Annotated in this window: 54 protein-coding genes and 1 pseudogene (2 of these 55 only partly in view); 30 read left to right on the top strand and 25 right to left on the bottom strand. The window is 63.1% G+C overall.

Translation table 11 applies throughout. The features are described 5' to 3' along the window. From CK221_RS11015 to lpxB, 13 genes and pseudogenes are all read left to right on the top strand, one after another. A protein-coding gene (locus CK221_RS11015; protein WP_095777813.1) for a nuclear transport factor 2 family protein crosses the window boundary here: on the top strand, positions 1-470 show its 3' portion. It extends 58 nt beyond the left edge of the window; the window shows 470 of its 528 coding nt (coding positions 59-528); its start codon lies beyond the left edge, outside the window; its stop codon occupies positions 468-470. A 29-nt stretch (positions 471-499) separates the two neighbouring features. Then, on the top strand, positions 500-1,609 hold the full coding sequence (locus tag CK221_RS11010) for an aldo/keto reductase (RefSeq protein WP_095777727.1): 1,110 nt from the start codon (positions 500-502) through the stop codon (positions 1,607-1,609). A gap of 151 nt (positions 1,610-1,760) precedes the next feature. Then, positions 1,761-2,483, top strand: a complete 723-nt coding sequence (gene pyrH / locus CK221_RS11005) for a UMP kinase (protein WP_067319888.1) — start codon at positions 1,761-1,763, stop codon at positions 2,481-2,483. Between the two features lie 89 nt (positions 2,484-2,572). Next, the gene (frr, locus tag CK221_RS11000) at positions 2,573-3,127 is read left to right on the top strand and encodes a ribosome recycling factor (RefSeq protein ID WP_082980388.1); all 555 of its coding nucleotides are present in this window, start codon (positions 2,573-2,575) and stop codon (positions 3,125-3,127) included. A 20-nt stretch (positions 3,128-3,147) separates the two neighbouring features. Then, positions 3,148-3,879 (top strand): annotated as a pseudogene (locus tag CK221_RS10995) (isoprenyl transferase); the annotation flags it as partial. Positions 3,880-3,889: 10 nt separating this feature from the next. Then, positions 3,890-4,705 (top strand): phosphatidate cytidylyltransferase, encoded by an 816-nt coding sequence (locus CK221_RS10990; RefSeq protein WP_095777725.1) that lies wholly within the window; start codon positions 3,890-3,892, stop codon positions 4,703-4,705. Positions 4,706-4,808: 103 nt separating this feature from the next. Continuing rightward, positions 4,809-5,951: an RIP metalloprotease RseP gene (rseP, locus tag CK221_RS10985; protein WP_095777724.1), complete on the top strand. Its 1,143-nt coding sequence runs from the start codon at positions 4,809-4,811 to the stop codon at positions 5,949-5,951. Between the two features lie 218 nt (positions 5,952-6,169). Beyond that, the gene (gene bamA, locus CK221_RS10980; RefSeq protein ID WP_095777723.1) at positions 6,170-8,542 is read left to right on the top strand and encodes an outer membrane protein assembly factor BamA; all 2,373 of its coding nucleotides are present in this window, start codon (positions 6,170-6,172) and stop codon (positions 8,540-8,542) included. A 78-nt stretch (positions 8,543-8,620) separates the two neighbouring features. Next, positions 8,621-9,676: a UDP-3-O-(3-hydroxymyristoyl)glucosamine N-acyltransferase gene (gene lpxD, locus CK221_RS10975; RefSeq protein ID WP_095777722.1), complete on the top strand. Its 1,056-nt coding sequence runs from the start codon at positions 8,621-8,623 to the stop codon at positions 9,674-9,676. Next, complete coding sequence (gene fabZ, locus CK221_RS10970) at positions 9,669-10,130, top strand: 3-hydroxyacyl-ACP dehydratase FabZ (protein ID WP_066992658.1); 462 nt, start codon at positions 9,669-9,671, stop codon at positions 10,128-10,130. Before lpxD ends, fabZ begins: the two co-directional genes overlap by 8 nt. A 15-nt stretch (positions 10,131-10,145) precedes the next feature. Continuing rightward, the gene (gene lpxA / locus CK221_RS10965) at positions 10,146-10,982 is read left to right on the top strand and encodes an acyl-ACP--UDP-N-acetylglucosamine O-acyltransferase (protein WP_095777811.1); all 837 of its coding nucleotides are present in this window, start codon (positions 10,146-10,148) and stop codon (positions 10,980-10,982) included. Continuing rightward, positions 10,969-11,871: a UDP-2,3-diacylglucosamine diphosphatase LpxI gene (gene lpxI / locus CK221_RS10960; protein WP_095777812.1), complete on the top strand. Its 903-nt coding sequence runs from the start codon at positions 10,969-10,971 to the stop codon at positions 11,869-11,871. Before lpxA ends, lpxI begins: the two co-directional genes overlap by 14 nt. Then, a complete protein-coding gene (gene lpxB / locus CK221_RS10955) occupies positions 11,861-13,042 on the top strand; it encodes a lipid-A-disaccharide synthase (protein ID WP_095777721.1) in 1,182 nt (393 codons plus the stop codon). Before lpxI ends, lpxB begins: the two co-directional genes overlap by 11 nt. 82 nt (positions 13,043-13,124) lie before the next feature. On the opposite strand, the gene gltA is transcribed toward lpxB, so the two are convergent. Then, positions 13,125-14,453: a citrate synthase gene (gene gltA, locus CK221_RS10950; RefSeq protein ID WP_095777720.1), complete on the bottom strand. Its 1,329-nt coding sequence runs from the start codon at positions 14,451-14,453 to the stop codon at positions 13,125-13,127. 182 nt (positions 14,454-14,635) lie between these two features. Next, positions 14,636-16,060, bottom strand: coding sequence for a glutamate--tRNA ligase (gltX, locus tag CK221_RS10945; RefSeq protein ID WP_095777719.1), 1,425 nt, complete (start codon positions 16,058-16,060; stop codon positions 14,636-14,638). A gap of 102 nt (positions 16,061-16,162) precedes the next feature. On the opposite strand from gltX, the gene CK221_RS10940 reads away from it, so the two are divergent. After that, entirely contained in the window at positions 16,163-18,625 is a 2,463-nt protein-coding gene (locus tag CK221_RS10940) for a ComEC/Rec2 family competence protein (RefSeq protein WP_095777718.1), read from the top strand. On the opposite strand, the gene lexA is transcribed toward CK221_RS10940, so the two are convergent. From lexA to CK221_RS10910, 6 genes are all read right to left on the bottom strand, one after another. After that, positions 18,609-19,343 (bottom strand): transcriptional repressor LexA, encoded by a 735-nt coding sequence (gene lexA, locus CK221_RS10935; RefSeq protein WP_066992799.1) that lies wholly within the window; start codon positions 19,341-19,343, stop codon positions 18,609-18,611. The genes CK221_RS10940 and lexA overlap by 17 nt on opposite strands. A gap of 116 nt (positions 19,344-19,459) precedes the next feature. Then, the gene (gene glp / locus CK221_RS10930; RefSeq protein WP_095777717.1) at positions 19,460-20,665 is read right to left on the bottom strand and encodes a gephyrin-like molybdotransferase Glp; all 1,206 of its coding nucleotides are present in this window, start codon (positions 20,663-20,665) and stop codon (positions 19,460-19,462) included. A 1-nt stretch (position 20,666) separates the two neighbouring features. Beyond that, complete coding sequence (gene moaC / locus CK221_RS10925; protein WP_095777716.1) at positions 20,667-21,146, bottom strand: cyclic pyranopterin monophosphate synthase MoaC; 480 nt, start codon at positions 21,144-21,146, stop codon at positions 20,667-20,669. Between the two features lie 2 nt (positions 21,147-21,148). Next, positions 21,149-21,964, bottom strand: coding sequence for an indole-3-glycerol phosphate synthase TrpC (gene trpC, locus CK221_RS10920; RefSeq protein ID WP_179295109.1), 816 nt, complete (start codon positions 21,962-21,964; stop codon positions 21,149-21,151). A gap of 1 nt (position 21,965) precedes the next feature. Continuing rightward, positions 21,966-22,976 (bottom strand): anthranilate phosphoribosyltransferase, encoded by a 1,011-nt coding sequence (trpD, locus tag CK221_RS10915; protein ID WP_095777714.1) that lies wholly within the window; start codon positions 22,974-22,976, stop codon positions 21,966-21,968. Continuing rightward, positions 22,973-24,865 (bottom strand): SurA N-terminal domain-containing protein, encoded by a 1,893-nt coding sequence (locus tag CK221_RS10910; protein WP_095777713.1) that lies wholly within the window; start codon positions 24,863-24,865, stop codon positions 22,973-22,975. Before CK221_RS10910 ends, trpD begins: the two co-directional genes overlap by 4 nt. A gap of 144 nt (positions 24,866-25,009) precedes the next feature. On the opposite strand from CK221_RS10910, the gene tpiA reads away from it, so the two are divergent. The 6 genes from tpiA (at position 25,010) to CK221_RS10880 (ending at position 32,251) form a co-directional block, all read left to right on the top strand. Then, positions 25,010-25,777, top strand: coding sequence for a triose-phosphate isomerase (tpiA, locus tag CK221_RS10905; RefSeq protein WP_066992805.1), 768 nt, complete (start codon positions 25,010-25,012; stop codon positions 25,775-25,777). Between the two features lie 171 nt (positions 25,778-25,948). Next, positions 25,949-26,473 (top strand): preprotein translocase subunit SecG, encoded by a 525-nt coding sequence (gene secG, locus CK221_RS10900; RefSeq protein WP_066992690.1) that lies wholly within the window; start codon positions 25,949-25,951, stop codon positions 26,471-26,473. A gap of 212 nt (positions 26,474-26,685) precedes the next feature. Beyond that, positions 26,686-27,810 (top strand): L,D-transpeptidase, encoded by a 1,125-nt coding sequence (locus CK221_RS10895; RefSeq protein WP_095777712.1) that lies wholly within the window; start codon positions 26,686-26,688, stop codon positions 27,808-27,810. 251 nt (positions 27,811-28,061) lie between these two features. After that, entirely contained in the window at positions 28,062-29,699 is a 1,638-nt protein-coding gene (locus CK221_RS10890; protein ID WP_082953678.1) for a CTP synthase, read from the top strand. Positions 29,700-29,716: 17 nt separating this feature from the next. After that, a complete protein-coding gene (locus CK221_RS10885) occupies positions 29,717-30,256 on the top strand; it encodes a DUF1697 domain-containing protein (RefSeq protein ID WP_095777711.1) in 540 nt (179 codons plus the stop codon). A 288-nt stretch (positions 30,257-30,544) separates the two neighbouring features. Next, positions 30,545-32,251 (top strand): ShlB/FhaC/HecB family hemolysin secretion/activation protein, encoded by a 1,707-nt coding sequence (locus tag CK221_RS10880; protein WP_095777710.1) that lies wholly within the window; start codon positions 30,545-30,547, stop codon positions 32,249-32,251. 118 nt (positions 32,252-32,369) lie between these two features. Here the strand turns inward: CK221_RS10880 and CK221_RS10875 are convergent, their stop codons facing one another. Continuing rightward, positions 32,370-33,623 carry a serine hydrolase domain-containing protein gene (locus tag CK221_RS10875; protein WP_095777709.1) on the bottom strand — a complete coding sequence of 418 codons (1,254 nt, stop codon included), beginning with the start codon at positions 33,621-33,623 and terminating at the stop codon, positions 32,370-32,372. Between the two features lie 343 nt (positions 33,624-33,966). Between CK221_RS10875 and CK221_RS10870 the strand changes: the two genes are divergently transcribed. Then, positions 33,967-35,028, top strand: coding sequence for a peptidoglycan-binding protein (locus CK221_RS10870; RefSeq protein WP_245430614.1), 1,062 nt, complete (start codon positions 33,967-33,969; stop codon positions 35,026-35,028). A gap of 98 nt (positions 35,029-35,126) precedes the next feature. Here CK221_RS10870 and CK221_RS10865 read toward each other — a convergent pair whose 3' ends face one another. Beyond that, positions 35,127-36,584, bottom strand: a complete 1,458-nt coding sequence (locus tag CK221_RS10865) for an NCS1 family nucleobase:cation symporter-1 (protein ID WP_095777707.1) — start codon at positions 36,582-36,584, stop codon at positions 35,127-35,129. Positions 36,585-36,877: 293 nt separating this feature from the next. On the opposite strand from CK221_RS10865, the gene CK221_RS10860 reads away from it, so the two are divergent. The 3 genes from CK221_RS10860 to CK221_RS10850 all read left to right on the top strand — a co-directional run bounded on the left by CK221_RS10860 (position 36,878) and on the right by CK221_RS10850 (position 39,299). Next, complete coding sequence (locus tag CK221_RS10860; protein WP_067319945.1) at positions 36,878-37,180, top strand: DUF982 domain-containing protein; 303 nt, start codon at positions 36,878-36,880, stop codon at positions 37,178-37,180. Between the two features lie 345 nt (positions 37,181-37,525). Further along, positions 37,526-38,689, top strand: a complete 1,164-nt coding sequence (locus CK221_RS10855) for a hypothetical protein (RefSeq protein WP_095777810.1) — start codon at positions 37,526-37,528, stop codon at positions 38,687-38,689. Further along, positions 38,676-39,299 carry a hypothetical protein gene (locus CK221_RS10850; RefSeq protein ID WP_245430613.1) on the top strand — a complete coding sequence of 208 codons (624 nt, stop codon included), beginning with the start codon at positions 38,676-38,678 and terminating at the stop codon, positions 39,297-39,299. Before CK221_RS10855 ends, CK221_RS10850 begins: the two co-directional genes overlap by 14 nt. Before the next feature lie 3 nt (positions 39,300-39,302). Here the strand turns inward: CK221_RS10850 and CK221_RS10845 are convergent, their stop codons facing one another. Genes CK221_RS10845 through CK221_RS10835 form a run of 3 tightly spaced genes read right to left on the bottom strand, consistent with a single transcriptional unit; the run spans position 39,303 to position 41,674 of the window. Further along, a complete protein-coding gene (locus CK221_RS10845; RefSeq protein WP_066992710.1) occupies positions 39,303-39,746 on the bottom strand; it encodes a GtrA family protein in 444 nt (147 codons plus the stop codon). Continuing rightward, positions 39,724-40,416: a class I SAM-dependent methyltransferase gene (locus CK221_RS10840; RefSeq protein WP_095777706.1), complete on the bottom strand. Its 693-nt coding sequence runs from the start codon at positions 40,414-40,416 to the stop codon at positions 39,724-39,726. The genes CK221_RS10845 and CK221_RS10840 overlap by 23 nt, the downstream gene beginning before the upstream one ends. After that, the gene (locus tag CK221_RS10835; protein ID WP_245430612.1) at positions 40,391-41,674 is read right to left on the bottom strand and encodes a glycosyltransferase family 2 protein; all 1,284 of its coding nucleotides are present in this window, start codon (positions 41,672-41,674) and stop codon (positions 40,391-40,393) included. Before CK221_RS10835 ends, CK221_RS10840 begins: the two co-directional genes overlap by 26 nt. 243 nt (positions 41,675-41,917) lie before the next feature. Here CK221_RS10835 and dusA point away from each other — a divergent pair, with 243 nt between their 5' ends. Beyond that, entirely contained in the window at positions 41,918-42,916 is a 999-nt protein-coding gene (dusA, locus tag CK221_RS10830) for a tRNA dihydrouridine(20/20a) synthase DusA (protein WP_095777704.1), read from the top strand. Positions 42,917-43,005: 89 nt separating this feature from the next. Here the strand turns inward: dusA and CK221_RS10825 are convergent, their stop codons facing one another. Together CK221_RS10825 and CK221_RS10820 are read right to left on the bottom strand one after the other, a co-directional pair. Continuing rightward, positions 43,006-43,710, bottom strand: a complete 705-nt coding sequence (locus CK221_RS10825; RefSeq protein ID WP_066992721.1) for a TIGR02281 family clan AA aspartic protease — start codon at positions 43,708-43,710, stop codon at positions 43,006-43,008. Positions 43,711-43,738: 28 nt separating this feature from the next. Further along, the gene (locus tag CK221_RS10820; RefSeq protein ID WP_066992723.1) at positions 43,739-43,969 is read right to left on the bottom strand and encodes a DUF1289 domain-containing protein; all 231 of its coding nucleotides are present in this window, start codon (positions 43,967-43,969) and stop codon (positions 43,739-43,741) included. Positions 43,970-44,132: 163 nt separating this feature from the next. Between CK221_RS10820 and CK221_RS10815 the strand changes: the two genes are divergently transcribed. Then, positions 44,133-45,128: a nicotinate-nucleotide--dimethylbenzimidazole phosphoribosyltransferase gene (locus CK221_RS10815; RefSeq protein ID WP_095777808.1), complete on the top strand. Its 996-nt coding sequence runs from the start codon at positions 44,133-44,135 to the stop codon at positions 45,126-45,128. 43 nt (positions 45,129-45,171) lie between these two features. Here the strand turns inward: CK221_RS10815 and CK221_RS10810 are convergent, their stop codons facing one another. Then, the gene (locus tag CK221_RS10810; protein WP_095777703.1) at positions 45,172-45,702 is read right to left on the bottom strand and encodes a GNAT family N-acetyltransferase; all 531 of its coding nucleotides are present in this window, start codon (positions 45,700-45,702) and stop codon (positions 45,172-45,174) included. Between the two features lie 36 nt (positions 45,703-45,738). Beyond that, complete coding sequence (locus tag CK221_RS10805) at positions 45,739-47,259, bottom strand: HAMP domain-containing sensor histidine kinase (RefSeq protein ID WP_095777702.1); 1,521 nt, start codon at positions 47,257-47,259, stop codon at positions 45,739-45,741. Between the two features lie 75 nt (positions 47,260-47,334). Here CK221_RS10805 and CK221_RS10800 point away from each other — a divergent pair, with 75 nt between their 5' ends. The 4 genes from CK221_RS10800 to CK221_RS10785 all read left to right on the top strand — a co-directional run bounded on the left by CK221_RS10800 (position 47,335) and on the right by CK221_RS10785 (position 49,931). Beyond that, positions 47,335-47,958, top strand: a complete 624-nt coding sequence (locus CK221_RS10800; RefSeq protein ID WP_095777701.1) for a thermonuclease family protein — start codon at positions 47,335-47,337, stop codon at positions 47,956-47,958. Between the two features lie 116 nt (positions 47,959-48,074). Then, the gene (locus tag CK221_RS10795) at positions 48,075-48,686 is read left to right on the top strand and encodes a glutathione S-transferase (protein ID WP_066992731.1); all 612 of its coding nucleotides are present in this window, start codon (positions 48,075-48,077) and stop codon (positions 48,684-48,686) included. Between the two features lie 27 nt (positions 48,687-48,713). Next, positions 48,714-49,331 carry a uracil-DNA glycosylase family protein gene (locus CK221_RS10790; protein ID WP_095777700.1) on the top strand — a complete coding sequence of 206 codons (618 nt, stop codon included), beginning with the start codon at positions 48,714-48,716 and terminating at the stop codon, positions 49,329-49,331. Positions 49,332-49,439: 108 nt separating this feature from the next. Continuing rightward, positions 49,440-49,931 carry an Lrp/AsnC family transcriptional regulator gene (locus CK221_RS10785; RefSeq protein WP_066992738.1) on the top strand — a complete coding sequence of 164 codons (492 nt, stop codon included), beginning with the start codon at positions 49,440-49,442 and terminating at the stop codon, positions 49,929-49,931. A gap of 42 nt (positions 49,932-49,973) precedes the next feature. Here CK221_RS10785 and CK221_RS10780 read toward each other — a convergent pair whose 3' ends face one another. The 8 genes from CK221_RS10780 to mobA all read right to left on the bottom strand — a co-directional run. Beyond that, positions 49,974-50,546, bottom strand: coding sequence for a DUF3299 domain-containing protein (locus CK221_RS10780; protein WP_095777699.1), 573 nt, complete (start codon positions 50,544-50,546; stop codon positions 49,974-49,976). Between the two features lie 67 nt (positions 50,547-50,613). Continuing rightward, entirely contained in the window at positions 50,614-51,318 is a 705-nt protein-coding gene (locus CK221_RS10775) for a DNA alkylation repair protein (RefSeq protein ID WP_066992744.1), read from the bottom strand. A gap of 6 nt (positions 51,319-51,324) precedes the next feature. Beyond that, positions 51,325-52,194 carry an NAD(P)-dependent oxidoreductase gene (locus CK221_RS10770; RefSeq protein ID WP_066992747.1) on the bottom strand — a complete coding sequence of 290 codons (870 nt, stop codon included), beginning with the start codon at positions 52,192-52,194 and terminating at the stop codon, positions 51,325-51,327. 113 nt (positions 52,195-52,307) lie between these two features. Beyond that, positions 52,308-53,132 (bottom strand): ABC transporter permease, encoded by an 825-nt coding sequence (locus tag CK221_RS10765; protein WP_095777698.1) that lies wholly within the window; start codon positions 53,130-53,132, stop codon positions 52,308-52,310. After that, the gene (locus CK221_RS10760) at positions 53,129-53,845 is read right to left on the bottom strand and encodes an ABC transporter permease (RefSeq protein WP_066992752.1); all 717 of its coding nucleotides are present in this window, start codon (positions 53,843-53,845) and stop codon (positions 53,129-53,131) included. Before CK221_RS10760 ends, CK221_RS10765 begins: the two co-directional genes overlap by 4 nt. A 79-nt stretch (positions 53,846-53,924) precedes the next feature. Beyond that, entirely contained in the window at positions 53,925-54,710 is a 786-nt protein-coding gene (locus CK221_RS10755) for an ABC transporter substrate-binding protein (RefSeq protein ID WP_066992755.1), read from the bottom strand. Between the two features lie 153 nt (positions 54,711-54,863). Further along, positions 54,864-55,379 (bottom strand): molybdopterin-guanine dinucleotide biosynthesis protein B, encoded by a 516-nt coding sequence (gene mobB / locus CK221_RS10750; protein ID WP_095777697.1) that lies wholly within the window; start codon positions 55,377-55,379, stop codon positions 54,864-54,866. Next, positions 55,376-55,825: the 3' portion of a molybdenum cofactor guanylyltransferase MobA gene (gene mobA, locus CK221_RS10745; RefSeq protein WP_095777696.1), read on the bottom strand. The gene runs 183 nt beyond the window's last position; the window shows 450 of its 633 coding nt (coding positions 184-633); its start codon lies off the right edge, out of view — the gene reads right to left on this strand; its stop codon occupies positions 55,376-55,378. The genes mobB and mobA overlap by 4 nt, the downstream gene beginning before the upstream one ends.

Genomic DNA, 55,825 nt, shown 5'->3' with positions numbered 1-55,825 from the left:
CCGGCGGAGCCGAACCAATGGGCTGGCAAATGCTCGCCGACGAGCGCGCCGTCATCCGCATCGCGGATGCCATTGACCGCGCCGTCGATGCGCAGGATTGGAAACTCGCCCGCAGCTTCTTCGCCGACCGGGTTACCGCGGACTTCAGCAGCCTTTCCGGACAGCCCGCGGCCACGGTCGCCTCCGACGATCTGATCGGCGCCTGGGCTGCCAATCTCAAAGGCAGCCAGACGAGCCTGCACCTGCGGACCAACCATCAGGTCGAAATAGAGGCCGATACGGCGACCGTCCGTTCCAACGGCTATGCCTGGAACAGGATGGAAGGCAATGGCGATCCGCTCTGGGAGGTCTGGGGCACCTATGAGCATCGCCTGACCCGATCGGGTCAAGGCTGGAAGGTCGACGGCTTCACGTTCCGCATGACGCATGAGCGGGGCAATCCCTGGGTGAAAGCGACGCCTGGCCAATAAGCCCATACTAAACACGATCGGAACACGTCATGAGCATGAACTACTACACGCTTGGCAACAGCGGCCTGCGCGTCAGCCGGCTGGCGCTGGGCACCATGACCTTCGGCACCGAATGGGGCTGGGGTGCTGACAGGGAAACCGCCCGCGCCATGTTCGACGCCTATGTCGAGGCCGGCGGCAATTTCTTCGACACGGCCGACCTCTACACGGACGGGACCGCAGAGACCTGGCTCGGCGAATTCGTCGGCGAGCGCGGCTTGCGCGACAAGGCGGTGATCGCCACCAAATTCACGATGAACAAGGAACCCGGCAATCCGAATGCCGGCGGCAATGGCCGAAAGAACATCATGCGCGCGGTGGACGCTTCGCTGAAGCGGCTCGGAACCGACTATATCGATCTTTACCTCATGCATGTCTGGGACAGGCTGACGCCGGCCGAGGAGGTGTTGCGCACGCTGGACGACTTGGTGCGTGCCGGCAAAGTACGCCATATCGGTCTTTCCGACGTGCCGGCCTGGTATGCCGGGCGGGCGCAGGCGATCGCCGAACTGCGCGGCTATGAGCCGGTCTCGGCCCTGCAGCTCGAATATTCGCTCGCCGAGCGCTCGATCGAACATGAATTCGCGCCTTTCGCCTCGCGTCACGGCGCCGGCATGATGGTGTGGAGCCCGCTGGCCAGCGGCCTGCTCAGCGGCAAATACCGCCCGGCGCGGGCCGGCAATGCCGGCCGGCTCGACGGGTTCCGCAACACCACGCATCCGGGTTTCCAGAAATTCAGCGAACGCAATTGGGCGATCGTTACGGAACTCGAGAAGGTGGCTTCCGAACTCGATCGAAGCATGGCGCAGGTGGCGCTGAACTGGGTTGCGGCGCAGCCGGGTGTGGCCACCGTCATCCTCGGCGCGACGAAACTTGCCCAGTTGCAGGACAATCTGCGGGCGCTCGACTTTTCAATCCCTGCCGAGTTCCGCAAGCGGCTCGATTCGGTGAGCCTTGCGCCCTCGCCGTTCCCGCATTCCTTTTTTGGACCCGAGATCCAGGTCAGGGTGGCCGGCGGCGTCGTGACCGGCGACAAGCCGTCCGGCTATTCGCTGCCGGTCCTGATCGAAGGCGAGGCGGTCAGCATCAGCAGCAACTGATCGGAAAAGCCTGGAATTTTGCGCGAGGGCGCGGCGTGACATGGCCGCGCCCTTCGTGTATCGGGTCGAACCATCGTGCCAGCGCCGCCAGGCGAAGCGAGGCGCCTTTCGCCTCCAGATTTGCCCGCGCCGAGATTTTTCGAGGAACCAGATGACGGTGAAGCCCCTCTATCGACGTGTCTTGCTGAAAGCTTCGGGCGAAGCCTTGATGGGGGAACAGCATTTCGGCATCGACGTCTCGGTCGTCGACCGTATCGCAGCCGACATTGCCGAGGCGCGGGCGCTTGGCGTCGAAGTCGGAGTCGTGATCGGCGGCGGCAACATCTTCCGCGGCGTGGCCGTCGCCTCCAAGGGCGGCGACCGCGTCACCGGCGATCACATGGGAATGCTCGCCACCGTCATCAACTCGCTGGCGCTGCGCACCTCGCTGAACAAAATTGGCGTCGACGCCGTAGTGCTTTCGGCCATTGCCATGCCGGAACTCTGCGAAAGTTTTTCACAGCGCCAGGCGACCGCCTATATGAACCAGGGCAAGGTGGTGATCTTTGCCGGCGGCACCGGCAATCCGTTCTTCACCACCGATTCGGCCGCAGCGCTGCGCGCCGCCGAGATCGGCGCCGACGCGCTGTTCAAGGGCACCCAGGTCGACGGCGTCTATTCGGCCGACCCGAAGAAGGATCCGGATGCGGTGCGCTTCGACCGCATAAGTCATGCCGAAGTCATCAAACGCGGGCTTACGATCATGGATACGGCCGCGATTGCACTTGCGCGTGAAAACAACATTCCGATAATCGTCTACTCGATCCACGAAAAAGGTGGTTTCGGCGAAATTCTAAGAGGCGGCGGCCGCTGCACCATCGTCGCGGACAATTGACTGGGGCCGAAGACGGCTGAATGATCGCCGGTCCCGGACGAGACTAGAAGACAAGCAGTGAACCCGGCGAACGGGTCGAGGAGATGATCATGAGTGGCGAGTACGACGATCTCAAGCGGCGCATGGACGGGGCGATCGCGGCCTTCAAGCACGATCTCGCTTCGCTGCGCACCGGCCGCGCTTCCAGCAACCTGCTCGACGCCGTCCAGGTCCATGCCTACGGTACGACGATGCCCATCAACCAGGTGGCCAATGTATCGGTGCCCGAGCCGCGAATGATTTCGGTCTCGGTCTGGGACAAATCGATGGTGAGCGCCGTCGACCGCGCTATCCGCGAGGCCAATCTTGGCTTCAATCCGATCGTCGACGGCACCAATCTGAGGATTCCTTTGCCCGAACTCAACGAGCAGCGCCGCAAGGAACTGGTCAAGATCTCGCACGGCTATGCGGAGAACGCCCGCGTCGCGGTTCGCCATGTCCGTCGCGACGGCATGGATTTCCTCAAAAAGGCGGAAAAGGACGGCACGATCAGCGAAGACGATCATCGCAAGCGCTCCGACCAGGTTCAGAAGCTGACCGATGAGATGATCAGCACCATCGATCACCTGCTTTCCGATAAGGAAGCTGAAATCATGCAGGTTTAGGGTCGGTTTCTCACCGGCTCGAAAGCGAGACCATGACAACCCCCGCGCATGTCGCGATCATCATGGACGGAAACGGACGCTGGGCCAAGGCGCGCGGCATGCCGAGGCTCGCCGGCCACCGCGCCGGCGTCGAAGCCTTGCGCAAGACGGTGCGCGCCGCGCCAGAGCTCGGCATCTCCTATCTGACGGTCTACGCCTTCTCCTCTGAAAACTGGTCGCGGCCGAAGTCCGAGGTCAGCGACCTGATGGGCCTCCTGAAGCTCTTCATCCGCCGGGATCTCGCCGAGCTGCATCAAAACGGCGTGCGGGTGAGGGTGATCGGCGACAGGGAGGGGCTGCAGCCGGACATCAGAGGCCTGCTGCAGGAGGCCGAATCGCTGACCGCGGGCAATGAGGCGCTGACGCTGGTCATCGCCTTCAACTATGGCGGGCGCGACGAGATCGTGCGCACCGCGCGCAAGCTCGCCGATGCCGTGGCTCGCGGCGACATGACAAGCGACGCCATCACGATGGAGAGCTTTGCCGGCTCGCTCGACACCGAGGGCATTCCCGATCCAGACCTCGTGATCCGCACCAGCGGCGAGCTCAGGCTGTCGAACTTCCTTTTGTGGCAGGCCGCCTACAGCGAGCTCGTCTTCCTGCCTTGCTACTGGCCGGACTTCAGTCGGGAGCACCTGGCCGACGCCCTGCGCGACTTTGCCGGCCGCGAACGCCGTTTCGGCGGGCTCGCCGCCCGCGACGTCGCCTTGTAGCGCGGCATCGATGAGCAACCTCCAGCAGCGTGTCATCTCGGCCATCGTGATGGCAGCCGCCACACTTGCGCTCACCTGGCTCGGCGGGCTGCCGTTCCGCCTGTTCTGTGCGGCGATCGCGGCGTTGATCTTCTACGAATGGACGCGCATGTCGCGCGCTGAGAACGGTGCGACGCTCGGCTTTCTGCCGGAAGTGCTGATTCTGGTCTTCATCGGCGTGCTGATCGCCGGCCTGCCGGCACTTTGGCTGCTGCTTCTGGTCGCAGCCATCACTGCTATCGTTGCTGTTGCCGCGCGGCTGCGGGGAGCAGCGCAGTGGGAGGCCTCGGGGCTGGCATACGCGTCGTTGTCCGGCTTGTCGCTCGCCTATCTGCGCGGGGACAGCCACTCAGGATTGATCGCCATCCTCTTCCTGTTCGCGGTCGTCTGGGCGACCGACATAGCGGCCTATTTCGTCGGCCGCAGGGTCGGCGGCCCGAAGCTTGCGCCATCGATCTCGCCCGGCAAGACGCAGAGCGGCGCGCTTGGCGGCGCTGTCGGCGGCATCGCTGCCGGATTGGTGCTGGCAATCGCCGCCGGGGCCGGCAATCTCACTATGCTCGGCCTCGTCGCCTTGGCGCTCTCGATCGTCTCGCAGATCGGCGATCTTTTCGAATCCTGGGTCAAGCGCCGGCACGGCTGCAAGGATTCGAGCAATCTCATTCCCGGCCATGGCGGGGTCATGGACAGGGTGGACGGGCTTGTCGCGGCTGCGTTCGCCCTGTACGTCATCGGTTGGATTGCGGCGGGCGCCGACCATCCGGCAATGGGGCTGTTTCCGAACTGACTGGCGTCGCCAATGGGCGAAAATGACGCGTGCCACGGATTCGCCCGGATTGATGCCACAGTCGCGGCGGACTGTCGCGCTGGGCGAATTTTGAGGGCATGACTTGAACGAGATTCTTCACGCGCTCTTCAGCACGCAGGGCTTTGTCCTCGGCACCCTTGTGCCGTTCTTGTTCGTGCTCACCGTCGTGGTGTTCGTGCATGAGATGGGCCACTACCTGATCGGCCGCTGGTGCGGCATCGGCGTCAAGGCTTTTGCAATCGGCTTCGGCCCGGAGCTCTTCGGTTTCAACGACCGCCACGGCACGCGCTGGAAGCTTTGCGCCATTCCGCTTGGCGGCTACGTCAAATTCGTCGGCGACATGAACGCGACATCGAGCCAGCCGAGCACCGAAGACCTCGAATCGCTGAGTGAGGCCGAGCGCGAGGTCGCCTTCCACACCCAGCCGATCTGGAAACGCGCGGCGACCGTGGTCGCCGGGCCGATGTTCAATTTCCTGCTGACGATCGCCGTGTTCGCGGTGCTGTTTTCGCTCTATGGCCGCCCGGTGATGGAGCCGATGGTGGCCGAAGTCAGCGCCGGCAGCCCGGCGGCGCGGGCGGGCATTCAGCCCGGCGACAGATTCGTCAGAGTCGACGGCAACAAGGTGGAGACCTTCGCCGACGTTCAACGCCTGGTTTCGGGCCGCGCCGGCGACGCCATCACCTTCACCATGTTGCGCGACGGCAAGGAAATCACCGTCACCGCGACACCGGAACCGATGGAGCAGCAGGATGCGCTGGGCAACAAGGTCAAGGTCGCGATCATCGGCGTGGCCAACAATGCGGAGCTCGGGCAGCCGCGACTGGTCTCCTACACGCCCGCGGGCGCGCTGGCGGCGGCTGTCGAGGAAACCGGGCATGTGATCGAGCGCACCGGGCAATTTCTGCAACGTTTCGTCGTCGGGCGCGAGGACAAATGCCAACTCGGCGGCCCGATCAAGATCGCGAAAATGTCGGGTCAGGCGGCCAAACTCGGCTTCGAGTGGCTGGTGCAGCTTGTTGCATTCCTGTCAGTCGGGATAGGGATTCTCAATCTGCTACCGATTCCCCCTCTCGACGGCGGCCACCTCTTGTTCTACGGCGTGGAGGCCGTCATAAGGCGGCCCGTGTCGGAGCGGATGATGGAGATGGCCTACCGGACCGGTCTCCTTCTGGTGCTCGGATTTATGGGTTTCGTTTTTTGGAATGATCTGTTTGGGTGCTGAAATCATGAAGGAATTTGGCTTCGGCCCCACCCATATTGAGACGCCGTTTACCATGCGTGGGGATATGCGTGACACGAAAGCCACGCAACAGGGTTAAGTAAATACAAATTAACCGGGAGCCTTGCGTGTAGGGGAAATCCGGTTAATACGGTAAGGGAAAATACCGCACGTCCGGTTTTCTCGCCGTGGGGACTACGAGAAAAAGGTACAAAAGCCCGATGAAGGCAGCATCCAAGTTTCTGAGCGCCGCGTCCGCGGCGGCTTTGTCCGCCGCCCTGGTTTTGCCAGGCGCGCTCGCAGTGCAGTTCGTTGCCACATCGGTAGCCGAAGCAGCAGTGGTCAGCAGGGTCGAGGTCAGCGGCAACCAGCGTGTCGATGCCGAAACCATCCGCAATTACATTTCGATCAAGCCCGGCAAGGCGTTTTCAAGCGCCGATGTCGATAGCGCCGTGAAAGCCCTGTTCGGCACCGGGCTGTTCTCGGACGTCCAGATCAATCAGGTCGGCTCGACCCTGGTCGTCAAGGTTTCCGAATACAAGGTGGTCAACCAAGTCCTGTTCCAGGGCAACAAGAAGCTCAAGGACAACGCGCTCCAGGCCGCTGTGCAGCTGAAGCCGCGCGCGACCTTCTCGCAGCAGGCGCTCGACGCCGACGTCGAGGCGGTCAAGGCTGCCTATCGGCGTATCGGCCGCGACGACGCCGCCGTGACCTCCCAGATCATGGACCTCGGCGACAACCGCGTGAACGTGGTCTTCAACATTAACGAAGGCGCGCGCACGCAGATCGCGGCGATCAATTTCGTCGGCAACAGCGCTTTTTCCAGCCGTCGCCTGTCGGACGTCATCAACACCAAGCGCTCGTCCTGGCTTTCGTTCGTGCTGCGCGACGACGTCTATGACGAGGACAAACTGCGCGCCGATCAGGAGTTGCTGCGCCGCTTCTACTACAATCACGGTTACGCCGATTTCCAGGTCGTTTCGGCCGTCGGTGAGTTGGACGAAGCCACCAACAAATACACGGTCACCATCACCGTGCAGGAAGGCGAGCGCTACAACTTCGGCGACATCAGTGTCGAGAGCACGATTCCCGAGGTCGACTCAAAGTCGCTGGAATCGGTGGTCCAGACGCACAAGGGCGATGTGTATAACGCCAAGGACGTCGAGGACACGATCGTTGCGCTCACCGAAAAGGTCGCCGGCTCAGGCTATGCGTTTGCCCAGGTGACGCCGCGCGGCGACCGCAATTTCGAGAATCACACGATCTCGGTCGTCTACACAATCGACCAGGGCACCAAGGCCTATATCGAGCGCATCGAAATCCGCGGCAACGACCGCACGCGTGACTATGTCATCCGGCGCGAATTCGACGTCAGTGAAGGCGACGCCTTCAACCAGGTTCTTATCCAGCGCGCGAAGAAGCGGCTGGAAGCCCTGGATTATTTTGAAAAAGTCGACATCTCGACGGTCCCTGGGTCCGCTCCGGACCAGGTCGTCCTGGTGGTTGACGTGGTCGAGAAGTCGACCGGTGAGTTCTCGGTCGGCGCCGGCTATTCGACCGGCGGCGACACGCCGGGCCCGTCCGTCGAAGGCTCGATCACCGAGCGCAACTTCCTCGGCCGCGGCCAGTACATCAAGCTGTCGGCCGGCGGCGGCAAGAACTCGCGCGACTATGCGATCTCCTTCACCGAGCCGTATTTTCTCGGCCGGCGCATCGCGGCGGGCTTCGACATCTACAAGTCGACCAGGGAATACAACAACCACTACGACAGCGATACCACGGGCGCGACTATCCGCTTCGGTCTGCCGATCACGGACAGTATTTCGACGCAGCTGGCGTATAATATCTCGCAAGAGAAATATAAGGTCGACGACAGTTGCGGCCCCACCAGCCCTGCTGATCCGGACGGCACGTGCACCATTTCGCCGGCCATCTTGGAAGGCGTAGCTCAAAGTCCGTGGATTAAGTCGTCGGTCAGCCTCGGGCTAGTCTACAACACCATCGACGATATGAAGAACCCGCATGAAGGGCTCTACGTCACTGGTACGACCGAGGTTGCCGGTCTCGGTGGTGACGCCAAGTGGGTGAAGTTGACCGGGCGCGCAAGCGTCTACCAAACGCTGTCCGAGCAGCTCGATCTGGTCGGTCTGATCTCCGGTGGCGCTGGCCATATCGCCGGGTATGGCAACGATGGTCTGCGCATCTTCGACCAGTTCCAAAGCACTGATCGTATGATCCGTGGCTTCGAATATGGCGGCATCGGCCCTGTAGATACCAATACGGGTGACCATCTCGGTGGCACGACCTATTTCAATGCCTCGGCCGAAGCCCAGTTCCCGTTGCCGGCTATTCCGGAAAGCTTTGGCTTGCGGGGCGCGGTGTTTGCCGATGCTGCAACGCTCTATGGCAGCGCAATTCATACTGCAGGCGTCACCCAGTCCTCGACCGATATGAAGCTGCGCGCTTCGGTCGGTGTCGGGCTGATGTGGGCGTCACCGTTCGGTCCGATCCGAATCGACTATGCGATCCCGGTGAAGAAGGAACCGACCGACGACGTGCAGGAATTCAACTTCGGCATAGCGACCCGTTTCTAATCCGCGGGTTACGATGTTTCCGGGTCGTGTGATGGCCCGGAATCGACTGATCCGACCTAGCTGGATAATGTTTGTGGAATGACCGATCCGGTGTTCTTCGCGCCTTCACGCCGGTATACGGCTGGCGAGGTCGCGAATCTGACCGGCGCCAATCTTATTGATTCTTCGCAGGCCGACATCGCCATCGACGCGCTGGCGCCCGCCAATGAGGGTGGCGACGGTGCGCTCGTCTTTGTCGACGGCAAGCGCAATTTCGCCTTGATGCATTCGCTCAAGGCGGCTGCCGTTCTCTGTCCTGCCGACTTCGCCAACAGGGCGCCGCAGGGGATTGCGGTGCTGGCGCATCCGCGCCCGCAGCAGGCCTTCGCCATGGTGGGGCGGCTGCTCTTTCCGCAGGCCGCCACGCCCGGGCCGATGACCGGCGAAACCGGCATTTCGCCGCAAGCGCACATCGATGCGTCCGCGCATGTCGAAGCGGGTGCGATCGTGGAGGCGGGCGCCGTGATCGGTCCCGACGTTTCTATCGGGAGCGGCACGGTCATTGCGCCCCATGCGGTCATTGGCCGCTCCTGCAAGATAGGTCGTGATGGCTATGTCGGTCCGGGCGCCAGCATCCAATATGCGCTGATCGGCAACCGCGTCATCATTCATGGCGGTGCGAGGATCGGTCAGGATGGCTTCGGCTTCGTGGCCGGCGCGAAGGGACCTGAGCGCGTGCCGCAGATCGGCCGCGTCATCATCCAGGATGACGTCGAGATCGGCTCCAACTCGACCGTCGATCGCGGTGCGATGTCCGACACGATCATCGGACAAGGCACCAAGATCGACAATCTGGTGCAGATCGCCCACAATGTTCGCATCGGCCGCAATTGCATTATAGCCGGGCTTTCGGGTATTTCCGGTTCCGTCGTCGTCGGCGACAACGTCACCATGGGTGGCGGCGTCGGCCTCGCCGATCATTTGACCATCGGTCCCGGGGCCAAGCTTGCTGCGAGAAGTGGATTCATGAGCAACGTGCCGGCGGGCGAGGTCTGGGGAGGCTATCCGGCACAGCCAATGGCGGAAGCCATGCGTGAGATCGCGATGCTGCGCAGGCTGGCCAGGACGCGCAAGCAGGGCGACGGAAATGGCTGACACGGTTGCGACGACACTTGAGGCGGTCGACATAATGGGGCTGATGAAGCTCCTGCCGCACCGTTATCCGTTTCTGCTGATCGACCGTATCGTCGAAATCGACGGCGACGACTCCGCGGTCGGCATCAAGAACGTGACCATCAACGAACCGCATTTCCAGGGCCATTTCCCGCAGCAGCCGGTGATGCCGGGCGTGCTCATCATCGAGGCGATGGCCCAGACCGCCGGCGCGATCTGCATTCGCAGCCTCAATGCGGAAAAGCCGTCGCTGGTTTATTTCATGACCATCGACAACGCGAAGTTCCGCAAGCCGGTCGTCCCCGGCGATCAGCTCAGGATCCACGTCAAGAAGATCAAGAAGCGCGGCAACCTGCTGAAATTTGCCTGCGAGGCGATGGTGGATGGCGCAAAGGCCGCCGAAGCCGAAGTTTCGGCTATGATGGTCACCGGCTGACGGTTTCTAATGCTCATGAAAGTTCAGACATCAATCCACCCTTCCTCGGTCGTCGAAGAAGGTGCCCAGCTCGGCGAAGGTGTGCGTATCGGACCCTTCTGCCATGTCGGCGCCGACGCCGTCATCGGCGATCGCGTCGAGCTGGTCAGCCATGTCTCGGTGATGGGCGCGACCACCGTCGGCGGCTCGACCAAGGTCTATCCAATGTCGACGCTCGGGGCGCCGCCGCAGAACACCAAGCACAAGGGCGGGCGCACGACGCTGGTCATCGGTGAAAACTGCACCATCCGCGAAGGCGTCACCATGCATGTCGGCACCGATTCCAGCCGCGGCGAGACGACGGTCGGCGACAATGGCAATTTCCTGGCCTATGCCCACATTGCCCATGACTGCGTCGTTGGCAAGAATGCCACCTTCGCCAATGGGGCGACGCTCGGCGGGCATTGCGAGATCGGCGACAATGTCTATATCGGCGGCCTGACCGCCGTGCATCAGTTTGTCCGCGTCGGCGACAACGCCTTTATCGGCGGCTGCTCGGCGGTCGTCGGCGACGTCATTCCCTATGCGATCGCGGTCGGCAATCGCGCCAAGCTGCGCGGGCTCAACGTCATCGGCCTGAAGCGCTCCGGCCTGCCGCGCGCCGAAATCTACATGCTGCGAAGGGCTTACAGGGCGATTTTCGACCACTCCCGCACGGTCGGGGAGAACGTCGAGATCGCCAAGGCGGAGTTCGCCTCGTCACCGACGGCCATGAAGATGATCGACTTCATCACCAGTCGCGGCAAGCGGCATTATGCCGTCCCGCCGCTCAAGGGCGGTGGCGGCGATGACGATGGCGATGACGAGGGCTGAGCCCGCCGGGTCAGGGCTTGCACTCGCGCCGGGCTCCAGGGTCGGCATCATCGCCGGTGGCGGCAGCCTGCCGGTCGAAGTGGCGGAAGGTCTGGTCAGACAGGGACATTCGCCTTTCATCATCCTGGCCGAGGGCGAGGTGGATCGCGAAGTGGACTTTGCCGCCTACGAGCAGGCGACGCTTGCGCTCGAAGACATCGGCTTCCTGCTTCCCTTGCTGAAGCGCGAAGGCATTAACCACCTGGTTCTTGCCGGCGAGATCAAGCGCAGGCCGCGGCTTGCGAAGATACGTCCAACGCTCAGTCTGCTGACGATAATCCCCTCCGTGGCAATGGCGCTGGCCCGCGGCGACGACGGGCTTTTGAAGGTTCTGACGCGCGGGCTGGAAATGCGCGGTATCACCGTGGTCGGAGCGCATGAGATCGTTCCAGATCTCGCTGCCGGCGAGGGCACGCTGACCAAGGCAGGACCAAAGCAATCGGACTGGCGCGATATCGAGGCGGGCCGCGCGGCGGCCAAGGCGATCGGCGAGCTCGACATCGGCCAGGCGGCGATTGCTATTGGAGGGCGGGTTATCGCGTTGGAAGGCATCGAAGGCACTAAGGGCCTGCTCGAGAGGACGCGCGAATTGCGCGGACACGGCAGGCTCGCCGGCAAGACGCGCGGCGTTCTCGTCAAATGCGCCAAGCCAGGGCAGGAGCTGCGCGCCGACCTGCCCTCGATAGGCCCGCAGACGGTCGAGGCCGCACATGCGGCCGGCCTTGCCGGCATCGCCGTCGAAGCCGGCCGCTCGCTCATTCTCGAAAGCCCGGTGACTCTCGCGCGGGCCGATGCGCTTGGCTTGTTCATCGTCGGATTTACCGCGACGGAGCCGACCGATGGCCAGTGAGAGGCCGCTCAAGATCGCCATCGTCGCGGGCGAGGAATCGGGCGATCTGCTCGGCGCCGACATCGTGCGTGCGCTCGAGAAGACCACCGGTCGTAAGATCCGGCTCGTCGGCATCGGCGGCCGGCATCTGCAGGAACTGGGGCTGACACCGCTCTTCGACGGCAGCGAGATCGCGCTGATGGGCTTCAGCGCCGTCTTGCGCGACCTGCCGCGGCTGATGCGCCGGATCAGCCAAACAGCCGGCACCATCGCGGCGGAGCGGCCGGATTGCCTGATCACCATCGACAGCCCTGATTTTTCGCTGCGCGTCGCCAAAAGGGTCCGCGCCGCCGCGCCCGCCATCCCGATCGTCCACTATGTCTGCCCGAGCGTGTGGGCATGGCGGCCGGGCAGGGCGGCGGCGATGAAGCCCTATGTCGATCACATCCTCTGCATCCTGCCCTTCGAAGTGAAGGCGCTCACCCGACTTGGTGGGCCGCCCGGCACCTATGTCGGCCACCGGCTGACCCAGGATCCCGGCGTGCTTGGCGCCGCCAAGGCGCAGAGCTTGCCGCGGGACCTGTCGGAGGATCGCGTGAAGACGCTGCTCGTGCTGCCCGGCTCGCGCCGCGGCGAGGTGCGCCGGCTGATCGAGCCGTTCGGCAAGGCGATATCGGTCTTGCATCAGCGCGGTCACCGCTTGCGGCTGATGCTGCCGACGGTGCCGCATGTCGCCGACCTGGTGAAAACATCCGTCACGCGTTGGGACGAGAAGCCCGAGATCATCACCGATCCGGAGCGCAAATGGTTGGCTTTCGGCAAGGCCGATGCGGCTCTGATCGCCTCCGGAACAGTTTCGCTCGAGCTTGCGCTTTGCGGTGTTCCAATGGTCTCCAGCTACAAGCTCGATCCGATCGCGAGGCAGCTGCTGCAGCATCTGGTGACGACCTGGTCGGCGCTGCTGCCCAACCTGATCGCCGATCGCGCGCTAGTGCCGGAGTTCTATGATCAGTATGTCAGGCCGGAGAACCTGGCGCGTCAGTTGGAAGCCCTGTTTGCCGATACCGGCATGCGCGCCTGGCAGCGGGCAGGTTTTGCCGAAATCGCCAGGCGCATGGCGACCGACAGGCCGTCGGGCGAGATTGCTGCAGAGGTGGTGCTGGGGTGCATCAGAAAAGCGAATAGGGAGTAGCGAATAACGAGTAGGCTGGGCGCCGCTCAGCGCCGCCGAGTTCTGTCCCTATTCGCTACTCGCTATTTCGCTATTCGCTCACTCACCGCTTCGCAATCGGCACGTAATCGCGCTCCGTGGCGCCGGTGTAGAGCTGGCGCGGGCGGCCGATCTTCTGGTGCGGATCTTCGATCATTTCCTTCCACTGCGCGATCCAGCCGACGGTGCGGGCGACCGCGAACAGCACGGTGAACATGGTGGTGGGGAAGCCCAGCGCCTTCAGCGTGATGCCCGAATAGAAGTCGACGTTCGGATAGAGCTTCTTCTCGATGAAATACTCGTCGGTCAGCGCGATCTTCTCCAGCTCCATCGCGATGTCGAGCAGCGGATCATCCTTGATGCCGAGCTCGCCCAGCACCTCATGCGCTGTCTTCTGCATGATCTTGGCGCGCGGATCGTAGTTCTTGTAGACGCGATGGCCGAAGCCCATCAGGCGGAACGGATCGTTCTTGTCCTTGGCGCGGGCGATGAATTCCGGGATGTGATCGACATGGCCGATCTCGCCCAGCATGTTGAGGGCCGCCTCGTTGGCGCCGCCATGCGCGGGGCCCCAGAGGCAGGCAATGCCGGCCGCGATGCAGGCGAACGGATTGGCGCCCGAAGAGCCGGCGAGACGAACCGTCGAGGTCGACGCGTTCTGCTCGTGATCGGCGTGCAGGATGAAGATGCGCTCCATGGCGCGCGCCAGCACCGGATTGATCTTGTACTCCTCGCACGGCACGGCAAAGCACATGTGCAGGAAGTTGGCGGCGAAATTCAGCTCATTCTTCGGGTAAATGAAGGGTTGGCCGATGTGGTATTTGTAGGCCATCGCCGCGATCGTCGGCATCTTGGCGATCAGTCGCATGGAGGCGACCATGCGCTGATATGGGTCCGAGATGTCGGTCGAGTCGTGGTAGAAGGCCGACAGCGCGCCGACCACGCCGCACATGACGGCCATCGGATGGGCGTCGCGGCGGAAGCCGGTGAAGAAGCGCGACATCTGCTCATGCACCATGGTGTGGCGCGTCACGCGATAGTCGAAGTCGTCCTTCTGCGCCTTGGTCGGCAATTCGCCGTAGAGTAGGAGATAACAGACCTCGAGGAAGTCGCCGTGCTCGGCGAGCTGGTCGATCGGGTAGCCGCGATGCAGCAGGATGCCGGCGTCGCCGTCGATGAAGGTGATCGCCGACTCGCAGCTTGCCGTCGAGGTGAAACCGGGATCGTAGGTGAAGGCCCCGGTGGTGCTGTACAGCGCGCCGATGTCGATGACGTCGGGCCCGGTCGAGCCGCTTCGCACCTTGAATTCATGCGTCTTGCCGGCGAGCTCGAGCCTTGCGGTCGACTCGCGCGCCTTGCCGCCCGATTCCAGTTTTGTCGCAGCTTCGCTCATTGCAAACTCCTTTATGTTTTCTCATGCCGGGCAAGGCAATTCCTGCAAACGACACGTCGAAATCACCGGAATGCGCGAACTTGCCACCGCATTTTAGGAGGTGCGTGCCAGATTGGGCCAAGGCCTAATGTTGCACTGCGAAACACACCTTTCAATGCCAATCTTCTTGGGCCAGTTCGCTCCTAATCGATTTGATCCGCAACCCGCGCCAGGCTCTCCTCACGGCCGAGCACAGCGAGCACATCGAACACGCCGGGCGAGGTGCTGCGGCCGGTGAGCGCAGCTCTCAGCGGTTGAGCCACGGCGCCGAGCTTATGGCCGCCTGCCTGCGCAAAATCGCGAATAGCGGCTTCCGCGGTCGCGGCGCTCCATTGGCTGGAGATCGCGGCGAGCGCGGCATGGGCGCCGCGCAAAATGGCGCGGGCGTCGCTGCCAAGCAACCCCGCAGCCTTTTCGTCGAGCCGCAAGGGCCGCTCGGCGAACAGGAAGCCGGCTCCATCGACAAGCTCGACCAACGTCTTTGCCCGCTCCTTGAGGCCCGGCATGGCGGCAAGCAGCTGTGCCTTGCGCCTGTCGTCGAGTTTGGCCGCGAGCGCCGGGCCACCCTCGAGATAGGGCAGGGTGGCTACGAGAATATCAAACAGCGCCTTGTCGTCCATCTTGCGCATATGGACGCCGTTCAGCGCCTCGAACTTGGCGAAGTCGAACCGGGCGGCGCCCTTGTTGACGTCGCCGATGTCGAACCAGGAGATCATATCCTTGATCGACATCACCTCGTCGTCGCCGTGGCTCCAGCCGAGCCTGGCCAGATAGTTGAGCAGGGCCTCCGGCAGATAGCCCATGGCGCGATAAGCCTCGACGCCGAGCGCGCCGTGGCGCTTCGACAGCTTGGCGCCGTCGGCACCATGGATCAGCGGGATGTGCGACATCGACGGCACGGTCCAGCCCATGGCGTTGTAGATTACGGTCTGGCGCGCGGCGTTGGTCAGGTGATCGTCGCCGCGGATGATGTGGGTGACGCCCATATCGTGATCGTCGACGACGACGGCATGCATGTAGGTCGGGTTGCCGTCCGAGCGCAGGATGATGAAGTCGTCGAGGTCCTTGTTCGGGAATCGCACCTCGCCCTGCACGCGGTCGTGCACGACGGTCTCTCCTTCGGTCGGCGCCTTGATGCGGATGGCGCCCTTGACGCCGGGAGGCGCCTCGGAGGGCTCGCGGTCGCGCCACTGGCCATTGTAGCGCGGCGGCAGACCCTTGGCCCGCGCCGCCTCGCGCATCGCCTCCAGCTCGGCAGGCGTCTCATAGCTGAAATAGGCCTTGCCCAGCCGTACGAGCTCCTCTGCCACCTCACGGTGGCGCGGCGCGCGCTCGAACTGCGACACGGCCTCGCCGTCCCATGACAGGCCGAGCCAGGTCAGTCCGTCAAGAATAGCGGCCGTCGCCGCTTCGGTGGAGCGCTCGCGGTCGGTGTCCTCGATGCGCAGCAGCATCGTGCCGCCCGTGTGCCTGGCGTAGAGCCAGTTGAACAGCGCCGTGCGCGCGCCGCCGATGTGCAAATAGCCGGTGGGCGAGGGGGCAAAGCGGGTGACGACCTTGTCGGACATGGAACTCTCGGAAGAAGCACTGAAGCGGGCATGTTTGCGCGGACTTTCGCGCGGTGGGCGTTCATGTAGCATAGGAGGTCTGGGGCGCAAGGGGCAGACCCGATGGCTGGACGTGGCCGGGGTGCGGAGGAGGGCGAGGAGACGACGGCTGGCGTGAGCGAGCGCCTGCTGTTTGCCGCCACCGTGCCTGCCGAGGCTGTACCGGTTTTGGTTCCAGTGCCGCGTCCGGCCGCCGAAATTTTGCCGCCGGACGGCGATGCTTCGCTACAAGCTCGTCCGCCGGCAGCCATCGACTTAATCCGCAGGCGGTTCCGCCGTGCCTCGTTTTCCGCGTTTCGCCGGGGTGTGGCCGAGGCAGCCTCCACCGAGCTCGACCGCGGCATCGGCTTCCTGCTGGTGCCGGTGTTCCTGGCCGCCGGCGTGATACTCTATTATTCCTTGAGCGCCGAGCCGGATCTTTACCGACCGCTGGCGGCGGTGGCGCTGATGGCTCTATGCGCGGCCGTTTCGCGTCCCTGGCTGAAGACACACCTGGTCTTTATGGCGGCTCTGTTTTGCGCGCTGGGCTTCGTCGCCGCGAAGGTCGAGACCTGGTGCGCCGCAACACCGATGCTCGGCTCCGAAATCCAGACGCGGCTGACAGGCCGCGTCGCCGTCGCCGAGGAAATGGCCAATGGCCGCGTCAGGCTGACCATCGATCTCATCTCGACCGCGCATCCAAAGCTGCGCTACGCACCGGATCGCGTCAGGCTCTCGGCACGCAGGATCCCGGCCGGCATGAAGGCTGGATCGCTGGTGACGGGTTACGCACGGCTCCTGCCGCCGACCGGGCCGGTCCGTCCCGAAAGCTATGATTTTTCCTTCGACAGCTATTTTTCCGGCATCGGCGGCAGTGGATTTTTCCTCGGCGACCCGAAACTCATTCCGCCAACCGACCCGATCGCTCAGACGAGCATCGCCTCAGCCATCGAGAACGCGCGCGAAAACATTGCCGATCACATCAGAAGCACCATTGGCGGACCCGAAGGCGAGATTGCCGCTGCACTGATCGTCGGCGTGCGCGCCGGCATTCCCGAGGACATCAACGAGGCGATGCGGCGGACCGGCATCTATCACATCATCTCGATTTCGGGCCTGCACATGGCGCTGGTCGCCGGCACGGTCATGCTTCTGCTGCGCGGCGCCTTTGCGCTGTTCCCGGATTTTTCGTCACGCCGGCCGGTGAAGAAGTATGCCGCGGCAATCGCGCTTATGTCGATCGCCGCCTATCTCGTCATCTCCGGGTTGGTGGTCGCCGCCGAGCGAAGCTTCATCATGCTGGCCGTCATGCTGATCGCCGTGCTTTTCGACCGCGCCGCGCTGACGATGCGCAATTTGGCGATCTCGGCCATCGCCGTCATCCTTGTGTCGCCGCATGAAGTGGTTGGCCCGAGCTTTCAGATGTCGTTCGCGGCAACCGCCGCCCTTGTCGGCGCCTATGCCGGCTGGTCCGACTACCGCGCCGGCAAGGTGAGAGCGCCGCCGGAAAAGCGTTCGTTCCTGCGGTTCATGTCGCACAAACTGGCAGTCGGAGCAGGTGGCGCCGCAATGACGTCGATCATTGCCGGAAGTGCCACGGCGCTGTTTGCCATCTGGCATTTCCAGCGCGTCTCGCCGCTCAGCCTGCTGGCCAATCTCGCGATCATGCCGATCGTCACGATCGTGATGTTTCTGGCCGTCGCCAGCGCGGTCATGATGCCGTTCGGCTTCGACGGGCCCTTCCTCTATTTGATGGGCAAGGGCCTGGCGGCCATGATCGCGATCTCGGCGTGGATTTCGGAGTGGTCGCCGGTCGATGCCGTGGGCCTGATCTCGATCCATTCGGTGCTGCTGGCGACGATCGCGCTCGTCATCGCCACGATGGCGACTACGTGGCTCAGGCTGACCGCAATTCCTTTCGCTGCCGCGGCCGTCATGATCATCCCGCAGGTGCGCACGCCGGACCTGCTGATCTCGGAGGACGCGCATCTGGTGGCGATGCCGATCGGCGGCGGCGAACTCGCCATCAATCGTGCCCGCTCCAACGAGTTCACTACCGATAACTGGAAACGCGCGCTCAAGGCCGAAACGATCGTGCCGCCGGAGACATTCGCCAAGGGCACGCTGGACATAGCCGATCCCGTCGACCTGCCGCCTGGATCGCCCTTTTACTGCACGGGCGATCTCTGCATTGGCCGGCATCCATCGGGCGCGATCGTCGCGCTCGCCGAGAACCGCGAAGCTGCCAGGCCTGCCTGCGACTTCGCAGACCTCATCGTCATCAACGACGCCACGGCCTACAATCCCTGCCGCGATCCACGTATCCTCGTCGTCACCAAGCGGCAGCTTGCGCGCGACGGCAGTGCCGCCGTCTTCTTCGATCCGCAATCGGCGACGGCGCGAGCAACCATTCAATACGCCGTCGAAAAACCGTACCGCCCTTGGCACGAACAGCGGCGCTACTCGCGTGAGGCGAGGGGGTTGGCGCCTTACAAGAAGCCCGAGAAGCCGGAAGCCAAGCCGCAGCCCTTCAGTAGCGGCGGATGAGCCCGACGAGCTTGCCCTGAACCTTGACGCGATCGGGACCGAAGATGCGCGTCTCATAGGCCGGATTGGCAGCCTCGAGCGCGATAGAGGCGCCCTTGCGGCGGAAGCGCTTCAGCGTCGCCTCCTCGTCGTCGACCAGCGCCACGACGATCTCCCCGGGGCTCGCAGTGCTGGCGTTGCGGATGATGACCGTGTCGCCGTCGAAGATGCCGGCCTCGATCATCGAGTCGCCTTTGACCTCGAGCGCGTAGTGCTCGCCGCCGGCGATCATGTCCGGCGGCACTGTGATCGAATGTGTCTGGTGCTGGATGGCGTCGATCGGCACACCGGCGGCAATGCGACCCATCACCGGGATGGAGACGGCCGAAACGGCGTCGTCGTCATTGCTGGGCGTCGGCGTGCGTGCGGGCGCCGCGGGTTTGATCTGGCGACCGAGATTGCCTTGGCCGCCCTGGATGACGCTCGGAGAGAATTTCTTCGCCGCATTGAGGCCGGGCGCGATCGAGTCAGGTAGGCGCAGCACTTCAAGTGCACGCGCTCGGTTCGGCAGCCGGCGAATGAAACCGCGCTCCTCCAGCGCCGTGATCAGGCGGTGGATGCCCGATTTCGAGGCAAGGTCGAGCGCTTCTTTCATCTCGTCGAAAGACGGCGGAATGCCGCTTTCCTTGAGCCGTTCATGGATGAACATCAGCAGTTCATGTTGTTTGCGCGTCAGCATGGCGGCCCCCATGGGTTCTGAAACCAGAATCAGAAAAACAAACCCAGAACAAACACTATCTGTTCCAGTTGTGTTCCGCAACCGTTTAAAGTTTAGTGAATGTGTTGACGTTTTGTTCAGCGTAACATCAGAACGCTGCATTCCTCGCCGGCTTCAGCCGCCGGTGCGAAGGGTTGGCGCACGATCAGGCCATTGGCATCGGCGAGCATCCTCAGCATCGAGGAATCCTGGATGCCGAACGGTGTTGCGATCAGCGCCCCCGCATCTTCGCGGACCACGGCGCGCACATAGTCCTGCCTGAGATCGTTGGCGTGCATTGCGGCGCCTAACCGGGCCGTGCGGATTTCCTGCCGGCAGGACCGGCCGCCCAGCCGCGCCAGAAGCGGCTTCAGGAACAGCTGCGAGCAGACCAGGCTTGCGACCGGATTGCCGGGCAGGCCGATGCAGCGAATGTCGCCGAGCCGGCCAAACATCAACGGCTTCCCGGGACGCATGGCGATCTTCCAGAAGTCGAGCTGCATGCCTTCGCCGGTCAGCACGTCGTGGATCAGGTCGTGGTCGCCGACGGAGGCGCCGCCAAGCGTGACGATGACGTCGGCGCCGGCCTTGACCGCCTTCTTGACCAGGGCCGCGATCGCGTCCTTGCGGTCGGCGGCGATGCCGAGGTCGAGCGCGCGCGCGCCGACCGACTGGGCCGTAGCTGTGAGGCCATAGGCATTCGACGAGATGATCTGGTCGGGGCCGAGCGCGCTGCCCGGCGGCAGCAATTCGTCGCCGGTGGCGATGATGGCGAGCAGCGGCTGCCGCACCACGTTGAGACTCGGATGGTTGGCCGATGCCGCCAGCGAAAGCGCCGCCGGATCGAGCTGGCGGCCTTTTTCGAGGAGCAGGTCGCCCTCGCAGAAGTCGAGCCCGCGGCGACGGACGTTGCGTCCTTCCGCGGTCGGCTCGGTCACTTCGATGCTGCCGCCGCCGAGATCGCGGACATTCTCCTGGATAACGACGGTATTGGCGCCTTCGGGGAGCGGCGCGCCGGTGAAAATGCGCACGGCCTCGCCCTTGCCGACAGAGCCGGTGAAGCCACGCCCGGCGGGCGCCATGCCGATCACGGAGAGCCGGGCCGGCGCCGAGGCCACGTCGGCGGCCCTTACGGCATAGCCGTCCATCGCCGACGCATTGAAGGGCGGCTGGGTGCGCAGAGCCACCACCGGGTCGGCCAGGACCCGGCCGGCCGCGTCGGCCAGCGGCACGCTTTCGCCTGGCAGCGCGGTCGCGCCGTCCAACAGGCGTTGGAGCGCCTCGGCGACCGGAAGCAAAGCCATGCTAAGGACCTGCCTTGTAGTCGCCCGACTTGCCGCCGGTCTTCTCGACCAGCCTGATGCCGGAAATCGCCATGGCGCGGTCCGCTGCCTTGGCCATGTCGTAGATGGTGAGGCAGGCAACCGACGCCGCGGTCAGCGCCTCCATTTCCACCCCGGTCTTGCCGGTAACCCTGGCAAGCGCGGTGACCCTCAGGCCGGGAAGCGCGTGATCGGGCTCGATCTCGACGGCAACCTTGGTCAGAAGGAGGGGATGGCAAAGCGGGATGAGCTCATGCGTCTTCTTGGCCGCCATGATGCCGGCGATGCGCGCCGTGCCAAGCACGTCGCCTTTCTTGGCGTCGCCGGCCAGGATCATCTCCAGCGTTTCCGGCTGCATGGTGACATACCCTTCGGCGATGGCCGTGCGCGTCGTCTCGGCCTTGCCGCCGACATCTACCATGTTGGCTTCGCCCTTGGCGCCGAGATGCGTAAGCGCGGGCATCCTCAAACGGCCTCGGCCGGCGCCTTGCCCGTCAGCAGAAGGGCGGTCGCGGCGGCCACGTCGGCCTGCCGCATCAGGCTTTCGCCAACGAGGAAGGTGCCGATCTTGCTCTTTTCCAGCCGCCGGCAGTCCTGATGGGTGAAGATGCCGCTCTCGCTGACCAGCAGCCGGTCGTCCGGGACCATGGCGGCAAGCCGCTCGGAAACGTCGAGGCTGGTTTCGAAGGTTCTCAAATCGCGGTTGTTGATGCCGATCAGCCGCGACGAGAGGCGAAGCGCGCGTTCCATCTCCTGTTCGTCATGCACCTCGACCAGCGCCTCCATGCCGAGATCGAAGGCCGTGGCTTCCAATTCACTGGCCAAGGCGTCGTCGACGCTCGCCATGATGATGAGGATCGCGTCCGCGCCCCAGGCGCGGGCTTCATGAACCTGATACGGGTCGAAGAGGAAGTCCTTGCGCAGGGCGGGCAGGCTAACGGCGGCGCGCGCTGCGGTCAGAAAGCCGGGCGCGCCCTGGAAGGACGGCGCGTCGGTCAGCACCGAAAGACAGGCAGCACCGCCTTGCTGGTAGGCCCTGGCGAGCGCCGGCGGGTCGAAGTCGGCGCGGATCAAGCCCCTGGAAGGGCTGGCCTTCTTGATCTCCGCAATCAGCGCGAAGCCGCCGGCCTTCCGCTTGGCCTCAAGCGCCGCAAGGAAGCTGCGCGGGGGTTCCGCATCCTTGGCCTTCGCCTTGACCTCGGCAAGCGGCGCGCTGAGCTTCGCGGCGGCGATCTCATCGCGCTTGTAGGCTTCGATCTTGCGCAGGATATCGGACAAAATTCTAACCGTTCGAAATCTCGATGAGCTTGTCAAGCACCGCCAGTGCCCGGCCGCTGTCGATGGCCTGCGCTGCTGCCTCGATGCCATCGCCGAGCGTCGTTGCCTTGCCGGCCACCACCAGCCCGGCGCCGGCATTCATCAGCACGGTATCGCGATAAGCGCCGGCAGCGCAGCCCAGCATATCGCGCAATGCCCTGGCGTTGTAGGCCGCTTCGCCGCCGCGCAGGTCTTCCTTGTTATGCCGCTTCAGTCCGACCGCTTCCGGAGTGAGGGTAAAGGTGCGGATCTCGCCGCCGGCGAGCTCTGCGACCTGCGTCTCGCCCGTGGTGGTGATCTCGTCATAACCGTCGCCGTGCACGACCCAGGCATGATCGGTGCCCAGCGCCTTCAGCGTCTCAGCCACCGGCATGATCCATTCGGGCAGGAAGACGCCAACCATCTGCCGGCCGACGCCGGCTGGATTCGACAGAGGCCCGAGCAGGTTGAAGATGGTGCGCGTGCCGAGCTCGCCCCGGACAGGACCGACATGCTTCATCGCCGGATGATGCGCTGGCGCGAACATGAAGCCGACGCCGGCCTCCTGGATGCAGCGGCCGATCGTCTCCGGTGCGATGTCGACCTTGACGCCGAGCGCCATCAGCACGTCCGCCGCGCCGGTCAGCGAGGACAGGCCGCGATTGCCGTGCTTGGCCACCGGGACACCCGCGGCGGCGATGACGAATGCCGATCCGGTCGAAATGTTGACCGAATGCGAATTGTCGCCGCCGGTGCCGACGATGTCGATGGCGCCGCGCGGGGCTTCGACGCGGAGCATCTTGGCGCGCATCGTGGCGACCGCGCCGGAGATCTCGCTCACGGCCTCGCCACGCACGCGCAACGCCATCAGGAAGCCACCGATTTGCCCCGGCGTCGCGTCGCCCGACATGATGATGTCGAAGGCCTCGCGCGCTTCCTCGAAGGAGAGCGCGGTGCCGGTCGCGACCTTGGCAATATATGTCTTAAGCGCGCTCATCGTGTCTGTGCTTGGGAAACGGCGGCCGGATCGATACGAACGTCATATTGCGACTGCAGCTGCGCCACCAGCTGATCGAGCAGGTCGTCGGATATGCCGGCGCTGAAAGATTTCTGCGCGTCTTCCGGGACAGAGCTGCCATCGGCACCGGCAGGTTCGAAGACTTCGGCAACCTTGAACAGGATCTGACCGTCGCCGGTGGGCGAGGGGATCAGGCCCGTGCCGCCTTCGCCGACGCCGAACATGGCCACCGCGCCCTCCTTGCCGAAATCGGCATCGTCGGCTTCGCGCTTCAGGCCGCGCTTGGTCTGCTTCTCGAGCTTCAGCTCGCCCGCGATCACGTCGAGCGTCGCACCGGCCTTGAGGCGCTTTTCCAACTCCCCGGCCTTGGCGGTGAGCCGCTTGTCGGTCTCGGCCGCGGTCCAGTCGGCCACCACCTTCTGGCGAACCTCCTCCAGCGTGCGGTCGCGCGCCGGCGTGATCGACTGGACTTCATAGAAAACGAAGCCGTTGGCGGCAGTGGTCAGGCCTTCATTCTCGGTGTTCGGCTCGGCCTCGAAGACGGCCTTGATGAGGTCCGCCGATTGCGGCAGGTCGTTGACGATCGTGCCGTCCGGCCGCTGGCCGGTGCGGTCGATGGCGTCGATGGTGACGACCTTGAGCTTTAGCTTGTCGGCCGCCTGGGCAAGCGAGGCACCGGAAGCGCGGGTGTCCTCGTAGCTGTCGTGGACGTCGAGCAGGACGCGGCTTGCCTCGCCGAGCGCAAGATCCTTGCGGATCTGGTCGGACACTTCCGAAAGCGGCTTCACCACCTGCGGCTTGATCTCGGTGACGCGCAAGAGCACCGGGCCGAAGGCGCCCTGAACCACCGGGCTGACCTCATTGACGTTGAGCGAGAAGGCTGCGTCGGCCACCGCCTTGTCGGCGATCTTGTCCTTTGCCAGCGTGCCGAGCACGGTGTCGGCCTGCGTCTTGCCCTCGGCGGTGACGATCTTGTCGAAGGTGGCGCCGGTCTTCAGGGAGTCAAATGCCGCCTTGGCCGCGTCCGGCGTCTTGAACACCAGCTGTTCGATGGTGCGCATTTCGGGTGTCGTATAGCGCGCCTTGTTCTTGTTGTAGTCGTCAGCGACCTGCTGATCGGTCACCGCCGTCGGGTCCATGATGTCCTGCGGCTCAAGCCGGATATAGGAGAATTTGCGGTATTCCGGCGCCGCGTAGTTCTTCTTGTTGGCTTCGAAATAGGTTTTCAGCGCGCTGTCGGACGGCGCCTCGATCGGCTGGACGAGTGTCTTCGGCAGGACGAGATAGTCGATCGTGCGGTCCTCGCCGCGATAGAGCGCGACCGCCTTCAGGAAGGTCTGCGGCGCCTTGAGGCCGTCGGAAATCGCCTCGACGATCTGTTGGCGGACCGCCACCTGCGAGCGGTTCTTCAGATAGTCCTCGGGTCGCATGCCGATCTGGCTCAGCAGATATTCGAAGGTCCTGCGGTCGAACTGGCCGCCTGGACCCTTGAAGGCCGGATCCTCGCGCGTCAGCTCGGCCAGCCGGTCCTTGGAAAGGCCAAGCCCGAGCTTGCGAGCCTGCTCGTCGAGAACGGCGCCGGAGACGAGCTGCGCCAGAACCTGGTTGTCGAGGCCGAGCAGCTTAGCCTGTTCATGCGTGATGCGCTGGCCATATTGCTGCGACAGCAGGTTGATCTGGCGATCGTAGGCGAGGCGGTATTCGTTGATCGAAACCGTGGTGCCGCCGGCGGTAATCACCGAATGATGGCCAGCCAAGCTTCCCGACAGGCGCCCGGAAATACCCCAGACGGCAAAGCTCACCACCAGCAAGGACAGCAAAGCTTTCGCGACCCAGGTGCCCGCCGCGCTTCTCAAAATACCAAGCATGCCCACTTCCGATCTTTGCGCATTTTCGCATGCGCCGACTCTGAAACAAGCGCAATAGCGTCCTTCCGGCCCACTGTCGATTGCTTTGTGGCCCGATTTTGGTACTGAGGGCGCTGCCTTATGTTGCCTGGAGAACTCGACGCCATGACCCCTGGAATCCGTCCGCTCGTTGCCGGCAACTGGAAAATGAACGGCACCAGCGCCTCGCTCAACGAGTTGAGGATGATCGGCAACGGCTTCATGAGCGGCCTCGATGCGGAGACGGAAGCCCTGGTCTGCGTTCCGGCCACCTTGCTTCACCAGGCCGCCGAGATCCTTTCGCGCACTCCGGTTCGCGCCGGCGGCGAGGATTGCCACCCCAAGGAGAGCGGCGCCTATACGGGTGAGATTTCGGCCGAGATGCTGAAGGATGCCGGCGCAAGCCATGTCATCGTCGGCCACTCCGAGCGGCGCGAGCAATGCGGCGACGACGATGCGATCGTCAATGCCAAGGCTTCGGCCGCCTGGCGGGCAGGGCTGGTGGCCATCATCTGCATCGGCGAGACGCGCGCCGAGCGTGAAGCCGGCGCGACGCTCGATGTCCTGTCGCGGCAGCTCGACGGTTCCGTGCCGGCGAGCGCCACCGCCGCCAACACCATCATCGCTTACGAGCCCGTCTGGGCCATCGGCACCGGCCTGACGCCGACCGCGGCCGACGTCGCCGAGGCGCATGCCCATATCCGTGGCAAGCTGACGGCGCTGCTCGGCGATGCCGCGGCCAGAATGCGCATTCTCTATGGCGGTTCGGTCAAGCCGTCCAATGCTGTGGAGCTGCTCGGCGTCGAGAATGTCGATGGCGCGCTGGTCGGCGGCGCAAGCCTGAAGGCGGCCGACTTCCTCGCCATTGCCGAAGCCTATATGCACATGTCATAGCCGCAGGCGGTGGCCCGCGGCGGCAGGGGCGCGGCCCAAATCGTTGCAATGGCCTGATTGCTCCCCATATTCCCGGCCACGGGCTTGGAAATGCCGCCAAAGCATTGTAAGGAGCCGCCTCCAAATCACCGGTCGTATGCGCGGCCGCGCTAGGCCTCGCCAGGATAAATTATGGAAACGGTACTGATCGTCGTTCATCTTATGGTCGTGCTCGCCCTTGTCGGGGTGGTGCTGCTGCAGCGCTCCGAAGGCGGCGGTCTCGGCATTGGCGGCGGTTCCGGTTTCATGACGGCGCGGGGCGCAGCCAACGCGCTTACCCGCGCGACTGCGATCCTGGCCGCGGCTTTCTTCGTGACTTCGCTCGCGCTCTCCATCCTTGCCCGCTACGGCGAGAAGCCGATCGACATCCTCGACAGGGCACCGGCTTCGACCTCGGGCAATGCCGGCAAGGGCGTGCTCAACCAATTGCCGGGCGCCACCGGTCCGGTGGGCAGCTCGCAGCCGGCGGCGCCGGCTACCGGCACCGCGCCGCCCGCCCCGTCGGGCGGCGCGACGACCACCACGCCGCTGTCGAATGGCGGCACCACCACGGCTCCGGCCACTGCTCCCGCAACACCGGCGCCCGCGAATCCGACCACGCCGCCGGCCGCGAACGGCGTTACATTGCCGGTCACCCCGCAGGTTCCGAACCAGTAGCCGGACAAGCATTGCCGCCGCGATCTGTTGTTCTTTGAACACAGTCGCGGCAAATGCCGCTCGATCACGAAGATTCAACCAAATGTAACACGTCGCTCAGCTTGAGGGCGCGCTGGCTAATCGATTATAGATTGCGCGCGGCACTTTCGGCGTCCTTGGGGGGCGCCGGGCGACGCCGTTGGGCAACTAGCATAGAAAATCGGATCTTCGCCATGCAGCTTCGCAGCTTCATCCTTTTGGGATTCTGTGCCGTATTCGGCATGGGATCCGCGGCCTTTGCCTCACCGGCAAATCTGGCCGCTTCGCCGTCGGTAGAGAAGACCGACGCAATCCCCGTCGCCGCCAAGAGCGACGCATCGCAGCTGAGGCTTCTCAAGAAGAAGAAAAACCCGACTCCGGACGACCTCGCGCAGATCGAAAAGCTCGAGGCCAAGATCGCTGCCGACAAGGAAGCGGCCAAGCAGAAGGCGCTCGAAGCCCGCAAGCTGGCGATGCGCGAGGCAGCCAAGGCCAAGGCGGATGCGGCGCGTCAGGAATGGCTCTCCAAGAAGGGTTCGGCCGCGCCGGCCGAAGTGGCCGATGCGAAGCCCGGGAAGAAGACCGTCAAGATCATCGAACCGATCATGCCCGTGGCGCCGATCGCCTCGCTCCAGGCCGAGGAGCCCATCCCGGCCGACGCGATGAACATCACGGCCACCGGCAACAACGGTGAGTTGCGCAGCGAACAGCCCGGCCAGAAGCGGGCGAGCAGCGGCGGGCTGTTCGCCGGCCTGTTCGGGGGGTCCTCGGTGACCTCAATCAACTATCTGCCGGAGACCCGCGCGCTTGATTCGGCGCTCGCCAAGAAGGATGCCAAGAGGCCGTTCAAGGTGAAGCCGGAGTTCGTGCCGCAGGACGTTGCCTTCACCGGCTATGAGCCCGGGACGATCGTCATCGACACGACTGCTCGCCGTCTCTACCTCGTCGAATCGTTTTCCACCGCGCGCCGCTACGCCATCGCAGTCGGCCGTGAAGGCCTGCAGTTCAAGGGGACGGTGGCCGTCGGCGACAAGCAGGAATGGCCGCGCTGGATCCCGACGCTCGACATGCAGAAGCGCGAGCCGAAGCATTATGGCCAGTACAAGGACGGCATGCCCGGTGGCGGAGAAAACCCGCTCGGCGCGCGCGCCATCTACCTCTATGACGGCAAGAAGGACACGCATCTGCGCATCCACGGCACCATTGCACCCCAGTCGATCGGAACCAGCGCTTCCAACGGCTGCTTCCGCATGATCAACGAGCACGTCATGGATCTCTACAGCCGCGTCAAGATCGGCACCAAGGTCGTTATTATCTAACGCGTTTAAGCAAACTGCCGAAAGGGCCGGCACCACCGGCCCTTTTTCTTTGATCAAAGCGCGTCGCGTTGAAAGACGCTGGTGCCGCGCTTTCGAGTTTCTGTTCCGATGCCTGCCGTTCTCCCAAAACCACTGCACAGTTTTGGGCGGCATGCTTCAGAGAAATGCCCATCCGAACACCAGCGCCATTTTGGGAAAAAGCCTTCGCGGCGGTTTTTTCTCTGGCGGAATCAATCAGGCCGCGTTAAGCGATGACTCCCATGGCGCGATATGTATTCATCACAGGCGGCGTGGTTTCCTCACTCGGAAAGGGCATCGCTGCAGCAGCTCTTGGGGCTCTTCTGCAGGCGCGTGGCTATCGCGCGCGGATCAAGAAGCTCGATCCATACCTCAATGTCGACCCCGGAACGATGTCGCCGTATCAGCACGGCGAAGTGTTCGTGACCGACGACGGCGCCGAGACCGATCTCGATCTCGGCCATTATGAGCGTTTTACCGGCCGCTCGGCCAACCAGCAGGACAACATCACCACCGGCCGCATCTACAAGAACATCATCGAGCGCGAGCGGCGCGGCGACTATCTCGGCGCGACCGTGCAGGTGATCCCGCACGTCACCGACGAGATCAAGCATTTCGTCCTTGAAGGCAATGACGATTACGACTTTGTGCTGTGCGAGATCGGCGGCACTGTCGGCGACATCGAGGCGATGCCGTTCCTGGAGGCGATTCGCCAGCTCGGCAACGACCTGCCGCGCAACAACGCGGTCTATGTGCATCTCACCCTGATGCCGTACATCCCTACCGCCGGCGAATTGAAGACCAAGCCGACGCAGCATTCTGTCAAGGAATTGCGCGGCATCGGCATCGCGCCCGACATCCTTCTGGTGCGCGCCGACCGGCCGATCCCCAAGGAAGAGCGCCGCAAGCTATCGCTGTTCTGCAATGTGCGCGAGAGCGCCGTCATCCAGGCGCTCGACGTGCCGCACATCTACGACGTGCCGATGGCGTATCACAAGGAAGGGCTGGATTCCGAGGTGCTTGCCGCCTTCGGCATCGATCCGGCGCCGAAGCCGCGGATGGAGCCGTGGCAGGCGCTCTCCAGCCGCATCCACAATCCGGAAGGCGAGGTGACGATTGCCGTCGTCGGCAAATACACCGGCCTCAAGGACGCCTACAAATCGCTGATCGAGGCGCTGTCGCATGGCGGGCTTGCCAACCGCGTCAAGGTCAAGCTCGACTGGATCGAGAGCGAGATCTTCGAGAAGGAAGACCCGACGCCGTGGCTGGAGAAGGTGCACGGCATCCTCGTTCCCGGCGGTTTCGGCGAGCGCGGATCCGAGGGCAAGATCCTGGCCGCGAAGTTCGCGCGCGAGCGCAAGGTGCCTTACTTCGGCATTTGCTTCGGCATGCAGATGGCCTGCATCGAGGCTGCGCGGTCGCTCGCCGGCGTCGAGCATGCCTCTTCCACCGAATTCGGCCCGACCGAGGAGCCGGTGGTCGGCCTGATGACGGAATGGCTGAAGGGCAACATGCTGGAGAAGCGCAGGGCTACCGGCGATCTCGGCGGCACCATGCGCCTCGGCGCTTATCAAGCCGACCTCGCCAAGGGATCGAAGATCGCCGAGATCTACGGCGACACGCAGATCTCCGAGCGCCACCGGCACCGCTACGAGGTGAACATCGACTACAAGCAGCGGCTTGAGGATTGCGGCCTGGTCTTTGCCGGCATGTCGCCAGACGGGGTGCTGCCGGAGACGGTGGAATATCCCGACCATCCCTGGTTCATCGGCGTGCAGTACCACCCTGAACTGAAGAGCCGCCCGCTCGAGCCGCACCCGCTGTTTGCAAGCTTCATCGAAGCGGCGGTGGAGCAGTCGCGGCTGGTCTGAACGATCGGCCGGCGACCATGCGAACTTACGTCGCGCTGCTCTACAGCATCATCCTGGGCGAGGGGCGGCGCGTTGTCATGTCCGAGCTCAAGGCGATGGCCGAAGCCATCGGGCTGAAAAACGTCCGCACGCTGGTCGCCACGGGTAATCTGGTCTTCGAGGCGCGGACGGCCAGCGTTTCCGGTCTCGAACGGCGGCTGGAAAAGGCCTTCGAAGAGACTTTCGGCCGCCATGTCGATATCATCGTGCGCGGTGCCGGAGACTGGCTGAAGCTTGCTGCCGCCAATCCGTTCCCGGACGAATCGGCAAAAGCCGGCGATCAGGTTGCGGTGCGGGTGATGCGCCGGCCGGCGCCTGAAGAAGCCGCAGCGGCTCTTACAGCCTATGCCGCCGCGGACGAGAAGGTGCTGTCGGTCGACGGCGATATTTGGGTCGTCTTTTCGCGCGAGCGGCCAAGCTCGCGGCTGCTCGCCGCAGCAAACCACAAGCGCATGGGGATCGGCACATCGCGCAACTGGAACACGGTGCGCAGACTGTCCGAGATGGTCGCCAAATAGGTTGAAATAAGGGTGGCTTTCGCCGCCCCGACTACTCAAGTCTCAACCCTCCGCGCCGGAGCAGGGCGAATCCGATTCCTCGATCGTTCACCGAAATCTGAGGCAGGCGACCGTTCCGATGAAAGGCCGCTGAGAAACACCTTCACGCAATCTGGAGATGATTCTCCTTTCGAGAAGCTGGCGCAAAACGGGAGATTTGATAAGGTTTGCTCAAGTCTACATGTCAGGGGGCATCGTGAGTTTGTGAGCAAGTCTCAGCCAGGCTTACAAGTGCCTAGCCGCAAAGCATTGCCTGAGCTGCTCGCGCTCGTGCAGCCGACGATCGTTATTCTTGCGATTCTTGCTGCCTGGGCCCTGACCGTCGGGCCAACGGAGGCTCAGACGATCTCCGATCAAATTGGTTCGGTGGTGTCAGATCAGAACGAAATCATCCGGCGCTACTCGGCCCCGCGGAAGCCCGGCACGATCGATCTTTCGGTTTCCGATGCCCGCAAGGAAACCCCGCCCGCCGCGGCTCGAAAAATAAAGTTCATATTGCGATCGGTAACCGTTCGAGGCGCCGTCACGGTCGCAAATGAAACACTTCGAGCTGCCTGGGCCGGGGATCTGAACAAAAGGATCAGCCTCGCAGAAGTCTACGCGATCGCGGAGAGGATCGACGCCATCTACCAGCGGGAAGGATATTTCTCGTGGGCGGTCGTGCCCAAGCAGGACGTCTCTTCCGGTAACGTGGTCATCATTCTGTATGAATCCTACGTGCGAAAGGTCACCATCAAGAGTGCCGTGCCCAACGTCGAGGAACGTCTGCGGCCCTATATCGATCGCATCGTCGCCATGCGTCCGATCCGCATCAAGGAAGCCGAGCGCGTACTGCTGTTGATGAGCGACCTTGCCGGCCTGACGATTGAAGGCGTCTTCACGCGTCCCGAAACGCCCTCGGCGGGCGGGGATCTGAAGTTGGACATCAGCTTCAACCGTGCCAGCGCAACAGGGATATTCGATAATTTTGGCAGCGACGCGGTCGGTCCGTACCAGCTGACCGGCACCGGTACCTTAAACGATGCGCTGAGGCTGTTTGATGCGACGAAAATCGTTGGGGTCACCATTCCCGCCAGCCCGGACGAGCTCAAATTCGTTCTCGGCTCGCAGGATGTTCCGGTAGGGTATGACGGATTGCACGTGGGCTACAGCCTCGGCCATGTATCTTCCGAACCCGGCGGCGATCTCGGGCCCCTCGAACTCGATATTCAGTCGACCTTCGGGACAGTCTATGCCAACTACCCCTTCCTGCGGACAATCGATCATAGTCTTTTTGGCCGGATTGAGCTGAACTTCAAAGACAACTCGCTGGACGCTAGCGGGCAAAGGGCGACGGACGAAGACCTGCGATGGCTGGCAACGTCCCTGAACTATATCGGCGAGCTGGACAAGGGCGCCATTTCGTTGACCGGCACTTTCGGCCAAGGTCTCGACGCCCTTGGCGCGAGCGACAGCAGCAACCCCCATGCGCCGCGTGAAGGCGTTCCCGACGACTATCGGTTTTTCCGCGCCGATCTCGACCTGCGCAAGGAGATCGTCTCGCTCACCACCATTCGTCTTCGCGTCGCTGCCCAGTATGCGCCCACGGTGCTTCCATCGGCGGTGCAACTCGTGCTCGGCGGCGATCCCTATGGGCTGGCCTTCGACGGCTCGGCGGCTTCCGGCGACAGTGGGATAGCCTCCGCGCTGGAACTGGGGCGAAACATCCAACTCCCGGAATCTTCGCCCTTCTCGAATATGAACGTGTTTGCCTTCGTCGACTATGGCGCGATCTGGAACCACGACACGGGCGTGGATTACACCGAGGCAGAACTGGGCTCGGCCGGGGTGGGGGTGGCAGCTTCTTTCGGACAACACCTCAATGCAAGGGCGATAGTCGCAATACCGTTCCAACACAGCCAAGAGCTGGCCGATACCGGCACGCGATTCCTGTTCCAACTCATCGGTTCATATTAGAGCGATGCCGGGAAAGCCCGACACAGAGTTCCGCCGTCCTTCAAACGAGGAGACGGAGCGGCTCACAACGGGTGAGCCGCTGCAAAATTGTCGAGCCGTCTCGGCTCTCATCGGGCATTCAGTGGGGGTTGGGCGGCGTATAGGGCTGGCCAAGAGCCTCTGAAACCGCAACAAATACACGCGTTGCAGGCGAAGAGCAGACCGTGTCGCGTGGATCGTCGGTCAGCGTCGGCTCCGCCTTGCAATCGCCGGAGGCAATGTCGCTGTTGGTCTGGACCACGGCGGCTATGTCCGCACCTGCCTTGTAAAACAAGGTCGTGTTGTAGCCTGGCAGCTCGCCCGTATGGCCCACCCAGCCGCCGATGCAACCGACGCCGATCCCGTAGCCGGCCGCGCCCGGGAAGGTCAGCCGCTCCTTCTGCGCAGCTGCCCCCAGCAAGCCGTTCCCGGTGCCCAGTGCCCGAGCATAAACCAGCAAATCGTCGATATTGGAAATCAGTTCCCCTGCAGTCCATCCCCAGGATGGGTTCCAGTTCGTCGCGTTGCTTGGTGCATCCGGCTTGGCAAAATCCCCCTGCAGGGTAAAGCCCTGAGCATAGGGCACCGGCAAATCCACCGAGTCGCCCGGCCAGGACGTATTCTTGAGCTTCAGCGGATCAAAGATCTGCTCCTTGAAAACCTCGCCGACGGTCTTTCCAGTAACCTGCTCCATGACCATGCCGAGCAGGATCGTGTTGGTGTTCGAATAGTTGAACGAGGCTCCGGGCTCGAAGAGAGGCGATTCTGCCACGCCGATGGCTACCAGCTCCTTGGGCGTGAAGATCGTTTGAGGCTTGGAGAACAAGACATCCTGGAATTTTGCACTTTGGGTATAGCTCGCAATGCCGCTGGTCATATCGGCGAGCTGGCGGAGCGTGATCCGATCGCCATTGGGGATGCCGGGCACGTATTTCTGGATCTTGTCGTCAAGCGACAGCTTCCCAGCTTCGGCCAGCTGCATGATCGCCGTGCCGGTGAATGTCTTGGTAACTGAACCTATGCGCGTGTGCATCCCCACAGCCATGGGTGTGCCGGCGGAAGGGTCGGCCTTGCCATACGCCGCCTTCCATGTTCCGGAAGGTGTCACCACGCCGACGATGACACCTGGTGCCGCCGTCTTGGGCAGCGCGGATCGAACCGCAGCGTCAAGCTTCGCGCTGAGCTCCGAGGGCAGCGGCGTTGCCTTCGCCGGAACCGACCCATCGGCAATCACTTTTTCGATGTTCGCAACGCATCGCGCGCTATCGGTTGCGAATGCGTTTTGGGAGGAAAAAGCAAACAGGGCGACGGAACCGATGCAGCGGACGATCAGACGAAACCCATTCTCTTCCATTGCCATTCTCCACATTTAGAAAAAGGTCGGACGAACATCATGGTGAGCAGTTAAGGATCGAAAAGTCGGGGGCAGGGCGTTTTGGAGCTCTTGGCGGGGAAGCGCACAGCGCCGGCGTTGGTTGGCGAGCGCAAGTTCGTCTAAACAAACATTCTCAACCCGGACGGGAACTCGCCTCTCCAACTTGCGCCCTCCGCATAAGCTACGTTCCGAGGCAAAGATACGATAAGATGAGGTCCGGAGCCAAGGTGTATCGCTGGGCGTGGAGCGCTTTGGCAGAACTCGCCTAGCTAAGCACGGCGTTAGTGCCAGCAAATGGTGCTCGGCGGCTTGGAGAATGGCGATGTTCGACTTCGAATATCTTGGTCAGAAGCGACAAGCGGGAATTCTTGCGAAAGTATCGGAGACTTCCACCTTTCCGGTGACACGAAGGCACGTGCTCGCAAGCTCAACCCTGCCGTTTCTCGTCGCCTTTGCCGGTGTTCGGCGGGCAGCCGGCGGATCGCAGGATCCGGTGTTTCAATTGACCAAAAGCCAGGTTCCTGATCGCAGGGTCGCGCTCCTTCAATGCGTGCTCGAGGACAAAGGGTTTTACTCTTCCGATGTTGATGGATTGTTTGGCCCGCAAACAGAGAGCGCCACGAAGGCCTTCCAGGCGGCGCATGGGATAACCGCTGACGGTGTCGTGAGCATTCGGACCGGCAAAGCGCTGGGGTTGCCGTTTTGGGACACGAACATCATGCGCCGTCTGGATCCGCCTTTTCGTGACGATGCGAAATATGCGCAAGGCACTCAATTCGACTTCAGAAGCCTGGCCGGCCTTGGCAACTTCTTCAGCGGCCAACCGGACGCCGACTACGACTCGTCAAATACGCTTACTCGAAGAGCTCTCCGAACCAACAATCCGGGTGCCATCAACATCTCCAATTGGCAGAGAGACAGCATGAACGGATATATGGGATGCACGTTGCCGGATCGTCATGGAAATCAAACTGCCATATATGAGGCCCCGGAGTACGGAGTAGGCGCTTGGGGATTCCTGCTACGAAAAATATACTTTAATGGCAGCAAGGATAAGGTCACCGTCGGCGCCATTGTCGACAAGTATCGAGGTAAGAATTCTCGCGATCCTTATATCGATGGCTATAAGAGATACTCGGCCGGAAAATTTTCTGAGGACTACGAGGTCGATCTATATAACAACGCGATTTTGGCAAGGTTGGCTATCGCTTCTTACTCTCACGAATTCGGTTCCTGGTATCCTCTCACGGACGACCAGCTTATGGCGGGCTTTGCTGTTACGGACGGCTATATAGACGCAACAGGCAAGGACGTGGTCGTCGTGTCTCCTGAAGAAACGGATCCTACCATCTACATCATTGAGCCCGAGCTCGAACTGCCCTGACGCAACTTTTTCGAGCGCAAGGACCCCGCATTGGCTGGCCCGAGATGGTGGGCAAGTGAGACGAAGCAAATGGGGCGGCTTTCGCCGCCCCGACTGTGTTAAGCCTTGGCCATGCGTGCGCCGGCGCCGAGCGCCATTGTGCGCAGCACATAGTAGACGGCGCCCGCGATCGCGACCCCGAAGAACCAGCCATAGACGCCCCACCAGGACGGCAGCCAGTTGGTGAAGTTGGGCAGGATCGAGGAGAAGATCGCGCCGATGCCGGCGGCGATGAAGGCGTTGACGTGCCAGCCGCCCTGGAAGCGAAACTCGCCATCTTCGCGGTAGAGCGCGTTGACGTCGACCTCGCCCTTACGGATCAGATAATAGTCGACCATCATCACGCCGAAGATCGGCCCCATCGTTGCGCCGATGATGTTGACGAAGGAGGCAGCGCTGCCTTCCCACGGCGCAAACGGATAGAGCACCAGCGCGATCAGCGCCGCGATATAGCCGCCCTTCTTGAAGTCGATCTGACGCGGGAAGACGTTGGAGAAGTCGAAGGCCGGCGAGACGAAGTTCGCCACGACGTTGATGCCCAGGGTCGCCACCGCGAAGGTCAGCGCGGCAAGGGCCGCCAGGAACCAGCTGTCGAATTTGGCCGAGATCTGGTCGGGGTGGAGCAGCACCTCGTGATAGACGTCGTAGGCGGCGATCGTGGTGACGCCGGCGACCAGCGAGAACAGGATCAGGTTGACCGGCAGGCCCCAGATGTTGCCCTTGCGCAGCGCCGCGTTGTTGGGCGCGTAGCGGGCGAAGTCGCAGAAGTTGAGGTAGAGCGCCGAAAAGTAGGTTACCCAGATTGCCGCCACCGCGAACAGTGCGGTCCACGAACCCGGCTCGCCTGGCACGCCGGCATCCTTGGTCCTGTCGAGCAGCACGTCCATCGGAATATCGCTGGTGAAGGCGAAGGTGCCCGACTTGACGCAGAGATAGATCGCCAGGATCAGCATCATCACCCAAACGGCGGGTCCGGCCCAGTCCTGGAAGCGGCGCACCGTTTCCATACCCTTCTGGATGATCAAAAGCTGCAGCGCCCAGATGACGACGAAGCAAATCACCTCCAGCGTGGAATGGCCGAGCAGATGCGAGGTCCTGTTGAACTCGTCGAACCACTGCAGCCGCGTCAGCAGCGCGACGATCGCGCCCGACGCGGCGGCAGTCTGCGCGCCATACCAGAAGCAGGCGATGACGGCGCGCACCAGCGCCGGAACGTTGGCACCCCAGATGCCGAAGGAGGCGCGCGCAAGCACAGGGTAGGGCACGCCGGTCTTCACGCCGGCATAGCCGACAAGGTTCATCAGGAAGTAGATGATCAGCGAGCCGATGCCGATGGCGATGATGAAGTTGACGAAGCCGCCGCAGAACAGAAAAAGGCTCGCGGCGAGATAATAGCCCCAGAGGCTGTGGACGTCGGAAGTCCAGACGTTGAAGATTGAAAACGGCCCCCAGTTCCTGACTGTTGCCGGAGCCAGATCCTCGTTGTAGAGGTCCGGCGAAGCGCCTTGTATAGTCATTGCAACTGTCCCCTTTTGCAAAACGCGGCGACCCACGTTAACTGGTGAGGGTAAGCCTGCCGCTGGGGAGCCGACAAGCAATCCATTTGCCGGCTTTGGCCTTAAAGTCATTCAATGAGAATCGCGCTTCTCGTCGCGCCAAAACAGGAATCGCCTTACTTGAGTCGGCTTGCCAATCGCGCCCTGTCCGGTTCCGAACTTTTTCGACCAGCAACCAAAATTGTGCGGAACCAAACCCCTGGACATGCGTTTATGCGGGTTCGGCCGCTTTGCGGTCGACCGGGAGGATAGTGATGGATCGCTTGCATTTCTTTACCCCAGTGCGGATCGCGCGTGGGCAGGGATACCCCTTGGAGGAAGTCGACAGCGTCTCCGAAGCGATGGTGTTCCTGCGGAAGTGGCCAACGGGGAGGCGCGGCCCCGTTTATCAATGCGCCGTGAATTGCTGCTCGGCAGCTATGGCTGGCAAGATGTCGGCTGAGGAGGCGAGAAAGGCTTTTGTCGGCTTTGCCCGCATCACTCGGATTCTCGACGACGAGATGGCGCTGCCTCTGGGTGGCGTTTCGATGGACAATGTCTACGCTCTAAGGCGCTAGCACGTTCGAATCCTTCGGCAGCATCAGACGTCGGCCCGAGGCCGACGTCTCGGTGGTGTTGTGTGCTTACTGGCACGAGTTGCTTCGTTTCAATTCTCCCTGAAAGAGCGTGTGAGGGAGGCTTCCACCGGGGCCAGCGGCTGGTCGTGTCACACGCCGGACTGTTCTATCGCCTGCGGCGGCCTCTACCGGCAGATTGTCCACCGGATGCATGACGGCCGGAATATCGTGCAGCGGAACTAAAAATCCCACCGCCCCTTTAGGTATGCAGTGTCGAACGGCGAGGCGTGTTGGCCAGGGACGCCGGCCCCGACGCGGATGCCATCCGGACGGTTGGAGGCGGATTTGGCGGTTGAAGATGTGGCGCGTGCGAAGAGCGGCATGCGCCCCACGGTGATCGCGGTGGCGGCAGTGCCGCTGCTGTTTTTGTTGAGCGGTCTTGCCATCCGCTACGCCGCATTCGCATCGGTGTCGCCGGATCCGAGCCTTGCGGCCTATGCCCGCGCCTTCTGCAAATGGGATTGCTCCTGGTATGTCGGCATTTCCGAACAGGGCTATGAGCGCTTTCCTATTCCTGGCCGCAGCAATGTCGGGCGCTGGGGGTTCTTTCCGCTTTATCCGATGCTGGTGGCGGCGGTCCGCACGATTCTGCCCTTCTCCACGATCGCGATTGCGACGGCGGCATCGCTGGCGTGCGGCTATCTCTCGTGCCTGGTGGCATGGCCGCTCATGGACAGGAACATTCGGGCCTATGTGCTTTATTGCGCCTTCCTGCTGAGCGGCCCGTTCTCGTTCTATTTTGCCACCTTCCTCACCGAGCCGCTCTTCGTGCTTTTGACGTCCTGCCTCTTCCTGGCGCTCAAACGCTCGAACCATCTCGCCGCGGGGCTGTCCTGCGCGCTGCTCTCGGCAACGCGGGTCGTCGGCGTGCTGGCCGTGTTCGCGATCGTCATTCGCATGTTCGAGGAGCATCGCGCCAAGGGCGGATCGGCCATCGGCTTCCCACGCTGGCTGCTCGGCCGGCCGGATCTCATCATCGCCATACTCATCTCGCCCGCCGGCCTGTTCGCCTACATGGTCTACCTTTACGTCACGGTCGGGGACGGCTTTGCCTTCGTGCATGTCCAGCGCGCGTTCGGGCGCGTGGCCGGCAACCCGCTGCTGTTCCTCTGGGCGGGGCTGTCCTATCACCCCGGGGCCGGTTGGTGGCCCAGTGCGCCGCAATGGAGCGCGTCGACGGCAATCGTGGGACTGGCGCTGGCGGCGGTGCTCGCGGCGCGCAGGCAAATTGGCGCGGCCCTGTTCTGCGCCATGTCCATCATCCTGCCTTTGACCTCGAATCTGGCTTCGATGGTCCGCTATGTCGTCGGCCTCGCGCCGCTGACGATGCTGACGGCGGTGCTGTTGTCGGGCTCGAAGGCGACATTGGTCGCTGCGCTGATTGTCTTCCTCTTCACCTGCTACTTCATGACCGTGGCCTGGCTTGGAGGCTATCTTGCGCTGGTCTGAGCTGACGGAATCGACCAGGCCGGTAATCCTGGGTGCCGGCTACGCGCTGGCGGGCGCGCTTGCGGCAGCCGAGATCGCCATCCTGGCGCTTGCCCTCAGCCCGAATGTCAACGACGATTACCGCGCCTATTACATTGACAAGACCACCACATGCCTCAACCGGGACGCCGTGGGGCGCTACACGCCAGGCCGGACCGTATCGTTCCGCTCCGACGGCGCCCGGGAAGCAACCACCATGATGGTCTGCGGCTGGTCGGGGCCAGTGGCGGACGGCACCCATTCGCTGGGCGAGAGCTCTCGCCTGCGCCTTACCCTGCCGCCGCTCCGCGACGGGCTTCGGGCAACGCTGGAAATGGCAGCCGTTATTCGCCCGCCGCAGACCTGGCAGAGGATCGTCGTGTCGGCCAATGGGACCGAGGTGTATCGGGGGACGCTGTCGGGCGATGTGGCGACAACTGTGTCCTTCGTCATTCCGCACGCCGTGCTGGCTGGCAAGCCGACACTGGACATGGCCATCGAGTATCCCGACGGCATTCCGCAAAGCGCCGATGCGAGCAACATCTACAACCGCGCCATCAAGCTGAGATCTTTTCGGTTGGACACGCTTTGATCCTCAGGACGGCCCGTCATCGCGCAGGCGGCGCTCTGCAAAGACCCAGCGATCGAGCACAAGAAGGTTAAGCGCTGGGATGGCCAAGGAAGTGAGGAGAACGGGAACGGCGAGCGGCAGGCCGAATGTCACCGTCAGCAGGTACGGTGCCGCGTAAGCCATAGCGAGGCCGGCAATCGTCAGCAATACGAAACGCGGCGCCTGTGACCGGTGCGAGCCGGCCGACATGAAGGTGAAGGATTTGTGCGCCAGATAGGAAAACAGGGCGGCGGCCGCGTAAGCGGCGAGCGAGGCTTCGACGGGCGCGAGCCCGAGCCAGTTCGATTGGGCAAAGATTGTAGTCAGGACAGCATAGAGGATTGTGGCGACAAGGCCGACTGAAGCGAAGCGCCCCAGGAGCTTCGTGCCGGCGACGCGACGATTCTCAGGCGCGGGCGACACAGGCATACTGCGCTCCGAGCGGCAGCCAAGCGAGTGCGCCTTCCAGTTTCCGGGCAAGCGGCTTGGCCGACGGCAGGAGCAGAAAATGCTCGCAGTGCACGTCGCGGAAGCCCGCCTGCTCAAGCAGCGATGCCGCCTTGCCAGCGCGAAGCAGGACGGCGTCCTTGTCGAACGGACATCTCAACACCGCCATACGGGTCAGCGGGTTGTAGGGATTGTGCTCGATGATGCAGCCAAGTCCGCCTCGCCGAACGACGCGCCGCATCTCGCGGATGAAACCCAGCCACGACGCAGGCGGCACGTGGTGGACGACGCAACTGGCGAAGGCCAGGTCGAACATGCCGTCCGCGTAAGGCAAGCGTGAGGTGTTGCACACGCTGTATGCGACGTGCGGGTTCTCAGCGCTGGCACGCGCGAGGGACTCCTTCGACACGTCGCAGCCGTCAAGTCGATCGAAGACATCGGCGAGATACGGATGAAGCGAGCCCACGCCGCAACCGACGTCGAGCGCGCGCACGCCTGCGCCGCCCCGCCGGAGGTCCTGCTCGAGGACCAGTCGTCGCAGAAGCTCGGCCTTGGCACGCAGGAAGAAATCATGCCGCAGCCCGGAGAACCGGATCGAGCCCTCGACTGCCTCACTGTAGCTGGACCTATAGCTGTCGAAGAGTTCGGACATCCGCCGTGACCCCGTTCCTGGACTTGCGAAACGAAGCGCGCTTGTCGCGGGAGGCGACGCGCATCGGCCGATCGAAGCCACTCAGCCTTTCGACGACATAGAGCGGGCGCCGTTTGACCTCGGCATGGATGCTGCCGACGTAAAGGCCCATCACGCCGGTCATGAAAAGATTGATGCCGATTAGCAGCGACACGATCACCACCGTGGATGTCCAGCCGGCAATCACGCCGGTTTCCAGGATCCAGGCCAGGATTGCGTATGCGCCGAACGCCAGGGCGAGAGCGGAAATGGCCAACCCGGTCAACAGCACCAGTTGCAGAGGCCGCTCCGAAAAGCCGATGATGCCATGGATGGCAAGCCGCATCATCTTCCAGAACGGGTATTTGGTTTCACCAAGCGTCCGCGCCGGGCGCTCGAACGGCACCGCCGCCTGCTTGAAACCCATCCAGCCGAACATGCCCCTGACGAAGCGGTCGTGCTCCGGCATGCGCTTGAACGTGTCCAGCGCCTTCCGGCCGACGAGGCGGAAGTCGCCGACATCGCGCGGGATCTCGACCGGTGTCATCCTCTCCAGTAGCCGATAGAACAGGCTGGCGGTAAAGCGCTTGAACCAGGTTTCGCCCTTGCGGCTGACGCGCCTTGCGTAGACGATTTCGAATCCGTCCTTCCACTTCGCCACCAGGTCGAGAACGACCTCAGGCGGATCCTGCAGGTCAGCGTCCATGACGATGACGGCCTCGCCGGAGGCCGCTTCCATGCCGGCGCTGATGGCGATCTGGTGGCCGAAGTTGCGGGAGAGCTCGATCAGGCGGAAGCTCGGATCGGCGGCGACCATGCCGCGCAAATAGCTGACGCTTCGATCGCTGCTTCCGTCGTCGACGAAGATGACTTCGGTGTCTCCGTCCAGTTTTGCGGTCAGTGCGCTGATCCGCTCGACCAGCCGGGGCAACACCTCCTCCTCATTGTATATCGGCAGCACCAATGAGTAGCGTAGGGACGGTGCCCGCGTCCGGATCCGCTGGACAGATTCTTGCATGCGATTGCAATGGAACACAGGCCAGAAAGTTCCATAAGCAGGCGCTAATTGCGGAAGAAATGGCGCTGTTCCTCGCCCAAAAAAGGCGCGCAACGTTCGGTTGAATCTAACCGGGTACCGACAGAAGTCCTTGGATCGAGGATTTTGATGCCCATCTTTTTCAGGACCGGGCGATGGAGCGCCACCAGATCGCGGAACAGCTACCCATCTCGCGACTACCAACGATGCGACTTCTCGGTCCGGCGCTGCATCGTGCGCCGATCTCGGCGTTCCTGCGGCGCAAAAACCTTTCCTTGAGATGCCCGTGACGAACCTGGGCTCTCCAAGAGCCGGATTTTAGTTTAGGGAAGGTGTCCAATTCGTGTGCGCTCCGTGTGCACCGACGCATCGGAAACCGGACAAAGGGGCGTCTCGTGGGGAAAAGAGCGCACACGACGTGGCCCAACATTTTTGAAACAACAAAAAATGTCGAAGTATCAAGATTTCAGAATAGCCATAGCACCAATGATGGACTGGACGGACCGGCATTGCCGGTTCTTTCACCGTCAGCTGACGCGTCGCGCGTTGCTCTACACGGAAATGGTGGTGGCGGACGCCGTCATCCATGGCGCACGCGAGCGCCTGCTCGGCTTCGACGGTGCCGAGCATCCGGTTGCGCTTCAGCTTGGCGGTTCGGATCCGCGAAAGCTTGCCGAAGCGGCGGTGATCGGCGAGGCGTTCGGTTACGACGAAATCAATCTTAATGTCGGCTGTCCGTCCGACCGCGTCCAGTCGGGCACTTTCGGCGCCTGCCTGATGAAGACGCCGGTGCTGGTCGCCGAATGCATAGCGGCGATGAAGGCGGCGGTGACAATCCCCGTCACGGTCAAATGCCGCATCGGCGTCGATGACCAGGACCCCGAACCCGCTCTCGACACGCTCGCAGACGGCGTGCTGACGGCCGGCACCGATGCGCTCTGGGTGCACGCCCGCAAGGCGTGGCTGGAGGGGCTTAGTCCCAAGGAAAACCGCGAGATCCCGCCGCTCGACTATCCGCGCGTCTATCGGCTTAAGGCCAGGAAGGCCAACCAATTCATCGGCATCAACGGCGGCATTCAATCTCTTGACGAGGCAGAGGCGCACCTCGCTTATGTCGACGGCACCATGCTCGGCCGCGCGGCCTATCATACGCCCGGCATCCTCACCGGGATCGATGCCACATTTTACGGCGAGGCGCCGGTCGCTTTCGACCACGCGGCGCTGATGGACGCCATGGCCGCTTACGCCGCGCGCCACATCGAGAAGGGCGGACGGCTCGGCCATGTCACGCGCCATATGGTCGGGCTGTTCCACGGTCTCCCGGGCGCGCGCCGCTACCGGCAGATTTTGTCCACCGACGCCAACAGACCCGGCGCCGGGCCAGAGGTGCTGAAGACGGCGTTCGCGGCAATAGATTTCGCGGCGGCGGAAACCGAAGCCGCTTGAGGCGGATCGGCGGTTTTCACCGTTCCACAGAAACGGCGAACCGCTCGATGCGTTTGTCTAGACGCAATTCCGGGCAGAAAACCGAGGATCTAGTCGCGCAGGATCATCCGGTCACCCCGCACCTCGAAGCCCGACAGCGAGCCGATGAAGTTCATGCCCAGCAGGCTTTGCTCGAGCATGCCGGGCGCCGCGACCATCACCGGCATATCCTTGCGCACGATGCCGCCGATCGCCATCTCGTCGGTCCTGACCGTTGCCGCACGCGCCATGCCGTTGGCGGTCGAGACGTCCACGGTGTAGCTGAGCGCCGCTGGGTTGAAGCCGGCCGCCTGGGCGTCCTCCGCCGTCAGCACCGTGCTGGTCGCGCCGGTGTCGACCACCGTGCGCACCGGCCTGCCGTTGACGAGGATTCGCGCCTCGAAATGGCCATTGCCGGCCTTGTCGAGCGTCACGGTGGCACGGCCACTATCGACGCCAAGCGCCAAGGGGCTTCCCGGAACAAGGCCGGCGGTGACGCGGCTGACAACATCCTGCAGCTCGTAGCGGTACTGGTAGCCGGCGATCAGCGCCAGCACGATTGCCGCCCAGACGCCGAAGTTGCGCGCCATGTCACCGAGCGGCCGGCCAGAGCGAATAAGGCTGGCGCCGATTACCGCCACCAGGACTCCAACCCAGATCAGCCTGCTGAAATCGTTGTTCTCGATGCCGAAGGTGCGGCCGGCGGAATCATTCATCATCAGCAGGATCAAGCCGGCGCCGATCACCAGCATGACGACCCAGAACAGGCGATTCATGGCCAACCCCTTCTCACAGCCAGCTCTTTCACAGCACGCCGCGCTCGCGCGCCATGCGGGCGCGCCGCGTCTCGCGGCGGGGCCGGCGTTCGACCGTCTCCAGCCGCGCCGGCAACTCGGCCATGACTGCACGCCGGACTTCCGGCGTCATCGCGATCCACCCGGCGATCTCATCGCGCGTGCGGCCGCAACCGAAACAGAAGCCGGTTTTCATGTCGATGGAACAGACGAGTATGCAGGGAGACTCGATGGCGGTCATGCTGTTCTCTTGCCTTCACTCCACATGGTGCAACCGCAACGCCAATGCAAGCCCTTCGCGATGCGCCGTCGACCGGCGCTTTCGCGGCATTGCCGGGCGGTTGTGCCAGGCGGTGAAGGCGGCTATGCCGCTGGCCTGTTCCTGCAAAGAGACCGCATTCGATATGACCGCAAAGCCTTTCGACGATTTCCGCACTCTGCTGGCAACGCTGCCGCCGGCGGACGCCGCCGCCGAAACCCGCGTTCGCACCCTGTTTGCCAAGGCCGACAAGCCGAAAGCTTCGCTCGGCCGGATCGAAGATGTCGCGGCATGGCTCGCCGCCTGGAGCGGGCGTGCGCCGCCGGCCGTCAATCGTCCGCTTGTGGCGATCTTTGCCGGCAATCACGGTGCCGTTCGGCATGCCATCTCGCCGCGGCCGGTTTCGGCGACCGCCAATGCCGTCGAACTCTGCGCCGCCGGAGGTGCAGCGATCAATCAGATCTGCATCGCCAACGATCTCGGCCTGAAGGTCTTCGACCTGGCGCTGGATATTCCGACCGGGGACATCACCGAAGAAGCGGCCCTCGATGAGCGCGGCTGCGCCGCCACCATGGCCTTCGGCATGGAAGCGGTCGCGGGCGGCGCCGATCTTCTTTGCCTTGGCGATCTGGGCGTCGGCAATTCAACCATCGCGGCCGCGCTCAGCGCTGCCCTCTTCGGCGGCAAGGGGTCCGACTGGGTTGGCCCTGGATCGGGCGCGGACACGGCGATGATGGCGCGCAAGGCCGAAGCGGTCGACCGGGCGCTTGCTTTCCACGGCGCCGGTTTCGGCGATCCGCTCGAAGCCTTGCGCCGCGTCGGCGGGCGCGAGTTCGCGGCGATCTGCGGCGCCATTCTTGCAGCCCGCATGCAGAAGATTCCTGTGCTGCTCGACGGGTTCGTCGCGACGGCTGCCGCCGCGGTTCTGCACAAAGCCGATCCTTCCGCGGTCGACCACTGCCTGCTCGCCAGCCTGTCGCCGGAGCCGGGCCAAGCCAAAGTCGCCGAACGGCTTGGGCTCAAGCCACTGCTCGATCTTGCTGTCAGTCACGGGGAAGGAGTTGGGGCTGGACTTGCCGCCGGTCTCGTCAAGGCCGCGGCTCTCACGAGTTCTGGCATGGCGGCGGCGGTTCGTGGCTGAAGAACGTGTGCAGAAATCGGCTGCAGGTTATCGGGGTATGGAGTCAACGCCGGAGCTTGGGAATACGATAGACGACAGCGATATATTTTGGATTGGATCGCCTTCCAACTACCGAGCCTCCGAGACGTTCTGCAATCTTTCTGCTAGCGATGTTTTTTTCCGCGACAGGATAGTCAAAACTGTCCGGCGCGAGTTTCTCCGACGCCCATGCAACCACGGCGGCGATTGCCTCCCGGCCGATGCCCTGTCCTTGAGCGTCTTCCTTGAGCCAGATTCCAAGTTCGGGAGATACCGTGTTCGCCGCATGGAGGCCAACAAGCCCTAGACAACGACCGTCTTGCGAACGCCGCACAACGAAATGCAGGTCCGATCCATCGAGGATCGGTTCTAACCAAGACCGCCAGACCGCGCCAAATGCGGCCGACGATCGTGGCGGTTCCCACTGCATGAAGCGGGTGATTGAAGGCGTAATACAGGCGTAAAGCTCTTCGGCATCACCGGGCGTAAATAGCTTGAGGGATAGGCGTTCCGATTTGATCTCGGTGCGGCTTGGATCCCAATCAGTGATCGTCATCTCAGGCGGCAATTTTGTCATATCGGACCGAAGGACTCAACGCCGCCGGGCGGCGACAGCCTTGGTCGGCAGCGCGGGCAATTCCTCCATCACTCGGCTCAGCGGGAAGATGGCGATGGCCTCGGTGCCTTCGCGCAGCTTGGAGTGCAGCTCGAACTCGCCGCCATGCATGTCGAGCAGACCCTGCACGATCGGCAGGCCGAGGCCCGTTCCCTGTTCGGCGCTCTTGATGGCGATCGAGCCCTGGCCGAAGGCGGAAAGCACCACTGGGATTTCCTCTTCCGGAATGCCGGGACCGTTGTCCTTGACCGAGATGTACTGACCGCCGCCCGCCGTCCAGCCGACGCGCACCCGCACTTCGCCACCCGACGGCGTGAACTTGATGGCATTGGACAGCAGATTGAGCGCGATCTGCCGGATGGCACGCTCGTCGCCGAACAGGCGCGGCAGCGCGGTCTCGAACTCCTGGATGACGCGGATGTCCTTGTTGCGGGCTCTCAGTTCCATCATATGGCAGCAATCCTCAACGATCGTCACCAGCGCCACCGGCTCCTCGTTGAGCTGGTAGCGGCCGGCCTCGATGCGCGACAGGTCGAGGATCTCATTGATCAGGTCGAGCAGATGCTGGCCGGATTCGTGCACATCATGCGCGTAATCGCGATAGGTCGGGTTGTTCATCGGCCCGAGCACTTCATTGGCCATCACTTCGGAGAAACCGAGGATGGCGTTGAGCGGCGTCCGGAGCTCATGGCTCATCGAGGCGAGGAAGCGCGACTTCGCCAGATTGGCGTCCTCGGCGCGCCGCCTGGCCTCGTCGGACATGGATTTGGCGGTCTCCACCTCGGCGATCAGCGCGTCCTTCTCGGAGCGGAAGGAGAGCAGCATCCAGGATGACTGGTTGAGATGGCGCGCGACGTAGCCGAAGAAGGGCAGGGCAGCGACCAGAAGCGCCGCCATGATCCCTTCGATCGGCATCCACAGGCGCAGGACGGCAAAGACATAGACCGCGACGGGAACGGCGAAGGTCGCCAATAGCGCGCCGCCCAGGGATGATGCCATCACCGCAGTCGTCGCCATGGCGACCAGGAGCACCATGGCCTTGACGACATGGAACTGGTCGACCTGGCATGTGGAGCAGCCCAGCCAGGCGAACCAGGCCCAGCCGAGGCCGCAAAGCGAATGGCCGATCAGGAAATCGCGGCGCGTCTGCACAGGGTCGAGCTCGGCCGCTTCCGCGCGCTCGACGCGCCGCGCCATGAAAGTGACGATGGCGTAGCAAAGCAGCGTGAAGAGAGCCCAGACGGCGACCTGGTTGCCCAGGCCAGCGAAGCGGCCGATGGCCGCTACTACAAGCACAAGCAGAGGAATCGCCGCTGCACTGACCACCATGGCGCGTGCATGCAGCTTGAGCAGCTCGCGGTCGAAATCGAGGCTGCCGGCCTGCTGCGAAAGACGGTCACGCGTCCTGCGCACCGCGCGAGCCACTTCGCTGTTGCGATGCGGTTTCCTGCGGTCCACAATGAATTTGTCCGCTGTGTCCGAGCGTAGCAAAGGCATGCAAGTTAAATTTCTGCGCGCAGCGATTTTCAGTTCGTTAAGCTACGTTCGAATGATTAAGAGACTGTTTGCCATATGAGCCGTTCCTGGTCGCGAAGGCCGCGCCGGCGCTATGTTCCGCGGCCTCCGCGAAGTCTTTTGCGCAGGCTTCTGGATTACGGGCTGGCCGTGGTCCTGCTTGGCCTGTCCATCCTGGTGGCGGCGCGGCTCGACCGGTTCGAGACGCGACAGGAGCAAGGCACGGCCATCGTCAGGGACGGCGATTCGATCACGCTTGGCGCCGAGCGCATCCGCATGCGCGGCATCGACGCGCCGGAATATACACAGACGTGCCGCAAGGACGGGGCCGATTATGCCTGCGGCAGGCTTGCGCGGCAGTCGCTGGTGCGGCTGATCGCCGACAGGCCGGTCTCCTGCAGCGGCTGGCAGCGCGACCGCTACGGCCGGTTGCTCGGCGACTGCAAGGCGGGCGACACGGACCTCAACCGGGCGCAGGTACAGTCCGGATGGGCCGTCGCCTTCGGCGACTTCGAAACCGAGGAGGCCGTCGCGCGGGCTGCCAAGGTGGGCATCTGGGCTGGCTCCTTCGATCAGCCGCAGGACTGGCGCGACAGCCATCACAATCAACCCGTCGAAAGGAAGCACGGCGCACTGGCTTCGCTCGGCGATGCGCTGCGTGAGCTTGTTCGTTTCTGGTGATGCCGCTTCGGGTGATGCTCTGTTGGTCAACATGTGGTCTTGCCAAACCGCTGTGCAGTTTTGGGCGACATACATTGCAGCGCGCCCTAAGATCGGGATGAAGATCGGAGACTGGAATGAAGCTGTTCGATGGCGGCCGGGCGCCCAACCCCAGGCGGGTTCGGGTTTTCCTGGCTGAAAAAGGGCTAACCGTCCCTTTGGTGCCCGTGGACATGGGCGCGCTGGAGCATCGCGAGGAGCCGGTGGCGTCGCGCAATGCGCTGCGGCGGCTGCCCGTGCTCGAACTCGACGACGGCACCATCATCACCGAATCCATCGCCATCTGCCGGTATTTCGAGGAATTGCACCCCGAGCCCGCCCTGTTCGGAACAGGCGCGCTCGGCAAGGCCCTGGTGGAGATGTGGCAAAGGCGTCTGGAGCTAAACCTGATGAGCTGCGTGGCCGCCGCGTTCCGGCACATCCATCCGGCAATGAAGGAATGGGAGGTGCCGCAGATCCCAGAGTGGGGCGAGGCCAACAAGCCGAAGGCCATCGAGTTCCTGCATCTCCTCGACCGGGAGTTGGCGGACAGGGAATTTGCCGCCGGCGACGCCTATTCGGTCGCGGACATCACCGGGCTGATCGCCATCGATTTCATGAAGCCGGCGCGCATCAAGGTGCCTGAGGAATGCGGGAACGTGCTGCGCTGGCACGCAGCGCTCTCCAGCCGGCCAAGCGCTGCTGCTTGAGGCTTGTTTTTGGATAACCCGCCGGACATGAGCGAAGCGCTGGAGAGCCTTGCCGCCAAGGTGCGGGCTTGCCGCATTTGCGTCGAGCAGCCGCGCGGACGGCCCCTGCCGCATCAGCCGCGTCCGGTGCTGTTGCCATCGTCGAAGGCCCGCATCCTGCTTGCCGGCCAGGCGCCGGGCACGAAAGTCCACATCTCGGGCATGCCGTTCACCGACGCTTCCGGGGATCGCTTGAGGAACTGGCTCGGCGTCACCCCCGACGAGTTCTACGACACGGAGAAATTCGCCATCGTGCCGATGGGTTTCTGCTTTCCCGGCCAGGACGCCAAGGGCGCCGATCTGCCGCCGCGGCGCGAATGCGCCACCGCCTGGCGCGCCGATCTGATGGCGCTGATGCCGCAGATCGATCTGGTGCTGACGATCGGCGGTTATGCGCAGTCCTGGCACATGGGCACGGCGCGTGGGCCGTCGCTGACGGAAACGGTCAGAAACTGGCGCGCTGTCTGGGATGCTGCAGCCGGGCCGAAAGTGCTGCCGCTGCCGCATCCGTCATGGCGAAATACCGGCTGGCTGAAGAAGAATCCGTGGTTTGAAATGGATTTGCTGCCATTCCTGCGCTCGGAAATCCGCTATCGCCTCAATTAGGCATCTTGCAAGAAATCACTCGCTTTTGCCGGCATTGGCAGAATTTCTTTCTTGTGAAAGGGCCTGATAAAAAGGATTATAGCCAAACTATTCCGCTGGAGCCTTCCCATGGACCGCCTAGACAGAAAAATTCTTCGCCTCCTGCAGGAGGACGCGACGCTTGCGGTCGCCGATGTCGCCAAGAAAGTCGGCCTGTCGACCACGCCGTGCTGGCGGCGCATCCAGAAGCTCGAGGAAGAGGGCGTCATCAAGCGGCGCGTGGCCATTCTCGACCATGAGAAGGTCAATGTGCGCGTCACCGTCTTCGTTTCGATCCGCACCAATTCGCACAGCCATGAATGGCTGCGGCGCTTCTCCGAGGTCATCCAGGAATTTCCGGAGGTGGTCGAGTTCTACCGCATGAGCGGCGACGTCGACTATCTCTTGCGCGTCGTGGTGCCCGACATTGCCGCCTACGACGCCTTCTACAAGCGGCTGATCGCCAAGATCGAGATCCGCGACGTGTCGTCCTCCTTTGCCATGGAGCAGATCAAGTACACGACCGAGATCCCGCTCGACTACATGATCCTGGACAAGGAGTCGGGGGCCAACGCGGCCTGAGCACGGCACTCGCGCTTCCCGCTATGCGCGAAGTTGCGAGACCTAGTTCTTCTTTTTGTTGAGGAAATTCCACGGCGAGTTGACCGGGAGCGTGACGGCGTCCGGCACGCTGTCGACATCAGCCACCTCGGCCTTGCGCACGGTATAGCCGGACTGCACGATCAAGACGCCGTCCAGGATGAAGAGTTGGCTCTTCTCCATGCCGGGCTTCAGCACGCCGGTGACGGAGACCGGCTGGTATGCCTCCGCCATCCTGTAAGGATGCGCCGGCGTTACCAGCACGATCTGGTTCGGCGGCGGCGTCGGCATGTGGCTGCAGGCGCCGGTCCAAGGCACCAGCAGGAACTGGTAGACGAGGTCGCCCTCGCGATCGACCGGCAAGGCGTAGCCGGACAATTGAACGGTCTTGTCCTGCAGATTGAGCGACAGTGTCTCACCGTGATCGGGCAGTTTTGCCGCGATCATCGGCAGGTTGGCGTCCTCGGCGACCGCCTGCGTCGCCGGGCGCAAGTCTTTCCAGAAGATATGCGCGACGTCGGTCGCGGCGTCGGCTCTCGCGGTGGCGAGCATAAGCACGATCGCCAGCGTCGCGCTTGATCTGAAACGCCTGCTCATGGTCGTGATCCTCCGCCAGTCCCATTTCCGAAGCGAGTAAAAGCGTCGTGAGCTTACTTCGCTCAGATCAAGGTCGTGTGGTCGCGAGCCGTTCGAGCTGTTTGACATCCGAAAGTTCCTTCACCGCGTCCTTGCCGATCCAGCGTGCCGTCTTGTCGGACGACGCCGCCAGTTTCTCGGCCAGCGCAAGGGCAGGGGCGTGCAGCGCCACCGACCGCTTGCCGATCTGCCGCAGCGCCCAGTTCACCGCCTTACGGACGAAGTTGCGCGGATCGCCCGCATGCGTCTCGATCAGCGGCAGAGCAGCGAGGAAGCTCGCGTCCGGCTCCTTCTTCAGATGCACCGCCGCCCAGGCCAGCATGGCAAAGGCGGTGCGGCGGACAAACTCGCGCTCGTCCTTGGCGAATTCCTCGACCAGCTCACGCCAGAACGGTGTTTCGGCGAACAGGTCGGCAACGGTATCGACAATCTCCCAACTGCCGAAATCGGCGGCCCAGCGCCGGCATTGACCGATGTCGAGCTTCTTCGGCTCGCCGGTGAAAGCGGCCATCAATCGCGCTTCGCGAATGTCGGTGTCCCACAAGAGCAGCGACCGTTCCTGGTTCTTCTTCAGCTTGCGCGCCAGCGGCCGCAGATCGGAATTGCCGACGCCCAGTGCGGTTCTCGTGTTGATGCCGAATCGCGCCATGCCGGCGCGGTTTTTCTCGCTGCTGATCGAACGCAGATGGGCGACGATCTCGTCGGCGCTCCAGCTTGGATCGGGCAGGACCATCGCCGTCTATTTTTCCAGGCGGGCGAGCAGCGAGGACGTGTCCCAGCGCCTGCCGCCCATGTCCTGCACGTCCTTGTAGAACTGGTCGACCAGCGCGGTCACCGGCAGCTTGGCGCCGTTGCGGTTGGCTTCGGCGAGGCAGATGCCGAGATCCTTGCGCATCCAGTCGACGGCGAAGCCGAAGTCATATTTTCCGGCGTTCATCGTCTTGTGGCGGTTCTCCATCTGCCAGGAGCCGGCAGCACCCTTGGAGATCACCTCGATGACCTTGTCGATGTCGAGGCCGGCCTTCTTGCCGAAATGGATGCCTTCGGCCAGCCCTTGGACGAGGCCGGCAATGGCAATCTGGTTGATCATCTTGGTGAGCTGGCCGGCGCCCACGGGTCCCATCAGCCCGACCATGCGGGCATAGGCATCGATGACCGGCTTGGCCTTGTCGAAGGCGGCCTGCTCGCCGCCGACCATGACCGTCAGCACGCCATTCTCGGCGCCCGCCTGGCCGCCCGATACCGGCGCATCAAGGAAGGAAAAGCCGGCCTTGTCGGCGGCTTCGGCCAGTTCGCGCGCGACTTCGGCCGAGGCTGTCGTGTTGTCGATGAAGACGGAGCCCGTCTTCATGGCGGCAAAGGCGCCGCTGGCGCCTGTCGTCACCGAGCGCAGGTCGTCGTCATTGCCGACGCAGGAGAAGACGAAATCCTTGCCTTCGGCCGCCTCGGCCGGTGTCAGCGCCAGGCTGCCGCCATGCTGGGCGACCCATTGCTCTGCCTTGGCGGTCGTGCGGTTATAGACAGTGATGTCGTGGTGGCCCTTGTTCCTGAGGTGCCCGGCCATCGGATAGCCCATGACGCCAAGACCGAGAAATGCAACCGATGCCATAAGCCTGCCTTCCAACAAGAGATTTCAGTGGCGGAAGGTCTAGGCTATGCGAAAAATTCGTCAAGGCGCGCAAAGCCGCATCGACTGGTGCAGGCCCGTCCGCTGACGACGCTCTATCGTTTGAGGTGAATGGTGATCCGGCGTTCGATCCATTCGACGCCGTGACGCAGGATCTCGACCAGCACCAGGTAGACGATCGCCACCCAGATATAGGCCTGGATGTCGAAGGATTTTGCGTAGGCGAGCTTCGCGTTGCCCATCAGGTCGTAGACGGTGATGATGGCGACAATCGCGGAAGCCTTGATCATCAGGATGAGCTCGTTGCCGTAAGGCCGCAGCGCCACGATGATCGCCTGCGGCATGATCACCTTGCGCAGCGTCTGCAGCTTGTGCAGGCCGAGCGAGGCCGCGCCTTCCCACTGGCCCCGCGGAACGCTTTCGATGGCGCCGCGCAGGATCTCGGCCTGATAGGCGGCGGTGTTGAGCGAAAAGGCAAAGACGCCGCAGTAGAACGCCTCGCGGAAGAACCACCATAGTCCGACGGTTTGCAGCTCGGGGCGGAACGAGCCGATGCCGTAATAGACGAGGTAGGTCTGCACGAGCAGCGGGGTGCCGCGGAAGAAGTAGACGTAGCAATAAGCCAATCCGGAAAGGATGCGGTTCTTGGACATCCGCCCGTAGGCAACCGGCAACGAGAGAATAGCGCCCGCCACCATCGAAACGCAGACCAGCGACAGGGTGGTTGCGAGCCCCTGCAGATAGGCCGGCGCGTATCTGGCGAAGAAATCGGCGTTCCAGGCGTGGACCAGATAGGCCACGATGCCGATGCCGAAAAGGCTCCAGAGGCCGACCAGCGCGTAGCCTATGATGCGCACGCGCGGCCAGCCGCGAGCCCGGGGCGGTGGCCTGTCAACCGCAATAGCCTGGCTGACGCTCATCGAGCCTCCCTCCGCCCGAGCGAGCGCTGGATATAGCCGGTGGCGACCGAGGACAGGATGGCCAGCACAAGGAAGACCAGCGCCGCGACACTGTAGAAGAGGAAGGAATGCTTGGTGACGCGCGCCGCGACACCGGCATTGCGCAGGGTTTCCGCTAGATTGACGACCGACACCAGCGAGGTGTCCTTGAGCAGGCTGAGCCAGCAATTCTCCAGACCCGGGAAGGCGATGCGCAGCAGCTGCGGCAGGATCACCAGGCGCATCGTCTGCCATTTCGAAAGGCCAATGGCGTAGCCGCCCTCATACTGGCCCTTGGGAATGGCGCGAAAGGCGGAGAGAAAGACTTCGCTGGCGTAGGAGGAGAAGATCAGCGCCAGCACGATCATGCCGGCAATGAAGCTGTTCACGTCGATTGTCGCCTCGGGCTCGAACAGGCGGACGACATATTGCAGCAGCAGCGGCATGCCGAAGAAGAACAGGAACAGAGTCACCAGCTCGGGCAGGCCGCGAAAAACAGTGGTGTAGATGTTGGCCGCGAGCCGGAGCGCGGGCTCTTCGTGCTGCTTGGCGAAGGCGACGAAGAACCCGATCGCCAGGCCTATCGGCAATGTCGCAAGCGCAAGCGCGACCGTGACCAGCACACCAGACGCAATGTCGTCACTCCAGCCATCCGGTCCCCAACTGAGAAGTGTCCAAATGCTTTGGGCTGGCATTGGTGGGGCGTGTCTCCGTGGCGATCCCGGAATGGAGGCAGGGCGGCGAGGTGATCCTCACCGCCCTGAGCGCAAATGATCAGGACTCGGCGCCGTAGACGTCGAACTTGAAGTACTTGTCGTTGATTTCCTTGTACTTGCCGTTCTTGCGGATAGCGTCGATCGCGGAATTCAGCTTGTTGACCAGGTCGGTCTCGCCCTTGCGCACGGCAATGCCGGCGCCCGGTCCGAAAATCTCGACCGGCTGCGGCGAGGGCTGGCCGAGGATCTTGCAGCAGGCGCCGTCGGGCGAATCCAGCCACTGCTGCAGCACGACGATGTCGTCCTCGATGGCGTCGAGACGGCCATTGGCGAGGTCGGCCTGTTCCTCGGGGCTGCTCGGATAGCCCTTGATCGTGCTGTCGGTGTAGGTCTTCGAGGCATAGTTGAAGTGGGTCGTCGTGGTGGCGACGCCGATCGTCTTGCCGGCGAGGTCTTCCTTGGTGACGCCCTTGAGCGGCGAATCCTTCGGCACGGCGATCGCCGACGGAGTGTTGTAATATTTGTGGGTGAAGTCGACCTTTTCCTGGCGCTCTGGCGTGATCGACATGGAAGCGACGATGGCGTCGAACTTGCCGGCCTGGAGCGCCGGGATGATGCCGTCCCAATCCTGCGCGACGAAGGTGCACTTCACCTTCATTTCGTCGCAGAGGGCCTTGGCGATGTCGATGTCGAAGCCGACCAACTGGCCGTCCGAGGTCAGGTTGTTGAAGGGCGGGTACGCGCCTTCGGTGCCGATCCTCAGGGTCTTTTCCTGAGCCTGGGCAACGCCAAGTGTCAGCAGCGCGGCCGAAGCGGCAAGCGCGATACGCAGTGCAATACGCATGATAATCCTCTCATATTGTCATGGCCGCTGTCCCGTGCGGCTCTTGTGGGCGGAGCCTTTTTGACCGCCCGCTGCGCGGGATACTCCCACTCTTTGCAAGAAAAAAGCAACTGCAAAAACAACAGCAAACGGCAATCGCCGTGTGCCGCTGCGTTACTTGGCTGGACTGACGAGACCGGTCGCGCGCTCGATAAAATCGGCTATCGATTTCGTATCGTCGAGGTTGAAGACGGGCAGCTTTTCGCCTTCGACCGGAAAGTCGGCGGCGACAGCCACGATGTTCGGGTCGTTGATCGAAAGCGGCGTCCGGTCCTTGGCCTCCAGCCGTCTCGCTTCGATCTTTTGGTGTGCTTCGCGCTTGTAGCCTTCGACCAGCACGATGTCCGAGGGCGCCAGCCGCGCCAGGATGTCGTCCAGCGTCGGCTCGTCCTCGTTGCGCAGTTCGTGCATCAATGCCCAGCGCCGGCCGGAGACGACCGCGACCTCCATCGCGCCGGCCTGGCGGTGGCGGAAACTGTCTGTGCCGGGCTTGTCGATGTCGAAGTCATGATGGGCATGCTTGACCGTGGAGACCGTCCAGCCGCGGCGAACCAGTTCGGCGACCAGCTTCTCGGTCAGGGTCGTCTTGCCGGAGTTCTTCCAGCCGGTGATACCGAACACGGGTCTCATGGCTCAAGGCTTTGCAACAGACGCTCGGCCTCCGCAAGATCGTCGGGCGTGTTGATGTTGAAGAACGGGTCGATCCGCTCGCCTCCGGCTTCGAGCATCGGAAACTCCACCTCGACAAAACCATGCCGCTCCACGAAGGCCGAGACCCGGCGATTGTCCTCCTCAACCAGGAAATGGCGCAGGGCATCGCGCAGGCCGAGCGGCCAGAGCGCGAAGGTCGGGTGCCACCTGCCGTCGGAACTGGCGACCGCGATCGCGCCCGGCCGTGCCCGAGCGGCAACGGCCAATCGCTCGACGAGATCGCCAGGGAAGAACGGCGTGTCGCCGGCCGCACTGACCAGCGACCGGTAGCCCGTGTCCGCTGCCGCCCATTCAAGGCCGGTGAGGATGCCGGCGAGCGGGCCGGCATGGCCCTCTATCGTATCGGCAAGCACCGGAAGGTTGGT

Source organism: Mesorhizobium sp. WSM3868, from assembly GCF_002294785.1.
Lineage (GTDB): Bacteria > Pseudomonadota > Alphaproteobacteria > Rhizobiales > Rhizobiaceae > Mesorhizobium.
Note: the sequence above shows the minus strand (reverse complement) of the source record. Positions and strands in the feature narration are given on the sequence as shown.

Bases quoted from the DNA above. Each gene is read 5' to 3' on its own strand.
- lpxB (WP_095777721.1), top strand. From the start codon at position 11,861: ATGGCCAGTGAGAGGCCGCTCAAGATCGCCATCGTCGCGGGCGAGGAA.
- CK221_RS10885 (WP_095777711.1), top strand. From the start codon at position 29,717: ATGCGAACTTACGTCGCGCTGCTCTACAGCATCATCCTGGGCGAGGGG.
- gltA (WP_095777720.1), bottom strand. From the start codon at position 14,453: ATGAGCGAAGCTGCGACAAAACTGGAATCGGGCGGCAAGGCGCGCGAG.
- CK221_RS10770 (WP_066992747.1), bottom strand. From the start codon at position 52,194: ATGGCATCGGTTGCATTTCTCGGTCTTGGCGTCATGGGCTATCCGATG.
- CK221_RS10820 (WP_066992723.1), bottom strand. From the start codon at position 43,969: ATGACCGCCATCGAGTCTCCCTGCATACTCGTCTGTTCCATCGACATG.
- CK221_RS10790 (WP_095777700.1), top strand. From the start codon at position 48,714: ATGAGCGAAGCGCTGGAGAGCCTTGCCGCCAAGGTGCGGGCTTGCCGC.
- CK221_RS10800 (WP_095777701.1), top strand. From the start codon at position 47,335: ATGAGCCGTTCCTGGTCGCGAAGGCCGCGCCGGCGCTATGTTCCGCGG.
- CK221_RS10785 (WP_066992738.1), top strand. From the start codon at position 49,440: ATGGACCGCCTAGACAGAAAAATTCTTCGCCTCCTGCAGGAGGACGCG.
- lpxI (WP_095777812.1), top strand. From the start codon at position 10,969: ATGACGAGGGCTGAGCCCGCCGGGTCAGGGCTTGCACTCGCGCCGGGC.
- frr (WP_082980388.1), top strand. From the start codon at position 2,573: ATGAGTGGCGAGTACGACGATCTCAAGCGGCGCATGGACGGGGCGATC.
- CK221_RS10875 (WP_095777709.1), bottom strand. From the start codon at position 33,623: ATGGAAGAGAATGGGTTTCGTCTGATCGTCCGCTGCATCGGTTCCGTC.
- CK221_RS10765 (WP_095777698.1), bottom strand. From the start codon at position 53,132: ATGAGCGTCAGCCAGGCTATTGCGGTTGACAGGCCACCGCCCCGGGCT.
- mobB (WP_095777697.1), bottom strand. From the start codon at position 55,379: ATGAGACCCGTGTTCGGTATCACCGGCTGGAAGAACTCCGGCAAGACG.
- CK221_RS10780 (WP_095777699.1), bottom strand. From the start codon at position 50,546: ATGAGCAGGCGTTTCAGATCAAGCGCGACGCTGGCGATCGTGCTTATG.
- CK221_RS10760 (WP_066992752.1), bottom strand. From the start codon at position 53,845: ATGCCAGCCCAAAGCATTTGGACACTTCTCAGTTGGGGACCGGATGGC.
- lpxA (WP_095777811.1), top strand. From the start codon at position 10,146: ATGAAAGTTCAGACATCAATCCACCCTTCCTCGGTCGTCGAAGAAGGT.
- CK221_RS10865 (WP_095777707.1), bottom strand. From the start codon at position 36,584: ATGACTATACAAGGCGCTTCGCCGGACCTCTACAACGAGGATCTGGCT.
- CK221_RS10825 (WP_066992721.1), bottom strand. From the start codon at position 43,710: ATGAATCGCCTGTTCTGGGTCGTCATGCTGGTGATCGGCGCCGGCTTG.
- CK221_RS10940 (WP_095777718.1), top strand. From the start codon at position 16,163: ATGGCTGGACGTGGCCGGGGTGCGGAGGAGGGCGAGGAGACGACGGCT.
- CK221_RS10810 (WP_095777703.1), bottom strand. From the start codon at position 45,702: ATGACGATCACTGATTGGGATCCAAGCCGCACCGAGATCAAATCGGAA.
- CK221_RS10840 (WP_095777706.1), bottom strand. From the start codon at position 40,416: ATGTCCGAACTCTTCGACAGCTATAGGTCCAGCTACAGTGAGGCAGTC.
- moaC (WP_095777716.1), bottom strand. From the start codon at position 21,146: ATGCCCGCGCTTACGCATCTCGGCGCCAAGGGCGAAGCCAACATGGTA.
- CK221_RS10755 (WP_066992755.1), bottom strand. From the start codon at position 54,710: ATGCGTATTGCACTGCGTATCGCGCTTGCCGCTTCGGCCGCGCTGCTG.
- dusA (WP_095777704.1), top strand. From the start codon at position 41,918: ATGTCGAAGTATCAAGATTTCAGAATAGCCATAGCACCAATGATGGAC.
- CK221_RS11010 (WP_095777727.1), top strand. From the start codon at position 500: ATGAGCATGAACTACTACACGCTTGGCAACAGCGGCCTGCGCGTCAGC.
- lexA (WP_066992799.1), bottom strand. From the start codon at position 19,343: ATGCTGACGCGCAAACAACATGAACTGCTGATGTTCATCCATGAACGG.
- tpiA (WP_066992805.1), top strand. From the start codon at position 25,010: ATGACCCCTGGAATCCGTCCGCTCGTTGCCGGCAACTGGAAAATGAAC.
- CK221_RS10860 (WP_067319945.1), top strand. From the start codon at position 36,878: ATGGATCGCTTGCATTTCTTTACCCCAGTGCGGATCGCGCGTGGGCAG.
- CK221_RS10775 (WP_066992744.1), bottom strand. From the start codon at position 51,318: ATGGTCCTGCCCGATCCAAGCTGGAGCGCCGACGAGATCGTCGCCCAT.
- gltX (WP_095777719.1), bottom strand. From the start codon at position 16,060: ATGTCCGACAAGGTCGTCACCCGCTTTGCCCCCTCGCCCACCGGCTAT.
- pyrH (WP_067319888.1), top strand. From the start codon at position 1,761: ATGACGGTGAAGCCCCTCTATCGACGTGTCTTGCTGAAAGCTTCGGGC.
- glp (WP_095777717.1), bottom strand. From the start codon at position 20,665: ATGGCTTTGCTTCCGGTCGCCGAGGCGCTCCAACGCCTGTTGGACGGC.
- CK221_RS10845 (WP_066992710.1), bottom strand. From the start codon at position 39,746: ATGCCTGTGTCGCCCGCGCCTGAGAATCGTCGCGTCGCCGGCACGAAG.
- bamA (WP_095777723.1), top strand. From the start codon at position 6,170: ATGAAGGCAGCATCCAAGTTTCTGAGCGCCGCGTCCGCGGCGGCTTTG.
- CK221_RS10990 (WP_095777725.1), top strand. From the start codon at position 3,890: ATGAGCAACCTCCAGCAGCGTGTCATCTCGGCCATCGTGATGGCAGCC.
- CK221_RS10895 (WP_095777712.1), top strand. From the start codon at position 26,686: ATGCAGCTTCGCAGCTTCATCCTTTTGGGATTCTGTGCCGTATTCGGC.
- CK221_RS10815 (WP_095777808.1), top strand. From the start codon at position 44,133: ATGACCGCAAAGCCTTTCGACGATTTCCGCACTCTGCTGGCAACGCTG.
- CK221_RS10805 (WP_095777702.1), bottom strand. From the start codon at position 47,259: ATGCCTTTGCTACGCTCGGACACAGCGGACAAATTCATTGTGGACCGC.
- lpxD (WP_095777722.1), top strand. From the start codon at position 8,621: ATGACCGATCCGGTGTTCTTCGCGCCTTCACGCCGGTATACGGCTGGC.
- CK221_RS10870 (WP_245430614.1), top strand. From the start codon at position 33,967: ATGTTCGACTTCGAATATCTTGGTCAGAAGCGACAAGCGGGAATTCTT.
- fabZ (WP_066992658.1), top strand. From the start codon at position 9,669: ATGGCTGACACGGTTGCGACGACACTTGAGGCGGTCGACATAATGGGG.
- secG (WP_066992690.1), top strand. From the start codon at position 25,949: ATGGAAACGGTACTGATCGTCGTTCATCTTATGGTCGTGCTCGCCCTT.
- CK221_RS10910 (WP_095777713.1), bottom strand. From the start codon at position 24,865: ATGCTTGGTATTTTGAGAAGCGCGGCGGGCACCTGGGTCGCGAAAGCT.
- CK221_RS10795 (WP_066992731.1), top strand. From the start codon at position 48,075: ATGAAGCTGTTCGATGGCGGCCGGGCGCCCAACCCCAGGCGGGTTCGG.
- CK221_RS10890 (WP_082953678.1), top strand. From the start codon at position 28,062: ATGACTCCCATGGCGCGATATGTATTCATCACAGGCGGCGTGGTTTCC.
- trpD (WP_095777714.1), bottom strand. From the start codon at position 22,976: ATGAGCGCGCTTAAGACATATATTGCCAAGGTCGCGACCGGCACCGCG.